The sequence below is a fragment of the Elusimicrobiota bacterium genome, from assembly GCA_041660185.1.
Lineage (GTDB): Bacteria > Elusimicrobiota > Elusimicrobia > 2-01-FULL-59-12 > 2-01-FULL-59-12 > JBAZWU01.
Map to the genome: position 1 here is coordinate 344,031 of JBAZWU010000001.1, position 57,671 is coordinate 401,701.

Sequence of the window (57,671 nt, forward strand, 5' to 3'; positions counted from 1 at the left end):
CGCATATGATTGATCTTGATGTCCAGATCATGAAAACCAATCTTCGGCCGGATGCGGAGCTCTTTAACCTGTCCGCCTTTCTGCTTCTTGCGCGCTTCTTTCAATTTCTTTTCCCGCTCGTAGCGGAACTTGGAGAAATCAGTCAATTTGCAGACAGGAGGATTGTTCAGTGCCGCGATTTCGACGAGGTCCAGACCGCGATTCAGGGCGAGCTGCAACGCTTCTTCGAGAGATCGGATGCCTAACTGTGTGCCGTCAACATCAATAAGCCGTATGTCCCGTGCCCGTATCTGATGGTTGATGCGTGGTTCTTGCGTCTTATTTATAAGCTTGCGACCTCCTGTTTGAAATGACGGCAAAAACGAACCGAAATCTTAATAAATCGACGGTCAGGGTGTCAAATAACGCGCTTTTTGATTTCCTGCTCCAGGCCTTCGATAAAGGTGGCCACAGGTTGAGCCCCGAGGTTCTCTCCGGTGCGTTTGCGGACGGCGACCGAGTTGTCCAGTTGTTCCTGGTCTCCCACCACCAGCAGATAAGGAATCTTGTCCAGAGTGGCCTCGCGAATTTTAGCCCCGATCTTGTCGCTGCGGCAGTCCATTCCCACACGATAACCGCGCTGGCGGAGTTCGGCCGCGATTTTGGCGGCATAGGTGTTTTGGCGATCGGTGATGGTCAGTACTTTCGCCTGGACGGGCGCTAGCCAGGCCGGGAAGGCTCCGGCGTACTGCTCAATCAGAATACCGATAAACCGTTCCAGAGAGCCCAGAAGCGCCCGGTGGACCATGATGGCGCGCTGGTCCTTGCCGGTGTCGTCCCGGTAGGTTACATCGAATTGTTCTGGAAGATTAAAGTCCACCTGAACGGTGGAGCATTGCCAGTAGCGGCCCAAACAGTCTTTGATCTTGAGATCGATCTTCGGCCCATAAAAAGCGCCTCCGCCAGCATCGACGTCGAATGTCAGGCCTTTTTTCGTAATCGCGTCCCGCAGGGCTTTTTCCGAGCGTTCCCAATTCTCCGGAGTTCCGACAAACTTCTCGGGGCGGGTGGACAACGAAACAGCATAGTCCTTGAATCCAAACGTCTTGAGAATCTCCAGGGTCATGTCGATGATCGAGATGACTTCGCTTTCAATCAGGTCCGGGCGGCAGAAAATATGCGCGTCGTCCTGCGTAAAGCCGCGCACCCGCAGGAGCCCGTGCATGACGCCGCTGCGCTCGTAGCGGTAAACCGTGCCGAACTCCGTCAACCGGATGGGAAGCTCCCGATAGGAGTGGAGTGAATTTTTGTAGATCTGGATGTGGCCGGGGCAGTTCATGGGTTTGAGCAGATATTCCTGGTTGTCAATCACCATGGGACTGAACATGTATTCGCGATAGAAGTTCCAGTGTCCGGACGTTTTCCAAAGTTCGAGGCGCGCCACGTGCGGGGTAATCACAAATTCGTAGGCGTTCTTTTCGAGCAACTCCCTCAGATACTCCTCAACCATCCGGCGCAGCACGGCTCCCTTCGGCAGCCAGAAGATCAGCCCCGGGCCGATCGTTTCGGGGAGGATGGAGAAAAGCCCCAGGCGGGGTCCCAGCTCGCGATGATCCCGTTTCTTGGATTCTTCCAGGCGGGTCAGGTAGCCGTCCAGTTCCGCCTGAGTCGTCCAGACCGTTCCATAAATACGCTGAAGCTGTTCGCGTTTTTCATCCCCCCGCCAGTAGGCACCGGCCACGCGGAGCAGTTTGAAATAACGGATCTCTTCAGTGGTTTCGATGTGACCACCCCGGCAGAGATCCACAAAGGTGTCATGCAGACAATAGGTGACCGTTGGGGTGTTGAGGTCGTCGATCATCTCCACTTTAAACTTTTCCCCCCGGTGCCCCCAGAACTGGCGCGCCTCATCGCTCGAATGCGTGCTCATCGTGAAGCGGTGGTTCCCTTTCACGATTTCAGTCATCCGTTTTTCGATGGCAGGCAGATCCTCCGGGACAAAGCGGTGGTTGCTTTCAAAATCGTAGTAGAAGCCGTCCTCGATCGTCGGTCCGATGGTCAACAGGGTGTTCGGGAAAAGATCCTGCACCGCCTGCGCCATCACATGCGCGGTCGAGTGCCGGAGATTGTTCAGGTATTCTTCGGAGGTTGTATTCACAATAGCCTATTAAAACAAAATGGTGCCCGGTGAGGGACTCGAACCCACGACCCCCTCCATGTCAAGGAGGTACTCTAACCAACTGAGCTAACCGGGCAGAAATCCAGACGTATTCTAATGTTTTAGAAGGGTTATGACAAATTAGGCGGGTATAGAAATGAGAGCAGCGGCAAGCTCAGAAGCCTTTTGTTGTTCTTTTAAATTGGCCTGTGAGCACTCCAAGGACCATCATTGCAGAACCAACCGTCTGACATAAACTATGTCACTAATCACTCCCGGGCTCGCCGCCAGGCTTTGATCCCCTCCATGACCACCAGAGGCATCAGGGACAGCCCCACGGCAAGCCCCAACTCGGACAGATTGGGAGCCATCGTCTTGAATACCTTTTGCGCGGGTAGCCAGACCATAATTCCGATTTGGAGAGCAAAGGAGATCACGGTGGCTCCCGCCAGCCAATGATTTGAAAAAGGACCGATTTGAAAGATGGAGAGGCGTTCGCTACGACTGTTGAAAGCATGCACCAGCTGCGCGATGGCCAGTACCAAGAAAGCCATCGAACGCGCCCGCTCCACCCCGGCTTGCTCCACCCAATAGACGTAACCGAAAGCCGCCAGCGAGCAGGCCGCAATCAAGGCACCCGCCCCCAGCATGTCCATGATGAACACCCGGTTGATGATCTCTTCGTTGCGGTTACGCACCGGGCGGCGCATGAGATCCTTGGGAGGAGGATCGACTCCAAGGGCCAAGGCCGGCAGTCCATCGGTGACCAGGTTCAGCCACAAAATCTGAACCGGCAGAAGAGGGAGCGGCCAGCCGATCAAAGAGGCCACGAACATCACCAGGACTTCTCCCGTATTGCACGACAATAAGTAATACACGAACTTGCGGATGTTCTCGTAAATCCCCCGGCCTTCCTCAACGGCTGCCTCAATCGACGCAAAATTGTCGTCGAGCACCACCATGTCCGCGACTTCCTTCGTGACGTCGGTCCCCGTGATTCCCATGGCGACCCCGATATCGGCCTCTTTAAGCGCCGGCGCGTCGTTGACGCCGTCTCCGGTCATCGCCACCACCATCCCTCGGGAATGCCAGGCCCGGACGATACGCAGTTTGTGCTCGGCCGACACGCGCGCGTAAACGCCGACCTGATCGACGCGATGGGCCAGGTTTTCTTCGGATAATTGGTCGAGTTCAATCCCGGTCAGCGACTCCTGGCCCGGCCCCATCAATCCTAACTCGGAGGCGACCGCCTGAGCCGTTCCCGGGTGGTCTCCGGTGATCATGACGATGCGGATGCCAGCCTCCCGGCAGTGCCGTATGGATTCGGCCGCTTCCGGACGAGGAGGATCCTGCATCGCTGCCAGTCCCGTGAACACCAAATCCTGCTCCAAGGTTCCGTGGTCAGCCGTGGCGGGCTTTTGATCAAAATCCCGGTAGGCCATCGCCAACACCCGGAGCCCTTGTGTCGCCAGGGTCTCATTTATTTTTGCGACATCCTGGCGCTCCACATCGCCGAGAGCCTCCACCCGGCCACCCCGGTGCAAATACCGGCAGTGGTTCAGGATGACGTCCGGTGCCCCTTTCATATAGGCTCTCCATCCGGAGCCTCTCCGGCAAAGCACCGTCATACGCTTGCGCTCGGAATCAAAGGGAACCTCGGCTTCGCGAGGTTCTTCCTTGTCCAGTTGCTCTTGCAAAAGCCCGATCTTGGCCGCCGCCGTGAGGAGTGCCCCTTCGGTCGGGTCGCCCACCACCGTCCAACGGCCTTCTTTCTGGTGAAGCCCGGAACCGTTGCACAAGACTCCCCCGCGCAGAGTCAAGGTCAAATCCTCCGGTAAACCGGCCTGGGCGCCCGTCTGTCCTTTCGTCCGGATTTCTCCTTCCGGCGCATACCCGGCTCCCATCACTTCATAAAAGACCCCGCCGGCCCAGACCTGACGAACGGTCATTTCATTTTGCGTGAGGGTTCCGGTTTTATCCGAACAAATGACATTCGTGCAGCCCAACGTTTCCACGGCGGGCAGCTTCCGGATGAGGGCGTGTCGTTTGACCATGCGCTGCACACCCACGGCCAGCGCCATGGTCACGACCGCCGGCAAACCTTCCGGTATCGCGGCAACCGCCAGACTCACCGCGGTCAAGAACATTTCCACAATGGGGACACCACGGATCAGGCCAAGTCCGAAAACCACTCCTACAATCAAGAGGCATAGGTAGACCAGCCAACGGCCGAGGGCCTCGAGACGTTTCTGAAGGGGGGTGGCCTCTTCGCCGCTGGAGGCGAGAAGCCCGGCAATCTTCCCCAGCTCGGTCGCCATCCCGGTTTCGGACACGACCATCCGTGCTTTCCCAGAGACGGCGGCTGTGCCGAGAAACACCATCGTGGCCCGGTCACCCAGCGGCGTGTCTTCCGGCAAAGGACGGTCTGTTTCCTTGGAAACGGGTGTCGATTCCCCGGTGAGCGAGGCTTCCTGCGTTCGAAAAGAGGTCGCCCAAACCACCCGCCCATCCGCCGGGATATGGTCGCCAGCCTCCAGTTCCACCAAATCCCCGGGAACTAGTTGCGAGGAAGGAATGGCTTGCTTCTGCCCGTCGCGGATGACTCGAGCCGTTGGGGTGGACAGCTTTTTTAATGCCGCCAGAGACTTCTCCGCCCGGTATTCCTGGAAAAATCCCAATCCCGCATTCAGCAGGATGATCGCCAGAATCGCCGCCGTATCAACCCACTCCTGAAGCACTCCCGAAAGGACAGCCGCCCCGATGAGGACCCACACAATAAGACTCTTGAATTGATCAAAAAACAGGGTCAGCGCTGACACGCCCTTCGCTTCCGCCAAAACGTTCGGCCCGTGAGTCGCCAGTTGTTTATCCACCTGGACGCGAGACAACCCTTTTTCCAGATTCGTCCCGAAGACATCGACAATTTCTTCGATATTGAATGTCCAAACTTTCATGGTACGCCTCCCGGGGAGTGATAGGCAATGAAAAGACCGCTGCCGTAGAGAACTGCCAGAAAAATTGATGTCACTCCGAAACGCCAGAAGCGATGGACGCTTTGGCTGACGAGAGCCGCGAGAACAATGAACACATCGTTACCCATCGCGAGATCGAAATCCTTCTGGCGGGCGAAGAAAACTGCATTGGTGATTTAGGGGAGGCTCGTTACGATGCCCAGAAGCGTCGCCCCGGCGAAAGTGGCCCCCAGACGGTAGTGCAACAAGTGGTTAGACCGTTTTAGAAAGAAAACGGGTGTAGAGCCAGCCGGCGGCGGCGCCGCCGATCAGAGGACCGACCCAATAAAGCCAGTGGTATTCCCAGAAGCCGGCCGCCAAAGCTGGTCCAAAGACGCGGGCTGGATTCATCGCAGCACCGGTGAGAGGACCTCCCACCAGAATATCCGCCGTCACCGTCAATCCAATGCCAAACCCGCCGATTTTGGGCGCCATGGAATCGATGGCCGTACCGAAAACCGCCAGGACGAGGAAGAAGGTCAGAACCGCTTCCAGAACGACTCCCGTCCAGGGACTGACTCCGGCCGCCAGGGCCGGTGTTCCCAGATGGACCGGCATCCAGACGTCCGATGAGAAAACAGCTCGTAAGAGAAAACCGGCCAGTGATCCGCCGATCAACTGGGCAATAACATAGAGAACCAGGGTGCTGAGTTTGATCTTTTTCCCGACCCACGCGCCCAGACTGATGGCCGGGTTGAAGTGCCCGCCGGAGATCGGGCCAAAAGCCGAGACCATGACGGACAAAATCAAACCGTGGGCCAGAGCGATTCCGATCAAACCCACGCCGCCGTGCGTGTAACTGTCGGTAATGATTGAACCGGCTCCAATAAAAAAGAAAGCAAATGTGCCGATCAGTTCAACAAGTGCTGGACGTAATTTCTCTGTCATGGTTAGATCCCCCGTTTGTTCAAGTCATGTCGGGTGGAGGATGAGCCGGGGATCTGACGAAGATTTTGCTCCGGTCTCATCTCTACAGGGATGGAAGCCGCTGGTCCGGTCGTTGGTATCGGAGTAGATTCACAGCCGCTTAATAGAACAGCCGCCAAGATTAGAAAAGTAATACAGCTTAAAAATCGCACGAAATTATTATAGCAGGTTAAGCGGCTTTTGATGGTTGGGCCGCGTCTGAAGCCGCAACAGGAAGGGTAAACGAGATCGCTGTGCCGAGTCCAAGGCCTGGCGATTGCGCCCATATTTTTCCGCGGTGAGACAGAACGATTTCTTTGCAGATGGCCAGACCCAGCCCCAACCCCTGGGCGCCTTTAGATCCGCCAGGGCTCACCTGGAAAAATTTGTCGAACACGACATCCTGCGTTTCATGGGACAAGCCGACGCCGGTATCCTCCACGTCAATGGTGACGGATTCAGGACCGCCCAGGGCTCGTACGACGACTCGGCCTTCCTCCGGAGTGAATTTGAGCGCATTGTGAATCAGGTTCCATATCACCTGCCGGATGCGATCACCGTCGACGGAAACGGCCAGCAGCGCTTCACGGCCTTGCACCACCAGGTTCAGTGCGATGCGCCGTTCGCGCGCTTCCGGCTGTGACTTTTCGACCTCCTCTTTCAGCAGCGTGGCCAGGTCTGTCGGAGCCGGGTGAATGGACAGTTGACCTTTTTCCATCCGGGCCAGATCGAGGAGATCATCGACCATGCGTTCCTGCAGTTCCACCTGGCGTTCCATGTGTTCGATCAGTTCGATCTGTCGGGGTGTTAACGGTCCAGTGGTTTCGGCCCGCAACACTTCGCAAAAGCCCCGGACGCCTGTTAAAGGACCCCGGAGGTCATGGCTGACGAGTGAGAGAAACTGGGACTTCATCTGATTTAAGTCGCTGAGTTGATCGATATTGGCGCGGCTTTTGTGGTGGAGTTGGGCATTCTCAATCGCCAGCGCGGCCTGACGTCCGAAAGCGGTCAGAAAATTGATTTCCCGTTCAAGAAAAATACGCGGAGACTGAGTCGTGACCGCGTTGATCACACCGAGGGGCTGACCGTCGATCGTAAAAACAGGAACACACAGAAGCGAACAGATCGGCTGGGCGCTGGCCCGATAGTGCGGATCCCCCATGGCATACTCGGCCCAATAAGGCTGCCGGGTTTGGAGCGCCCACCCGGCCATGCCTTCCCCCATGTGCAGGCTGATCGGGCTTCGAACCTGAAAATCTCCCCCCCGGACCCATTGCGATTGCAGGGCTTTTTTATTCGGATCCCAGAGCATAAGCGTGGCTCGGTCCACTTTTAAAATGGCGATCACGCCGTCTAAAATGCGGAGCGTTGTTTCGTCGATACTTTGAGTCGATCCCATAAAGGTGGCCAGGGAGGTGGTACCGACTTCGAAGGAGAAGTTCAGCTCCGCAATCTTTTCCTGGAGTTTCACAAAAAGAGCCCGGCGGTGAATGGTCAAAGCGATCGACTGCATCAGCATGTCGAACAGATGCAAGTCTTCCGCGTTCCAGGGAGCCGTGTCGTAACTGCCTAAAAAGGCAACGCCGTAGCAATCGGGGTCGTTCAGTATCGGCAGGCACAAATGCTTGGCGTAGTTGAATTGTTCGCTGAACCAGGGGTTCCCCTCGGCCTGGCGGTACCGGAACGGCTGGCGCAGCGCAAAAACGGGGCACGCCAGAATCGGCAGGTGATGAAGCGATCCCGGACGCAGGGCCGGGTGTTCTCCAAATCCCTGCAACGTCTTCCAGGCTGGGTTCAGTATCCAAAGTCTGGGGTAAACGCGCAGCGGTCGCAAGACCTCGTTCAGCTGTTCGAGTATCCGTTGCTGTAAATCCTCCGAGGACAGACTGGGCGGCAGAGCGTTCAGAGCATCCAAAAAGACAACCGTGGTCCGCAGGGCGTTGACCCCCCGATGAATAGCGAGGTTCTTACGCTGAAATTGTCTGGCGGTCACGAAGGACGTGATGACAATCAGTCCGAGGAAAAACAATTGCCAGATTCCCATCCACTCGAGATGAGCCGGTCCCTGCCAGGCGTATCGCCACAAAAGCCCGCCGTAACATCCGAGGCCGAGAATACCGTCAAAGATGATCATCGCGGCATCAAAATGCAGTGCGTGAATGATAAACGGAATCGGATAGAGATAAAAAAACGGGCTCGTGGGCCCTCCGGTCAAATGGACGGCGATCGTAATCGCCGCAAAGTCCAACGCGCCCAGCGCGTAATAGGTCGGGCGAAGCATTGACGGCGGAGGCCGTCGGATCCAGAAGAGCAGATGCGGAAGGCTGTACAGGAGGGTCAGCGTGAGGATGGCGGTAAACCCGGAGAGAAGATGGAGGGCTCTCAGGATCGCGGCAACAGCAAAAACGGCGCAGCAAAGGCAGAGGCGAAAACGGTTATCGACGAAGATGTGTTCAGTCAGGCCGGCGTCATCGGGAGCCGTCATGCGGCTAGCAGGCGTTCCACTTCCCGGTAAAGATCACGTGCGTAGAAAGGTTTCGTCAGATAGCCCGAGGCTCCGACTTCCTTACCGGTCATCAGATCTTCTTTTTCTTTGCATCCCGTCAAGAAGAGGACGGGCAAGTTTTGTCCCTGGGTGTTTGTCTTAATGATGCGGCAGAGCTCAAATCCGTTGACCCATGGAAGCATGACGTCCAAAATCACCAGATTCGGCCGGTGTTTCTGCAGAAGGACGGGAAGCTGCACGCCGGTGGATGCGGAAATGACGGAGTAGCGGGTGTTCAAGAGTTCCAGAATAATCCGGCGAACCACCGGGTCATCATCCACCACCAGGATGCGCAAGCGGTTCGCCTGGTCGGGCTGCGACTCTTTGAGATTGCTCACGACGGTTTGCTCGATGTGCGACGTTTCCGGAGCTTGCCCCATGGGTCCCCCTCTGGACACGAAAAGCTGTACAACTGTGTACCCCCCTTTCAGAGGGTTGTCAATGCTTTTTTGGATGTTTTACCGTCGATGAGGCCGGCGAAGGAGCGGGTGCTTCCGAGGGTTCCCTGGAAGGGCTGACGGGGGTCCGGAAGGCGGAGGTGGTATAGACACAGCGGGCATTCCAGAGCGTCCAGTTGGAGACGCCCAGATCCGTTGTGGCTTGAATTTGCGCACGGACCTCCTTGGGGCCGTAATGGATGCCGCGCCCTTTCAGGGAGAAATCCTGCAGGTAGGGCCGGAGTTTGCGGGCATTCTCGGGTCCCAGCACACGAAGCGCGTCCCGCATGGCCAGGTGAATGACCCGGTAAGGCTGGTCATTCGGATTAGGGATGCCATATTCCCCCCGCGCGTAATGGGAGGGGTAGGTCATGGGGCAGACAAAGTCCACTTGCTCGGCCATCGGAGCCAGGCGTTGTCCGATCCCCATGCCCGTGTTGACGGATGTGGTCAGGCCAAATACGTCTATGGAGATTTTAGTTCCCAGGGGGTGAAGCACCTGATGTGCCTGACGCAAAAAGTCGACCAGCGCCTGGGAGGCCGACTCCGCGTGATAGGGTTTGATAAATCGCATGGTCTTGAGGTTGCCGTCTGTCGGGAAACGGAGATAGTCGAATTGGATCTCATCAAATCCGAGTTTGGCGGCCTGGAGCGCGATGACCAGGTTGTATCGCCAGGCTTCCCTGTTATAGGGATCAAGCCAGGTGATGTGTTTTCGATCGCGCCAGATCTCTCCGTTCGGGTTGTGGACGCTGAGGGCCGGATATTTTCGCGGGGCCTTGTTGTCTTTGAAGACAACAATCCGTCCGACCGTATAGATATTCCGATTTTTAAGGTCCGCCAGCCACGCCTGCAGATCAGGGATATCCGCTGAATAAGCCCCAACTTTTTCGACCAGTTTGATGCCAGGGACGTAAACAAAACCATCTTCTTCTTTTAAATCAATGACCACCGCGTTAATCAGAGTATTGGCGAACATCGGTTCGAGATGATTCTTCCTGTACTTTTTAGAGCCGGCCGCGGAAGCTGTGAGGTGGATGCCCCGGACAGGACGGGATTCGGTGAGCGTGGCCGAAGTGGTATTTACCGTTAGAGTTATCGAATCAGGGGTGACGTTCAGTTCCGGTTGGGTTGACGTTGTGGCGCGGTTTTCAATAGCTGTAAGACTTCCCGGGAAACAAAGAAAGGTGAAAAAAATGACGGAAAAGAAATAACGGTTTTTCACTAACGACAACCTACTCCATTTATGAGCACAGAGCGGGTGAAGGGAATCGAACCCTCATCTCATCCTTGGCAAGGATGCATTCTACCACTGAACCACACCCGCTCTGTGCCCACCAGAATGAATAGCGCATCAAAAGAACTGCTCGGGGCGCCCCACCTGCCCATGGTCCTTTCGGGACAGCCCCCCAAAAAACTGCTCGGGGCGGGACTCGAACCCGCAAGCCTTGCGGCATACGCCCCTCAAACGTACGCGTCTGCCAGTTCCGCCACCCGAGCGAAAATCACATGTCCCTCACGACAGACGCCCCTCAAACGTACGCGTCTGCACCGTCCCCTATATCGCGGTCCCTTCGGGACCGCTTAAATCGACGGTGCTGCCCCGTCGATTTAGCACGCGCTTGGCGCGTGCTTCTCAGAGGACGGGGCTGCCAGTTCCGCCACCCGAGCGAAATTTAAATTGGAGGTGCGGGCGGGAATTGAACCCGCACATAGCAGTTTTGCAGACTGCCGCCTTAGCCATTTGGCTACCGCACCAAAATCAGCTTGATTATAATAGCCTAATCGGTGTCCGCCCCGCAATCGGGACTAAGGCCGTGCAGGGTTGCTCGGCGCTTCCGGTACGCTGGGAACCCTCTCCATCAAGGATCGTCGGGTGCTATGGGATGACATGATGGTGAGAAAAATAGACGTTAAAACAAAAATAATGGCGATGGTCGTTGTGGCTTTCCGTATAAAGGCTGAACCCGACGGTGCCGAAAACAACTGGTCTCCGCCGCCCCCCCCTCCAAAAAGATTGCCTAAGCCGGCACCCTTCCCAGCCTGGAAGAGCACAACCAGAATCAGTCCAATACACACAATCACGTGGATAAAGACGACGATGCCGTACATGGTGTGCCTCCTTTACGCGAGCTGGTTCTTGCTGAGAATACGCCCGGTGTTGTCGATCTCGTAAATAATGGGGACGCCCGTCGGGATGTTCAGCTCTAAAACCTGTTCTTTGGTTAAGTGATCCAAGTCCATCACGATCGAGCGCAAGGAGTTTCCGTGGGCGGCCACCAGGATAGCTTTGCCGGCCTTGACGAGCGGAAGGATCCTGGAGTTGAAATAGGGAAGGGTGCGTGCCGCGGTATCTTTTAAGCTCTCGCTGATACCGTCCGGATTGAGGGCTGTCCGGTCGGTGGGCGGCGGCACGTCGTAGCTTCGCCGCCAGATATGGACTTGTTGGTCACCGTACTTGTCGGCCGTTTCCTTCTTATTGAGTCCCTGCAAGGCGCCGTAATGGCGTTCATTGAGCGCCTTGTCTTTTGTGATCGGGGTCGTTTGTTGCCGGGTTTCTTCGAGGATAATTTTTAAGGTATTCTGGGCCCGCTGCAGATCGGAGGTGAACGCTTCGTCGAATCGAATGCCCTTGAGGGCTTGACCGGCGCGCTGAGCCTCCTGAATACCCAGTTCACTCAAAGGGACATCGACCCAGCCGGTGAACCGGTTTTCCAAATTCCATTGGGATTGCCCGTGGCGTACGAGAATAAGTTTTCCAGCCATGGGTTTACGCGTTAGGAAGAGCGGCAATGCCGGGGAGGAGTTTGCCTTCCAGAAATTCCAGGGAGGCGCCGCCGCCTGTCGAGATGTGAGAAAGTTCGTTGGCAACACCGGCTTGTTTCACGGCGGCCACAGAGTCGCCGCCCCCCACAATGGTTGTGGCACCGTATTTGGTCGATTCCGCCAGGGCTTTCGCTACGGCGAGCGTCCCGGTCGCAAAAGGAGGCATTTCGAAGATGCCCATGGGGCCATTCCAGAGGACTGTTTTGGCCTTCTGAAGCAGCGGGAGTAAAGACTTAATCGTTTGCGGCCCGATATCCACGCCGATCCACCCCACCGGAATCGATCGATCCGTCGTAGTAGTGACCGGCGCTTTTGTATCCACCTGTTCCACAATCAGATGGTCTTGAGGAAGGAAGACCTGAACGTGTTTTTCCTGGGCTTTTTTCAGCAGCGACTTCGCCACATCCACTTTGTCCGGTTCAACTTTGGAGTTACCGACTTCAATACCCTGCGCCTTCAGGAAGGTGTAAGCCATGGCTCCGCCGATCACCAGGCCGTTCACTTTGTCCAGGAGGCTTTCGATCACTTCGATTTTGTCCGAGACCTTGGAGCCTCCGAGGATGGCGATGAAAGGGCGTTCGGGATTTTCCAGGGTCTTGCTGAGGTAGAAGATTTCCTTGGCCAGCAAAAGACCCGCCGCGCTGGGCAACAGCTGAGCCACTCCGACGGTGGAAGCATGCGCCCGGTGAACGGCTCCAAAGGCATCCTGCACAAAAACATCCGCCAGAGCGGCGAGCGCTTGCGCAAAAGCCGGGGCATTCCCCTCTTCCTCGGCATGAAAGCGGAGATTTTCCAGAAGCAGAATATCGCCTGCCTTCAAGCTCTGGGCCAGTGCCGTGACATCCGGACCGATGCAGTCTGGTGCGAACTGGACCGGACGTTTCAGCAGTTCTTCGAGGCGTTTGGCGACCGGTTTTAAGCTGTATTTCGGATCGGGTTTCCCTTTGGGCCGGCCCAGGTGAGCCGCCAGAATGAGCGCCGCCCCTTTTTGCAGCAGAAACTGCAAGGTGGGCAGCGTCTCCCGGATACGGGTATCATCCGTAATAACACCTTCATCATTCAGCGGGACGTTGTAATCCACTCGGACAAAAACACGTTTTCCCTGCACCGGAAGGGTATCAACCGTGCGCTGGGTGATGGGTGGAATCGTCGCCGTGCTCATGGGAGTCCTTCCGTTACCGGCTTGCGCCGGTCTTCTTCGAGAGGTACGTAACCAGGTCGACCACGCGGTTCGAATAACCCCATTCGTTGTCATACCAGCCGAACACTTTCGCAAAGGTGCCATCAATCACTTGGGTCAGGGGCGCATCGAAGATGCAGGATTTATCGTTTCCGACAAAGTCTCGGGACACGAGTGCTTCATCGCTGTACTGGAGGTATTTGCTGAGCTTGGGATCTGCCGCCGCTTTCTTGTAAACGGCGTTAATTTCTTCGGCTGTTGCCGGTTTTTCCAGCTCAACGCAGAGGTCAACCATGGAAACGTCCGGCGTCGGCACGCGAATGGCGATGCCGTTCAGCTTGCCCTTCAGTTCCGGGATAACCAGCCCGATGGCTTTGGCTGCGCCGGTGCTGGTCGGGATCATGGAAACAGCTGCGGCGCGACCGCGCCGCAGGTCTTTGTGCGGAAAGTCCTGAACCACCTGGTCATTGGTGTAAGAATGGATGGTGGTCATCAGGCCGCGCTTGATGCCAAAGGCTTCGCGGAGAACTTTCGCCAGAGGCGCCAGGCAGTTCGTGGTGCAGCTGGCATTGGAGATGATCTTGTGTTTGGCTGGATCAAATTTCTCTTCATTGATCCCCATGCAGATTGTAATGTCTTCTCCTTTGGCTGGCGCGGAGATCACAACGAGTTTGGCTCCGGCGGTGAGATGGGCTTTCGCTTTTTCCGCTTCCGTAAAACGGCCGGTGGATTCGATGACGATATCCACGCCAAGGTCTTTCCAAGGCAGGAGCGCGGGGTCTCTTTGGGCGACCACTTTAACCGGTTTCCCGTCGATGACGATCTCGTTTTCGCGGGCCTCGACCTTATGGGGGTCCAGCCCGAACACGGAGTCATATTTAAAAAGATGGGCCAGTGTCTTGGCGTCCGTGAGATCATTTACGGCCACCCATTCGATATCCTTGTTGTTCCAGCCCGCTTTTAAAACGAGACGACCAATACGCCCAAATCCATTAATACCGACGCGCACTCCCATGATACTTCCTCCTCTTCGATTCGCTTCGCTCACTCAGAGCGGTGAGCGGAGTCGAACCGCTTAACCCGCCTTCGAATCGAGATTTTTTAGGACGGTTGTCTGATGTACAACGCGCGTATTTTATTACAAATCACGGGCCAAAACAAGCGCCTTGACCTCGGCGGCGCCGGTTCCGCGGAGCAGACGCGCGCATTCCGTCAGGGTCGTGCCGGTGGTGCAGATATCATCGATCAGAAGCACCGTGCGCTTCCGGAGGGTCGAGGCGGCTTGAGCGTTCGGGTGAAGGCCGAAGGCTTCTTTCAAATTGCTGCGGCGGGAGGGCCGTCCCAATTTGAATTGCGGGCGCGTGCGGCGCAGCCGGATCAGAGTTTTTCCGTTGGATGGAATCCGGATGCGGCGGCTCAAGCATTGGGCCAGGAGCGCGGCCTGGTTGTAGCCTCGAACGTGTTCGTTTTTCGGATGAAGCGGTACCGGCAGAAGAAGATCCACCGGCTGCAGTTCCGGATAGCGTTCAAACGCGCTGGCCATTAATAAGGATAAGGAATCGGCCATCGATCGACGCCCGGCGTACTTAAAACGGTAAATGGCGTCGGGGATGATACCGGTATAGGTGACCGCCGCCCGGATCAGGATCGATGAGGGATCGTTCCGGCATGAAAAACAAATTCTTCCGCCATCTTTCAGCGGAACACCGCAGAGCCGGCACACGAGTGTTTCCAGTCTGGGGATGGACAGCCAGCAGCGGCCGCAGAAGCCGACGTCCTCAAGTTCAGCGAGAGCTGTTCGACAGCCCGCACATGCCCACGGCATGAAGAAGCGAAGGATATACTGCCAAAGTCGTGACAGATAATGTGGCCGGATCGGAAAGTCCATTTCGTTCTCTTAGATGTACGTGACGAATATTTATTCGTTTTTTACCCTCACCCCAACCCTCCCCCTCCGCAGGGGGAGGGAGTGTCAGATTCGCAGGGAATACTTTCCCTCTCCCTGTTGAGGGAGAGGGCCTGCCTGCCGGTAGGCAGGCCGGGGTGAGGGTGTTAGAACTGAATGGTGAGGAGGCTGTTGAATTCGTAGCTGTAGAAGTTGGCGTTGGAGCTGGCTTTGTTGGCGGTGTAGCCGTAGCTTCCGCCGACGGTGAGGCGCATGTTGGAGGTCATTTCGTAGTCTTCACTGGTGGTAAAGGCGTAGGTGTCCGTGTTGTTCTGGAGATCGTTCAGGCTGGATCGTTTTTGCGTGAGGGACATGGTGTTGGTCGTGCGGATGCGGTTTGAGAACACGATCAGATCGCCGAAAGGCAGTCTCAAACCCGCCGGGAGGAAGAGATCCGCGTACACTTGCAGTGCGGGGGTTCGCTGAGTCAAATCCGTCGTCAACCGGCCCGACGAATCGACGGCTTTTTGTTTGCTTTGATCATATTTTGGAGTAATGCGCCACTTGCCCAGATTGAATCCGAGTTGGGCTCCTAGGGTTTCCCCTTTTGCGTCGTTGCTGGTCACGTTGTTGACCCGGTCAAACGTGTTGTCCGTGGTCTGCGTATACGAAAGAAAAATGTCGAGTTTCCGCCAGAACGTAAATCGCCAATCGCCGCCGTTGGTTGTTGTTTTCTGCAGGGAGGTGTCGACGGTGTCGACTTCTTTGATTTGAGTCTTCAAGTTCAACTGGCTGTTGGACATGAAGTCCTGCGCATGGAAGAAGTATTCCGTCTGGGTGAGGCTGAAAATCATGTCGGGGAAGATCCGGGTCAGGACCCTGGAAGGAGTCCCTGTGGTTTCCTGCCGCTGCTTCGTATTGGTGAAGGTCGATGTTAAAGACAGGGTCCGCAGCGGAGCGGCAGGGCCTGTCCAACGGGACGCCCATTCAAAAGGACTCCAGCGCTGGGTGGACCGGAACGTATCCCGCAGGGTCAGTTGTTGACGCGTGGCATGGTTCGGATCGTTCAGATCCAGATTGTCAGGGGAGAGCGCTTTGCGTACGGTGAAAATACTCAGACTGTTGTAACCTCCCGCGACTTTATTCCAGCTGTCGCCATCTTCAATCAAATAACTCGAAACGACATTCAACGATTGAAGGGGACGCACACGGGACGTGAAGTCCCGCCAGGCAAAATCCCAGGCCAGTTCTCCGGTCGCGGTCCGGTCGACGGATTTGAGGCGCGTCGCTTTGAGCGGATCGCCATTTTGAGTGTCGGTGAACAGAGGGATCCCGTAGGTTTCCCGGGACGTGATGGTGTAGCGCGTTCGAGGGGCGAACCATCGTCTGAAAGTGAGAATCCCGTCAAATCCAGCGGTTTGTGCCCGCGTTTTGTCGTAGATCAGCGACTGGGTCGTTAACGTGCCCGTGTCAAGGATGGCATCCTTAAACTCCCGCGTGATCGAAAGGTTATAGTTGGGATTAAACGTAAATCCGGGCAAGGGTTGAAACGACAGTTTCGCACCGATGTCGTGCGTATCGTCCCGGGTGTTGGACACCGAAAAGGGATCCGAGGCTCCCGAAAGGGCTCCGGCGCCAAAATCCAAATTGAGCCGAGTCAGTTTGTAGCTCAGGGCAATGGTTTTGGGCAGATACGCGCGCTGGACCGGCACGGTATAGTCCAGGGTGGAGCCGTAACGGTTTGTTTTGTCCGTCCGGAAGAGCAGCTGGGTGTCAATTTTGTTGGTGTCATACGTGAGGCCGACTTTGGGCCAGGCCGGAACCTGCAGCGTGCCTTGCGAGGTGAAGCCGGTCTCTTCCACCCGGCCTTCCTGTAAAACGGACACGAGCGTCGTGTTGGAAATATTGCTGACCGTCGGAGTAGTCGTGCGGCGCTTGAGTCCGGTGAACTTCATCGGGAAAAACGACAGCCGGCTGATCGTTAAATAACCGTTTTCTTCACGGCGATCCTGGTTGGTGATGGCGCTGGTGAAGGTTTCAAAATTCCGGTCCACATTGCGTGTCGCCGCCCCGAAGGTTCCCCACCCGAAGATTTCAAAATCCGTGGCGATTTTTGTGGCATAGCCGACCCGCGTGAGCACATCGGCGGCATGAAATTCGTCGAACCAGACTTCTCCTGAGTTGCCGGCGCTCGATGTATTCTGGATGCCGATGCGGATCTGCTGCACGTTTGTCAGAACAGGATTGCCGACCCGGGTGATGGTCCCCGGCGAGGGATTTCCATCACCATCCTGCCAGCTGTCCGCGCGCTGGTTTCCAGAGGTCGAGATTTGTTTGATCGTAATTTCCCGCCAGTTGGTCCACGTGACGGGGGCCCGGTATTCCAGATAGTCCGTATCGGTTCCGACACGGAAGAAGAACACTTCGTTGTTGGCCAGATTCCCATCTCCAAAGAGGAAGAATTTGAGACTGCCATAGGGGCTGAAATCCATCGCCGAGTTGGAACGGCTGACGGTTGTCACCGACGAGCCGGCCAATCCGGGATCAAACGCATACGTCAAAGCCAGAGCCTGCTCCCGGCGTTTGGTCGGGGTCGGGCCGCTCAGGGCGGTGTTGATCTGGTTGAGGGCGTCAAAGTCGGGATTTCCGGCCGGCGAAACGTAGGGAAACCCGTTGGGACGGTTCGTGGTCGAATCATCCTCGTTGTTGACTGCGGCCACCGTGACCGTTGATCCTGCGATCGAGGCGTCGGGCAGCCAGCGGTTACCGACCACGGCGATCTTGGCGATCTGGATGGTTCCATTCCTGACGGAGCCGCTTCCCGGCAAGAGCGAAACCCTCATTTCTTTAATGGAACTCCATTGCTGGGCGGCGGTTTGAGAGCTGATCGCCAGCGGGATCCGGACAAACTGCCATCCTGAAAAGTCGACGGTATTGGCGGGCGAGCCTCCCGGGAAGTCGATGGGTTTGGAGGTGTTGGCATAACCAAAATGGCTTCCGATCGTCGAGATCTCGGAATCTAAAATTCCGTTATGATCCAGATCTTCCGTGTCCAGATGGAGATTGCCGGCGCCGACCTGGACGGTCGAGCTGTCCGGGTCGACAAACGTCCATCCCACATCCTCCGCGACATCCAAGATCCCGTTTAAATTGATGTCTTCCGTGCGCGGGGAGTTGTCGCCGGGAGGATGTCCATTGATCGCAACGGAATTCCCGCTCGAGTTGATGTAGCCACCGCCGTGTGTGCCGTCCGCGTCTTCATTGATCTGCCCGAGCGTCAGATTCAGCTGGGTGCCGCTGGGATTGCCGGACGTTCGCGTTCCGTCTCCGTGGATCCACATTTCCACATACAGTTTTCTGGAAAAGTCCACGCCGGTGGGGCTAAGGACGGTGGCGATGGACGCTTCCGCTGAACGGGAAAGATCATAATGAATGTCCAGGACCTGCATCTGGTCTCCGGCCAGGGCGGAGGCATTCGGATTGATGGCCAGGGTGCGAACCTGTTCATTCACCAGGTTATCGCAAGCCCCCCGCTGAAGCGAAAAAGGCGTTGTACAGGCGGGCTGGGCCGGCGTGTGAACGCTCCCGATGGAATCGGCGTACGTGACATGGCCTCCCGTGTTCGTGGCATTGGAGGCGATTTGCCAGTTGACCGCACTTAAACTGACGGAGGTTTCGTCTTTGATGCCTTCCATATTGTCGATCAGCGCTTTGCCGAAGGTGTTGGGGTTCCGGGCGCTGCGTGCGACTTCCCCCGTCACAGTCGTTTTTAACAGAGGCAAGGGGTTGAAAATAAGATCCTTCAGATGGAGATCTCCCTCCGTGACCAGGAAGCTCCCGGAGGTTTGCCGGATGTCCGGGGCCGCGGTCTGTTTTGGAGCGAAATCATAAAGAACCGTGGAGCCGATCAAACTGCTGGCCAGAATCGGATGAACCGGCGACATGGACACTTCCACGCGCTCCCCGACCAGGGTGTCCTGTTGCGCGCCGGCGATGCCGAACGGCGAAAAATCGTAGGTGGCTTGAATCCGGCTCTCTTCGGTAATCTGGTCTTCGTTATAGAACGTGATAAAGCCGGACTCGTAGTCGATGAAGTAATCGACGTCGCGCGCCAGCACGCGGCCATTCATCGAAATGCGTTCGCTGTTCAGAATAATATTGGGCCGCAGGGTGTACGTTTTGACGCGCGAGCGGTATTCCACAAAAAAGCTGGATTGCGTCGTGGGGGTAGGGGCATAAACTGAAGCATACTGGGAGCGGCCATTATCCAGACGCTGCGTCAAAGCAAACGTCCCGGCTTCAAAGTCCATAAGAATTTGCCCGCTGTTGTTCGCAGATATTGGATCCCGACACTTTGCCCGATCGGATTGTTGCCCAGATCGCGCAGCTGCAGAATAAAGTTCCCCTGGCCGTTATCTCTGACAATTTTCGTGGTGCCGATGTTGTAATGGGTCAGTTCTTCGGTTGCCGGGATCAGGGTGATCTGGGATTCATCCCATTTAATTGTTTTATACATGCCGGATTGTCCGCGGCTTTGACTGATGGGCGTCGCTGAACCCGGAGGGTTGTAATCAACAGCCACGACGCTGGTATTGGACAGCGTGTTCCGGAACGTGATGACGCCCACGCTGGGGTCTACGGTGTAATCCGAGCCTTGAGCCAAAAGAGTAAAGCTCCCGATGTATACCGCGGAAGAGCTCCCGGGCAAGTTCGAAATCAGCGATTGATCAACGGTTAAAGGAATAAGGCTGGCCAGTGAACGGGTGTTATCGCGGGTATCGAGATAGATTTTCAATGAAGAAAGATTGATGGGTTTATCTCCACTGGCTCCGTTCAGATTCGTGTAGTTGTAATATCGGTGTCTGATGTAGGCGGTGTCCGGGATCGTCAGACGCTGCAGAATAACATTTCCGATAAACTCCTTTGTTTCCGTCTGGCCCTTCGTCCGGCTGCCGATGACGTAGCCGTGAAGCGCTTTGTATTTCAATTCGGCGGAGGCCCCGAAGACTTGTTTGCTGTAACCGGCGAACTCGGTCTGGGGGAGCGACAAATTGATGTCTCCAAAAGCGGCCCGTTGGACAATTTCGTCAGGGTCGCCTTTGTACACAATTGAAATATCCTTTTTATCTTGTTTGGTGTCATCGAAGTCGACATTCACCGTGACTTTTCGTCCGATTTGACCGTTGATGCGGACCTGCAACTGCTGCTGGAGTTCAAAATTACTTTGGCCGCTGGGAACACCTTGTGTGGTGGCGTAAGCGCTGTTGGTGTAGTTGGTGCTGCGATACGTCATGCCGATGGTTTTGCGGCCGGATACGGTTAACCGGGATTCATAAGGCAGCTGGACGGTAAAGCCCGGAGGCGGTGGAACCGCCGGCGCCAGCCGACCCGCCGGGGAGGTCGAAAGGACCACTTCCGAAGGCAGCGGCTGGAAAAGAGGTTGTCCCGACTCAATGAGCGAGCGCATTTCGTTCCACCGTTCGCGTCTGTTGCGCAACTCCTGGTAAGGTTCGAGATCCAAGGTCGCGAGTTGGATAGTATCGGTGGTGCTTGTGTCGTATTCCTGGAGATCCGGCAGAAGTTCTTCAACGGGTTTTTTGAGCAGGTGAACCGACTCCAGAATAATATCCGGAAGAGCGTTCGCCCCGTGCAGGGAATAAAACGCGATTGAAACGAGGCCTGCCAACAGACCCCAGCGGAGTAAAGCGTTTTTCACTTTTCGCACTTTAGACGCACTGATTATGTCCGTCTTTCTATCAATCTGCAAGTCTTTTTCATAAAACCTCGCCAAAACTCGCTATAATCCTCGCATTAAAGTCGTCATTCTCGGCGGTCTCTGGCCGGGAATCTAACATCAAACTGGATCTTAGATCCCCCGCACCGTCCACCTGTTGAATGAAACAGTCGGTGCGGCCCTGTCGATGAGAACATCGACGGGGAGTCGGGGCCGCCTGCGGCCGCGGGGGATGACGGAAGAATTATGAAAATCCGGATCCTCTCTCGTTATATTCTCGAGGAATATCTCAGCAATCTGCTGCTGGGGCTGATTATTTTTACGTTTGTCCTTTTACTGGACCGCCTCTTTGAACTGGTTGATCTGTTGTTGAATAAGGGCGTTGGCCTTTCGCTTTCCTTTCAGCTTCTGATGCTTTTGCTTCCTTCTTCCTTGACGATCACCTTGCCGACCTCCTGCCTTCTGGCGACGCTCCTGACGTTCGGGCGGTTATCCGAAAACAATGAGATCACCGCGGCGCGGGCCAGCGGCTTGGCGGCGTGGAGTTATGTGAGGATGCCCCTGGCCGCCGCGGTTCTGGCCAGCGCCTTCCTTTTTCCATTTAATTCCTATTGGGCGCCGCATGCGCACGCCCATTTCCGGCAGCTCTATGTGCGCGTTTTGCAAAAAAACCCGTTGGTTCGTATTGAAGAGAAAACATTTGTTGAGGTGGGTGATTATCACCTCTACGTCGATAAAAAAGGCCGCCGAAGTCCAATCCTGAAAGGCGTGACCATCTATAAGACACCGGCGGAGGGAGCGCCGCTTCGCATCTTTGCCGAACGTGGGCAGGCATCGGTGGACTCCGAACAAGGCGTGCGTTTTTTCCTGGAGGACGGGCGGATCGAAGAAATTGACCCGGCCCGCCCGGACCGATGGACGTACACGGGGTTTAAAACCTATCAGCTTTTAATCCCGTTCCGTAATTCAGTGCAAACCAGCGAACGCTCGATCGAAGAAATGGACAACCGCGAACTGCAAGCCCGGATCAACCAGCTCCACGCGCAGAGGTTACCGTCCCCCCTTTTTGCTTGCCAAATCCATCTGCGTTGGGCCATGGCGGTCACCCCGCTTCTGTTCGTGGGGTTGGGGATTCCGTTGGCCATCCGGGTCCACCGGGGCGGGCGCTCGATCGGTTTCGGGATCAGCCTGCTCGTTCTGGTCGGGTACTATGCGTTGCTCATGGGTGGAACAGGGATGGGACAACGAGGAGTCTGGCCGGCCTGGCTGGCGGTTTGGATGGGTAATGGGATTGTGGCTGGCCTGGCTCTGGGGCTGGGGTGGCGTTTTGTGAGGCACTGATGCCAATAAAGATTATTGATCGCTATCAGGCCAAGGGATTTTTCGCACCCTTTGGAATCTGTACCGGAATTTTCTCGGTCATGGTTATTTTTGGACGCTACTTTGAGAAGATGGACATTTTTAATAACTACCACGCCAAATTAAAGGACATCGTCGTCTACCTGCTCCTCGGATTGCCGTTTTGGCTGAACATGGTCCTGCCGGTGGCCACGATGCTGGCCCTCTTGTTTTCCCTCGGGCATTTGCAGCAGCGGGGTGAGCTGACCGCCATGCGCAGCGCCGGTATCGGTTCCCTCCGGCTTTACGCGCCTTATTTTATGATTGGGTTGGCGTTGTCTGTTGTTTCGTTGATTGGAGGCCTGAGTTTTCTGCCTAAATTAAATTTTGCGGCGCGGGCTATTTATCGAGTCCATATCAAACAGGGACAGGTCTTGAATTACCGGTTGGACCACGTGGTGGCCGCGGGTAGCGATAACCGGCGTTTTACCATTGGTTGGCTGGATGTCGAAAAGAACGAGATGCGTGAGATTGTGGTGGATCAGTTTACGGATCAGTTCGAATGGCTGGAAACGATCGCGGCCAAGCAGGCTGTTTACCGGAACAAGAAATGGGTGTTTTTGGATGGAACCTGGCGGCACCGGGATGCCACCCAACCCTATGGGTTGAAAGAGGAACCGTTCCAGGAGAGGATTGTTCCCATCCCGGAGGCTCCCGCAGATTTTCTTTTGGAAGATAAAATGCCGGATGACATGACCGGGCGCGAAATTCTCCGGCGCATTAAGCGGTTGCGGACGCTCGGCGCTTCGACGTACAAAGAGCGAGTGGCCCTGCATCTCCGACTGGCACTTCCCTTTGCCAATGTGGTGGTGATCGCTCTCGGGATTCCGTTTGCCATTCGCCAGGGACATAAAGGACGCACGCAGACGTTTAGTTACGCGCTGGGGCTGGCGTTTCTTTATTGGGGCATGACGTCGATTTGCCAGTCGTTCGGAGAGCAAGGAAGAATTCCCCCCTGGATTGCAGCTTGGGCGTCCAATATCAGTTTTTCAGCGTTGGCGTTGGGGTTGTTGCGGAAGACGTTGTAGGTTCTGCTTAGCGGATGATCACTGCTTTGGCACCCTTGGATTTATTATCCGCACGCACGAGGTAGAGGTAAACTCCCGGGGCCACCAGAGCGCCGTCTCCATTTTTCAAATCCCAAACAAACTCATAAACCCACTTCAGGTTGTCTGAACGATCGATATTTAAAGCGATCTCCTCTTTGCTGATTTTGCGGACCAGATCTCCGCTGAGCGTGTAAATGTTGATCTGGTAATCATTCGCGGGGCGAGTCAGATGAAATTGAAGGGTGGCATGCCCTTCCCCGCTGGGGTGCGCGTAGCCTTTCCCGGCTGGATTCGGGTAACTGATGACCTTCGAGATGGATTGATCGGCGGTGACAGCGAGATTGGCTACATCAAAGCGCGTGGTATCCGTCCCGACACCTGAGATGTTTACGACACTGATTCCGGAGGCATCCCCGTTGAAGTTGTTCGACTGAGGGCTGATGAAATTCCGGCGTTCCCCCCCGAACGTGTTCCCGGAACTGCCCTGGTTCGACCCCGAAATGGCGATGCCGTTTGCAGTTACGATCGACACCCCGTAATGAGGGCTGCCGGAGTTGACGGTATTAGCCACGCTCTGATCGGTCGCGGTGACCCCCCGGGACGCGGTGATAGCGTCGTCCACATGCCAGATGATCAGTCCATCTCCCGGGATACTCTGATCATAGGCCGCGCCGGACGTCCGGAGACGATACTCGATCAGGAAGTATTCCTGCGGCAAACCATTCTGGACCGGGAGTTTGATCACTCTGGAGTTGGTTTCAACTGGATTCAGCGTGTAGCTGTCCCGTGTGGTGACGGTCTGTACTGTGGCCCAGCCGAGAGCCAGTTTGTCCCAGGCGCCGGGATGAGCGGGATTGGCGCCGGACCCGTCAAAGGGTCCGGAATCCATCAAGTCCCAATCCCCCACCACCGACGTGCCTCCGGCTGAGCCGGTATTGTACAGGTCGGGAAGTCCCAGCGCATGACCGAACTCGTGACAAATGACTCCCATCGGAGAGGAAATCCCGCTCGCCTCGGTTTCGGGAACCACATCGCCTTCGTTAAAACCCGTTCCCGCGGATTGAATAATCGCATCATCCGAATAATAAATAGACCAGATATCCCCGTCGGCCAGGGTTGTTTCATTGCCGTTGCCGGCATGCATGACGATGACCGCGGCAAAACTCGTGGAGTTGACCGCTCCCCCGGCCGCGTTAAGAGCGTCCCGGATAAGGTAGTTGCCATTAGCCCCGATCGCCGGAGACGTGGGAGTGGTGACTCCGGAACAACCGGTTCCCTCATCGCCGCAGCCGTAGTATTCCATCGAGTGGGCTAAGGTGTATGCTCCGGCATCCGATGCAACGTCCTGATTGGGTGCTGTCGCTCCAAAGAACTTAAAACTTAACGTTAAATTGTTGTAGGAAGCCTCTGAAAAATAAGCCGATATATTAGAGAAATACGAAGCGATATTGGCGTAACTCTGGATAGTTCTGCTGCCGGAAGTCCAGCTGCCGTCAGCGCTCGGGAATTGAACCAGGATTACGGCGATGGTCTTAGGGCCGGAGGCGCTGGAAATAATGGCGGCTCGCGCCGTACCCGCGGCGTGAATTTGAGCTTTGGAAGGGCGATGCATTTGATCTTGAAACGCCTTGGGGTAAGCGTCCGGCTGGATATGGCGCATGGTCCATCCGGGTGAGGCGATCAGGAAGCTGCTGCAAACAACGGAAAGAAATTTCCGCATAAATTTCTTAAACGTCATCCCCCGCGGCCATTGGCTGGGGATCTATACATCGCAAAACAGGATAGATTCCCGGCCAACGACCGCCGGGAATGACGACAAAAAGTTGTTACGTGCCTTCCTGCCACGAGGCTAGGTATTTCGCCTGCTCCGGCGTCAGAGTATCAATGGAAATGCCCATGCCGCGGAGTTTTAAACGGGCGATTTCCTGATCGATCTCTGTCGGGACGGGATAAACGCGGTTCTCCAGTTGTTTGGCGTTCTGGACCATGAATTCGGCGGAGAGCGCCTGATTGGCGAAGGACATGTCCATCACGCTCGCCGGGTGTCCTTCCGCGGAAGCCAGGTTGATGAGGCGGCCTTCTCCCAGGACGCAGAGCCGGTGGCCGTTCGGAAGGGTGAATTCCTCCACATAGTCCCGCAGAGGCCGTTTCGATTTCGCCAATTTCTGAAGGCTTTCCAGATCAATCTCGACGTTAAAGTGACCGGAGTTGGCCATAATAGCGCCGTCTTTCATCTTCCGGAAGTGCTCAGCCCTCAAAACAGATTTGTTGCCGGTCAACGTCACAAACACATCACCGATTTTGGCGGCTTCACTCATGGGCATCACTAAAAAGCCGTCCATCGCCGCTTCCATCGCTTTCATCGGATCGATTTCCGTAACGATAACGATGGCCCCAAGACCTTTGGCCCGCATCGCGAAGCCGCGTCCGCACCAGCCGTAGCCCGCGACCACCATCATTTTTCCGGCCAGAAGAAGATTCGTGGCGCGCAGGATCCCGTCGATCGTCGACTGTCCTGTGCCATAACGGTTGTCGAACAAATGTTTGGTCAGCGCGTCGTTGACCGAAATGACCGGATAGGGCAAGACACCGTCTTTTTCCATCGCCCGCAGTCGGACCACGCCGGTCGTTGTCTCTTCGCTGCCGCCGATAACGTCCGTGAGGTAGGAGCGATAGTCCTTATGAAGGGTAGACACCAGATCCGCACCATCGTCCATGGTAATCTGCGGACGATGCTCGATCGCCGCCTGGATATGCTTGTAATACGTTTTGTTATCTTCCCCTTTGATGGCGTAGGTGCGGATTCCATAATGTTTGACCAGCGCGGCGGCCACATCATCCTGTGTGGACAGCGGGTTGGAGGCGCAGAATACCGCGTCAGCTCCGCCGGCTTTCAGCGTAATGGCGAGGTTGGCGGTTTCCGTGGTAATATGCAAACAGCAGGCCATTCGGATGCCCTTGAGCGGTTTTTCTTTGGAGAACCGGGCTTTGATCTGGCGGAGTACCGGCATTTCCCGTTCAGCCCACTCAATACGTTTGCGGCCGGCATCGGCCAGGCGAATATCCTTCACATCATGTTGTTTGCTCATAAAACAATCCTTTCGTGTGTGTCCCTGTGTTGCGCAGACATTCCCCTTCTCGTCATCCCCGGCGGTTGTTGGCCGGGGATCCACACAGCTGTTGGTTCGATGACTGGATTCCCCGCCAGAGACCGCGGGGAATGACGGAGGGAACCAGAATTACCGGCAGCCCAGCGCGACCCGTTCGTCACTGCAGCCATTACCGCCGCAGGCGTAGGAGGCTCCAAGTTCTTTGCGCAGGCTGGCGACCTTATCGGTTTTCTCCCAGGTAAAGGTGCTTTCCGTACGGCCAAAGTGACCATACGCAGCGGTGGCCCGGTAGATGGGGCGGCGAAGCTTCAGATGGTCAATGATGCCTTGCGGCGTGAGCGCGAAGGTTTTGCGGACGGCTCGAACCAGCGTTTCTTCATCCACATCGCTTGTCCCATGCGTGTCGATCATAATACTGACCGGCTCGGCGACTCCGATCGCGTAGGCGAGTTGGACGGTGCATTTATGCGCCACTCCCGCGGCCACGATGTTCTTGGCCACGTATCGCGCCATATAACAGGCGGACCGATCGACTTTGGTGGGATCTTTACCGGAGAAGGCTCCCCCCCCGTGCGCGGCCATGCCGCCGTAGGTGTCGACAATGATTTTGCGGCCGGTCACGCCGGTATCCGACTGCGGTCCCCCGATCACGAACTTGCCGGTCGGGTTGACGTAATACTTGGTGTTTTTGTCGAGCATTTTGGCTGGAAGGACCGGAAGCACGACTTTATCGATAATTTCATCGACCGCGGCTTTGGTGATTCGCTTGCCGGTCCGATCAAGAATCTCTTCGGTGTGCTGGGAGCTCACGACGACGGTGTCCACGCGAAAGGGTTTGCCGTCGCGGTACTCCACCGTCACCTGGGATTTTCCATCCGGGCCCAGGTATTTCAAAATTCCTTTTTTGCGAACCTCAGCCAAACGACGGCTGATGGCATGCGCTTGCATGATCGGCATCGGCATCAGTTCCGGTGTTTCCCGGCAGGCAAATCCGATCATGAGTCCCTGGTCACCTGCGCCGCCGACGTTCACGCCTTGCGCGATGTCCGGAGACTGGCGTCCGATGGCGTTCAGGACCGCACAGCTCTCAAAATTGAATCCGTACTTGGCGTTCGTATAGCCGATGTCTTTCACGACTTTGCGCACCAAGTCGGCCACTTCGACGTAGCCTTTGGTTGTGATTTCGCCGCCGACAATACACAGACCGACCGTGATAAACGTTTCGCAGGCCACGCGACCGGTGGGGTCTTGTCGCAAAACCTCATCCAAAACGGCATCAGAAATCTGGTCACAAACTTTATCCGGATGACCTTCGGTTACGGATTCAGATGTAAAGACATAACGATTCGCCATGGGAATTCCTTTCAAGAGGTTATGTAAGTCGTAAGATTATCATTTTACTGACGTCATAATCCAATCACTTGGAGAGGTTAATGACCGAGCCTTCGTAGACGGAAATATTTTCAGTGACGCGCGCGTGATGGCCGATCACGCAGTTTTCCAGCCGGACGTGCCGCTCGACATGCACGTCATTCCAAAGGATGCAATTTTGAAGCACACACTTCCGGCTGATGCGCGCACGGTCGCCGATGACGGTGTAGGCGCCGATCACCGCATCACGGGCGATAGTGCAGTTTTTGCCGATCAGACACGGCGCTTCAAGCTTCGCTCCGGGTTCAATGACGGTCCCTTCACCGATCCAGACTCCCGGCTGGATCGGGCGGCCGGGCAGTTGAATGCCGGCTTTGCCTTCCAGTGCATCCCGCTGGGCGCGCCGATACTCGGCGAGATTGCCCACATCGCACCAATACTCTTTCAGAACATAACCGTATATAGGAAGATGCTGTTTCAGGAGTTCCGGCCACACCTCATGCCCGAAATCATAGACACGTCTTTTGGGGATCCGGGAGAGAATCTGGGGTTCAAACACGTAAATGCCGGTATTGACCTGATTGGAAAAGACATCGCTCCATTTCGGTTTTTCGATAAAGCGTGTGATGCGGTTTTTTGGATCGGTCATGGTAATACCGTATTCAAAGCGGGTGTCCAGGGGCTTCAATCCCATCGTGCCAACCGAATGATGACTGCGGTGAAACTCCAGCAGATCCGTCAGGTTCACGTTCGTCAGGCCATCTCCGGACATGACCAGAAAGGTCCCCTTCCTCAAAATAGATTCCACTTTCTTAACGCCTCCGGCGGTCCCGAGCAGTTCGGGTTCCATGGAATAATGGATCTTTAATCCCCAGGCCGATCCATCCTTAAAGTAATCCTGAATCAGGTGGGGATGGTTATGAAGATTCAGGACGACTTCCTGAATGCCGTGACGTTTCAGATTTTCGAGGGTATATTCCAGGACCGGCCGGTTGGCGATCGGAACCATAGGTTTTGGGATGGCGTTAGTCAGAGGCCTGAGCCGCGTGCCGGCGCCGGCCGCCATGACCATGGCCCGTACCGGATGTTGTTTAGCGGGGGTTGTCATTGGACGTATTCTGCAACATTTTTTGAACGGATTTCCGGGCCCAGCCGAGCAGTTGGTCCGTTCGAGACCAGCTGTCTGATTCGGCATACGTGGGCAACATTGGTTCTGTCCCCGAAGGGCGAAGAAGAACCCATTCGCCGCTCTGAAGAATAATTTTCACTCCGTCGGAAGGGCGCACCTCTTGGATCGCCTGGCTCAGAAGCCGTGTCGGTAGGCCGTTGGTTACCTGGCGGGCAAAGGCCGTCTTGTCCGTGATCGGTTGTTTCAGGGAGAAGTCCACCCGTTTGAACCGGGCGCGCCCGAAACGCCGTTCCATGTCGGTCAACAGTTGTGACGGTGTTTCTCGCCGGACCGCAAGCATTTCCAGAAAAAGGAGCCCGGAGAGAATCCCGTCACGTTCGGGAATGCCCCCGCGGACCGCATAGCCCCCGGATTCTTCCCCTCCGGCCAAGACGTCTTCTTTCACCATGCGTTCCGCAATATGTTTGAACCCGACAGGGACTTCCTCAAACGGCAGGTTGTAAGCCTGTGCGATGCGTTCGCCCAGCGCACCCAGGGAAACCGACTGAACAATTTTCCCCTGCCATTTCTTGTGTTCCACGCAGTGCAGCACGAGCAACGGGAAAACCTGATGCGGTGTCAGATAACGTCCTTTCTCGTCCACCATGCCCAGGCGATCGGCATCGCCGTCCAGCGCGACTCCGGCCACCGCGCGTCTGGAGCGAACTTCTTTTTTGAGATCGGATAGATAGGCCTCGATAGGTTCCGGGTGCAGGCCTCCGAAGAGGACGTCATGGTTCGCATGGAGCGAATGGATTTTCAGGGCCGAACCCCGAAGAAGCTGTTCCGGAATTCCCGCGCCAACGCCATACAAATAATCAAAAACCACAGACGCTTTCCAGCGTTTTAGCAAAGACCAGTCCAGGCGGCTTTTCAGGAAGCGTTCGTAGGTAGGCCAGTAGTCGAACGTTTCAATCGGCGAGCGGCGAGCAGCGAGCGGTGAGCTAGGAACATCTGCTGGATGATCAGGTATTCCTTGCTTGCTGCTCGCTGCTTGCTGCTCGCTAAGATGTTTCTCGATTTCCGCCGTAATCTCCGGCGGAGCGGAACGGCCCAAAGCATCTTTAATTTTGAAGCCGTTGTAGAGAGCAGGATTATGGCTGGCGGTCATCACGATTCCCCAGGCCGCGTGCTGTTCTTTTACACAAACGGAAACGGCCGGGGTGGGCAACGGAGACGAAGCCAGGCGCACGTGAAAACCGTTGGAGTGTAGAATCCGGGCCACGCAATCGGCAAAAGCGGGAGAAAGGAAACGTCGATCGTAGCCGACCAGAATCAGCGGCGAACGGCCGTGGCGGCGAAAAACAGGGATCGCCGCCTCGGTCACCTGCCGCAGGTTGTCAAACGTGAAATCGTCGGCAATCACGCCGCGCCAACCGTCCGTTCCAAAACGGATATCAGCCAAAACGGCCACCAAAGCCACGACAGCCGCGACAGTTAGGGACGAGCATGTTAGCGAGACCTCTTTACGCTAGCCAGCAGCGCCGCCAGCATTTTCTCTGTCTGGTTTATGCAATCCCGCGTTTCGGAATAGTGGGCATCGGATAGGAGTTTTCGCTCATAGGCGAATTGTAATAAGTAAGAAGTTTCGCCCAAGGAACGGAAAGCAATGTTCAAAAACTGGTGGAACTCACCATCATGAGAACTATATGACCCCTCGACAATATTAGTGGGGACGGATAGAGCGGCTCTCTGAAGTTGGCTGGTGAGGCCAAAACGATGCTCCTTTGGGAAAGACTCGCTGATTGTGTAGATCTGGTGGGCCAGTTCATTGGCTTTTTGCCATACAAGCAGTTTCTTGTACTCACGCATGAACTGACCTTCTGGTTCTTTGCGCTCGCGAAACTGTCTTGGCTGTAGTGGCTGTCGTGCCTGTTTTGGCTTTCAATCGGCCGTAATCGTCTTCCAGACGGACGACATCATCAACGTGGGGAGTGGAAACTTCGATGAGTCGAACATCCTCATAGGGGGCGGTAAAGCGATGAATGATTCTCGGGGAGATATCCGCAACGGAGCCGGACTTCATCAGACGTTTACGGCCATTAATTTCAAGCACCCATTTTCCCTTATCGGCATACACCGTCTCCTGTTTCCGGCGATGGAATTGTTTGCTTAAGCGGTGGCCTTTTCGGATAAAGATGAGTTTGCCCACATACTTTCTTGTGTGAGCAAACCACATCTCCCAACCCCAGGGTTTATGGACCTTTTTTAGTTTCATCGGATTCAGGTGCGTTTGGACGGGGGTTTCTTTTGAGATTGAAAGTATCGATAGGTTTCGGTCAGCCCCTGCGCAAGCGTCCGGGCCGGTTTCCATCCTAAGCCCTTGGCGGCTTTCCCAATATCCAGAACGCTGCGTTCCAGCTCGCCGGGCCGTGCGGGCGCATAGTCGGGTTTTGACCCGCCCTGATGAATCGCACAGAGTTCCTGGTAAAGCCGGTTTACGGAAACAGGGACACCGGTGCCGATATTAAAGACGTCGTTTTCTCCCTTTAACAAAGCGGCGTTGTTGGCTTCAACAATATCCCCCACCTGGACGTAATCGCGTTCCTGTTCTCCTGTCCCGTAGATGGTCACCGGTTCACCCGCCAGCAGTTTCCCGATGAAGATGGAGACAACTCCGGCTTCTCCGTTGGGGTCCTGCCTCGGGCCGTAGACATTCCCGTAGCGCAGAATGGTGTACGGCAGATGGTAAAACTCTCCAAAAAACCGGATATAGGTTTCAGCGGTAGCCTTGCTGAATCCGTAGGGAGAAGAGGGTCTTGGCGCGTCGTCTTCCTTCCCGGGGCGGGTCTTGCATTCGCCATAAATCGTTCCGCCGGAAGACGAGAAGATGAATTTCCGAACCCCATAGGTCCGGCAGCAATCCAATAATCGTAACGTCCCGAGAATATTCACCGAGGCATCCAGGAATGGATCCTGAACGGAACGCCGGACATCGATCTGGGCGGCCAGGTGATTCACAATGTCGAAACCGGATTTGGCGAAAAGGGTGCTGATATTCGGATCCCGGATGTCCATCGCGACAAAGGTGGCTTTGGGATTCACATTTTTCTTTTTGCCGGAGGAGAGATCGTCCACAATCGTCACGTCATGTCCAAGCGCCACGTAAGAATCGGCAATCTGGGATGCGATAAATCCGGCGCCGCCGGTGACGAGAATTTTCATTAATAGGCTCCTTCGCGGGCGAAAATAGCGGGCAGTGTTCTAATCAAAATCTTGAGATCAAGGCCCAATGACCAGTTTTCCAGATAAAAAATATCAAGATTAATCATTTCCTCGTAGCTGAGGGACGCGCGGCCGCTGACCTGCCAGAGACCGGTGATGCCGGGGAGTACGCGGAGGCGTTTCTTGGCGTTCTCGTCGTAATGCGCGGCTTCCCATAGGACTTGCGGCCGGGGTCCGACCAGGCTCATGTCCCCTTTGAGAACATTGATAATTTGGGGGAGCTCATCTAGGCTGAGGGCTCTCAGCCAGGATCCCGCCCAGGTGATGCGAGGATCATTTTTCATTTTAAAAACCGGGCCCTCGCGATCGCTGAGGTGTTTCAGCTCTTCGATGTAATCGTCCGCATTGGCCACCATGGTGCGGAATTTGAAAAGCTTGAATTCGCGGCCTCTGAAACCGACCCGTTTTTGTGAAAACAGAATCGGCCCCGGGGTGTCCAATCGAATGAGAGCGGCGATCAGGATGAGCGGGATCACGCAAACCGATAAAATCGCCAGGCTGACAACGATGTCGAAAATCCGTTTCATGTAAAAATTGGCCCCATGCAGCGAAAGGGGTTTAATCCGGAATGTCGGCAACCCGCAGAAGCGGTCGAAGATAATCTCGCCGCGCCGCATTTCTAAAAGGTCGGGAACAATTTTGCATTCGAGATCCAGCGATTCGCAGGCGCGCGACGCCTCCAGAATGGCGGAGGAAGACACCAAACCCTGGATGAGGAGGACTTCTGAAATATGATGGGACAATATTCGTTTCATGAGATCGGCCGCATCGGGCACGGTTTCCATAAAGGTTGCTTTGACGAAGGGCTGGTGTCCGGCCATTTCGTGAATGATGTTCGCCGTTTTCCCTTTGCCCACCACCAGGACATGTCGGGGACCCACCACCCGCTCGGTCAACCAGCGGAAAAGCAGCTTATCGCATTCGCGAAGGATGTAGAGAAGGCTAACGCTGTAGACCGCCCAGAGCCCAAGCACCAATCGGGAGTATTCCACTCCCCGGTAGGCGAAGGTAACGGCGGTCGTTAACAACGAACATATCAGGATTCCGCGGCTGACCAGAATCAATTCGTCGTAGGCGCTTTGCAGGGTGTCCCGGTAGAAACCCATATAGCCAAAGACCAGTAGACAAATGGGAAGCAGCGCCCAGAGGGCTTGCTGATAAAAGTGGATGTCGGGAATACCTTTCAAGGGCGGAAAGAGAGCCGTAAAGACGGGCCAGGAAAAGCGTGTCCAGTAAGCTCCCTGAAATGCGGCGATCAGACCGCTGATATCCAGAAGCAACAGGCTGGCGATGAAAAAAATGCGTAAATAATGGCGGTGCATCGTCATGTTTGAGCCGTGATTTTATGACATTTCAGCACGGTATTCAATGAACAGCGACCGGAACGCCTGCTCGCAGCGGTCTCGGCTGAAACGTTCCGCATGAGAGCGGATCGCGTTGCGATCCAAAGACGTTTGCTCAAAGGACTCGATTGCGGTCATCAAATCGCGGGAGGTCTGGCGATCAAAGAATAAGCCGGTTTTCTTTTCCGCGACGGTTTCCAGCGCCCCGCCTTTTCGGAAAGCGATCACGGGGCATCCGGCGGACATCGCCTCCAATGGAACGATGCCAAAATCTTCTTCTCCCGGAAAAATCAGCGCGCGCGCCTGCTGATAATGGGAGCGCAAGGCGTCATTGGACATCCAGCCCAGGAATTGGATATTGGGGGTGGCCTGATTCTGCAGCGCGGCGCTTTCCTGTCCTTCCCCGATGATGACGAGTTTCTTTCCGGATTGTTTGAACGTTTCGATCGCCAGGTCAATACGTTTGTAAGGTGCCAGGGCGCTGACGATGAGATAAAACGGTTCCACCGGTTTCGGCACGTTTTCTATCCCTTGAGAGAAAAAAGCATGATCAACAGGCGGGTAAATCACCTGGGAGTCGCGATGATAAATGCGTTGGATTCGTTCCCTGACGTTTTGTGAATTGGCGATGAACGTATGGACGCGCGGCACAGTACGCAGATCCCATTGCTGAAGCGGCTGTCGCAACAGGTGCATCAATCCGCGTGTCAGGATAGACGATCGACCGGGGCCGAAATACTCTTCAAATTGGTCCCAGATATAACGCATCGGGGTGTGGCAGTAGCAGACGTGACGCGCTTTCCCGCGCGGGATCGCGCCTTTGGCGACACAGTGACTGGTGCTGATGATGACGTCATACCCTATGAAATCGAATTGCTGGATGGCCCAGGGCATCAAGGGCAACAAATGGCGGTAGTAGCGCCGCACCTGCGGCAGGCGTTGCAGCGGTGAGGTAAAAATACGATGGCGTTCGATCGTCGGGCTCACCTGGCCCGGCGCGTGAACAAGGGTAAAGAGATCGGCTTTTGGAAAGAGGTCGCACAAGACTTCGAGGACCTTTTCTCCCCCCCGCATACCGGTCAGCCAGTCATGAACCAGAGCGATTTTCATGCGATGTTCTCCAGGCAGCGTCGGTAGACGTCTACGGTTTGGCCGGCCATGCGTGACCAACTGAAGCCGGCCGCCCGGCGTTGCCCGCGTTCCGTCAAATCCCGGCGGAACGCCGCGTCGTCCATCAAGCGTTCCAGCGCCGCCGTGATGGCGTCATCGTCTTCCGGATCCACCAGGCAGGCCGCGTCGCCGACGACCTCCGGGAGCGAAGCCCGGTTGGAACTGATCACCGGAGTGCCGCAAGCCATCGCCTCCAGCGGCGGCAGGCCGAAGCCTTCATAGAGCGACGGATAAACAAATCCGAGCGCGGCGCTGTAAATCGCAGGCAAGTCATCAAAGGCCGCCTCCGGCAACCATCGAACCGCCGGAACGCGGGCGAGCTCTTTCTCGAATCCATCGATAAAATTCCGTCCAACCAGGACCAGCCGGGGCACCGGACGACGCTGGGCTAACCGGCTGTACAGGCGGACGAGCCGCGGAACATTCTTAAAAGCTTTCAGGTTACCGACGTAGAGGAAATACTCCGGCGGCAGATCGTAGTGATTCCGTACCCGTTGTTTCTCGGCTTCGTCAGCGGGCCGGAAACGGGGAGAGGCCGCCTCCGGGGTGACGATGATCCGTTCCGGAGAAATATCGAGACGTTCCAGAAGATCACACCGGGTGTGTTGGGAAGGGACAAGAATGGCCCGGGCGCGCGGCACCAGGCACCGAAAAAAGAAGGAGGCATAAGCGGACGCGAAGCGTGACGGCAAAAACTCAGGAAATTTCAGATGAATCAGATCATGCACGGTGAGGATCGATTGGTGTGACAGAGTCACGGGAGCGTTGTAGTGAGGGATGTGAATCAGACGGGCCTTCGATTCACGGAAAGCGGCCGGGACGGTCCACTGTTCGCTGACCGAGTACATCCCGCTGGCCACAGCCCGGGTCGGCCAGGGCCAGCGGTGCGGATGATGGGGGCTGACCAACAGGGACAAGGCCAACCCCGCCGGCGGATTTTCCGCCAGCGCCTGGAGCAGGCCTCGGATATAGGTCCCGATGCCGGAGGCCTCGGTAAAGCGGGCATCGATGCAGAGAGACAATGTCATGTTTTGGGATCCGCGAGGCGGAATCGCTGTCGTTCAAAAATGGTTTTTCTAAACCTCGAAAGGTAGGCTCGTCCAGCCTCTTTATCTTGAACGATGAGGTGCACGCGCCACCAGAGTTTGAACCATTTCAAAAGCAAATACGATTTAAGAATCGGAACAGCGCCCGTGAAGGCGTGCTTGCGGTAGTAATAGATCTGGCTCTGGCGGTAGACCAGGGAGGTCAGGCTCCAGGGTTCCTTCGTGGATTGGCCTAAATGATGAATGATTTGCGCGTGCGGGATATAGTCGATGGACCAGCCTTTCTGCCGGCAACGCAGGCACAGGTCGGAGTCCTCGAAATAGAGTTCAAATTCTTCATCAAACCCGGCAATTTCATCGAAGGCTCGGCGGCGGACCATGAAGCAAGCCCCGCAGATAATCGGGACGCTGCGGGCGCGCCGCTGCAGCCAGCGCACAATGGCCTGACGGAGTTGTGAATGCCGGACCAGGTAGGGGGCCAGCGGTCGCTGGATAAACTCCCCCAACAAAATGGGATTCCAGGCCCAGGACATCTGGATCAATCCGTGCTGGGACGAAAGCAGTTCCGGTCCCACAATCGCGGTGTGGGGATGTGTATCCAGCCAGTCAATCAGAGGGTTGAATGTGTCGGGCAGCGATTCGGTATCACTGTTCAAGAAAAGCAAATAGCGGCCTTTGGCCAGACGCGACCCGATATTGCAGGCTTTTCCAAAACCGAGGTTCGAGGCATTGCATACGGCCTGCACCTCCGGGAATTCCCGCCGGACACGTGCGTAGGTCTCATCGTTTGAGTTGTTGTCGACGAGAATAATTTCATAGGGAGTTGCTGGAGGGTGTTTCTGGACCGATCGAAGACAGGAAAGCGTCAGCTCACAGGTGTTGAACGACGGAACGATGATCGAACACGTTACAGGAGCCATGAAATTTAAATTAGCGGCGGCGCCGCGAGTGTGCGAGAGCTGATTGATAGAACGATTCGATGAGCGGCGCGTTCCGTTCCGCACTAAAAAGCTGCTGGGCACGCGCGAGCGCTTTATGGCTCAAAAACGACAGTTTTTCCTTCCCGTCGATCACCGCCGCCAGTCCCTCGCCCAGCGCTTTGGGTTGTCCGGGTTCGACGAGCAACGCCGCATCGCCCGCCACATCCGGGATCGAACCGGTCCGCGTCGTCACGACCGGTTTCCCGGAGGCCATGCTTTCGATCAAAACATAGCCAAACTGTTCCTGCCATTTGGGCGTCGGGCGGCTGGGCAGAACAAACACATCCGCCAGGTTGTGAAGCGCCGAAATGTCTTCGTAAGGGACAAAAGGATGAACGCGAATCAGCTCTGGATAACGGTCCTGGGCCTGTTCCAGAACCGGTTGAAGAGGACCCGCTCCGACAAAAAGAAAACGCAGACGCATCGCTTCCCGCCCGCGATTCAGGGAAGGAATGCACTCGAGCAGGTCCAAAATCCCCTTTTCCGGGACAAATCGTCCGATGAAAAGCACAACGTAATCATCCGGAAGGATCCCCAGCTGGATCGCCAGTTTCGGGTCTTTGGGGGCTGGGACAAATCGTTGAAGATCCACGGACATCGGGATCACAGCGATGCGGTCGGGTGAGACACCTTCCTCCCGCAGCATTCGGGCGGAAGTTTCCGTTACGGCTAAAAAGCCGTCGGCCTCACGCATGACGGCTCGTTTCCGTAAATGGCGCAAGGGATGAAGCTCTCCCGTGTGAAGCAAGTTCTCCCAGACCGTCAGAACCAACGCCGTCCGCTGTTTGCGTTTCAATCGGAGGCACTGATAGGTCATCGTCGAGTGCAGTTCCGCCGCGTGCAGGATGTCTGCATCGCCCACCGCTTTTTTCAGATTCAAAAGTCCGTAACTGCGGCCCAACGTCCAACTCAAGGCTCGGTTGTAAAAAATCGCTGCCGATGGATTCCGTTTTCCCAGTGTTTCCCCCCAGACTCCGGTTTTCTCGATTGAAATATTGGGGAGGGTGATAGGCTGGGTATAAAACTGCCAATGGGCGCCGATGGCTGAGAAAGGGTGTTTGGCCGCTACGGGAACATACGATTGAAGTTCCCAGGGATTCAAGAAGGGGCCTCGCACGAAGGCGACTTTCATGAGATCTCCGTCTTTGGTTTTGAGGAGGATCGTCCGATGGCCAGGTAACAAGCCAATAGCAGATCGAGGCTGTTCACGAAGAGGACATCGACGCTGTTGTGCGCGAGGAATGCCATGACGCTGATCGCGGCCCCCCAGGCAAGGATGTCGCGGCTAGCCATGAGCGATCCGAGAGATGTCCCCGCCAACAAGGCCATCCCCAGCGCCCACAATAAAAAGCCGATCCCGCCGTATTCAATCAGGACCTGGAGGTAAATGGAATGAAGATGCTGCCAAAAATCGATCCGTTTCATAAACGTCAATTCGAATTTAAAGAATTGTCGAGAGTCTTCGTCAAGAAACTGGGGCAAACACGCCAGGTATTTCCCCGGGCCTAGACCCACCCAGGGATGCGCCCGAATGACCTGATAAGCGGCCCGCCAATAGATGGGCCGTTGCGCGGAGCTAAGCAACCGCTCCGTCTCAATAGACGCGGCCGGCGTGGACACGGGGACCTTATTCGACAACGAGCCCAATCCGGGAAAATGATGAATCGCAAGGATCGGGAGCCCCGCCGAGCCAACGATCCAGAGGAGAACGAGGAGAACAGGTACTCTCTGCGTCATCTTTGGTGTGATCCATTGTGTTCCGGCCGCGAGAATCGCCACGCCCGCCAACAGACCCGCCCAAGCCCCCCGGGAGTATGCTGCCAGAAAGGCGATCATCATCAGGACAGCCCCTATCCATAAGATTCTCCGGAGGTTCCCTCGCTCGAGATAAGCGGTCGCAAAACTCACCGGCATGACCAGGGATAGAAAAGCTCCTTGAATGTTGTGCTGCCGGAAAGGTCCAACGGCCGCCCGGTAATCGCCGCCCGAATGGGCGAATTGCCAAATTCCGAAGACGGATAGGAGGCTCCCCATCCACAGAAGAACGCGGCTATAGCGGATCGTAAAGGAAGGGGATTCACGGGCCGCCAGGGAGGCGAGGAAAATAAAAAACAGGAATTCCATCCATCGCAACGGCCCCCGTACATTCCCGCCCAAATGGATCGCCATCATCGCGGTGAAGAGAAAGAAACCCGACCATACGAGAATTTCCGGCAGGCTGAATATCTTCAAGACCGCCGGTACCGCGCGACTCGGTCCGATGTGGGCCATCCAGGCGAGTGCCGCCAAGGCGCAAAAATAGTCGATCGGGGACAGACGCGGAAGCGGTCCCAGGGAAAAGCTGAAGTCCACAGGGACTGCCAACGCCATTAAGAGGATCCACAGGCCCGGCGAGAATTTCAGGAAGCGGGACAAGTTAGAAGCGAAAGGCTCGAAGACGAGAGAATTTATATCGAATGATTTCATTCAACAAAAGTGACAGAAAAACGATATTCCCCAGGATGTAACGCCGCCACAGACGGCGGGGTTCACAGGAAAGCCGGTAGAGCCACTCTAAGCCGATCCTCTGGAGTCGTTCCGGTGCCCGGGGGATGCGCCCGGAAAGAAAGTCGAAAGCGGCGCCGACACCCATGCAAACCGGGGCATGGAGCCGATTCAAGTTTTGCGCGATCCATTTTTCCTGCTTCGGTGCGGACATTCCGACAAAGAGGATATCCGGGCGCGCCTGGCGGATCATTTCCAGGATTCGACGATTTTCGTCCTCGTCAAATTGGTCGCACATGGAGGGATTATACAGTCCGACAATCCGCAGCCGCGGCCAGCGCGACAGCAGAACCTTCTGGAGCATATCCAGATTTTCACGGGAGCTTCCCATGAGAAAGATGCTGTAACCCTTCTGGCTGGCGTGTTTGCACAGTCCCGTCATCAAATCCGGTCCGGCGATGCGCTCGGGAAGACTCAGACCGATCCAGTGGGCCCCCCACACGATCGACATGCCGTCTGCCAGCACCAGATCAGACTGTTCCAGAAGATTGCGGAGCGCCTCATCCTTCCGGCACAGCGCGACCGTATACGCGTTCGCCAGACAAACCTGAGTCGGCCGGCGCCGCTGAACAAATTCATCCAGAATCAGCAGAGTTTCATCCATCGTGAGACTGTCGAAACGGACCCCGAATATGGAAACGGAGGGAAATGTCACCGGAGGTAAAACGGTCTCTGACTTGAGGCCGATGGGTGAAATATCAAGTGATGGAACGGTATTGGGTGCAATGGGCATATCCAAATCCTATTGATAAATGTGAATGTAATTATAGCGGTCTGCCTCCGGACGTGCAAGTTAACCGGTGGTAAAGGGCCATTCTCTGCTTCAGGAAAGCGGTGCTGGAAAAATGAGTTCGCGCATATTCCTGGGTCGTGCGGCGCAGACCTTCCATCCGTTCGGGCGACATCATCCGGTTGAGTTGCGCCCAGAAGTCAGCCGGGTCTCCCGGGGCATACCGTTCCCCGTTGATCCCGGGAACAACGATCTCCCGTAATCCCCCCGCGTCACTGACCAGAGCCGGGATCCCCCAGGCGTTTGCCTCCACCACGGCCAGCGGAAAGTTCTCGTAACACAGGGACGGCATGACAACCGCGGCGGCATCGCGAAGAACTCTTTCCTTCTCCAGGCTTTTGAGGAAACCCATATAGGAAATGTGCCCGCCGGAGGCGGCCTGGACCTGCGCCAACAGCGGTCCGGTCCCGGCGATCTTCAGACCCAGCCGCCGCTGGGGGTTCGTTCGAAAAAGATCCACAAGCCAATCGATGCCCTTTTCACGGGAAAGTCTCCCCAGGTAAAGAACATAGGGCTGCGGAGGCGAAGGAGGATCGACCGGCATCACGGGGATGAAATGGCCCTGGATTTCGATGCGATCGGCCGTCCAGCCGCGGGCAATATATTTGTTTTTGAGAAACTCGGCGGGTGCGATGAAGGCATCTACGTCGTCATACCAATGACGCCTGGCCGACAGCCACGCGTGGCATGCCAGAGCAGCAGACGCCAGGCGGCTGTCCCGGTAGCAGCCGCGAACAATTCCGGGCCAATAGTTTCCCCCCGCGCAGCGCTCGCAGATTTCCTGGCGCGGCGTCAGAAATAAACCGTTCAAGCAGAGCGGACGGTAGTTGTGCATCGTCAGGCATGTCCTGGCTCCCAGGGCTTTCGCTCTCGAAAAAAGGCGCGGAGATAGAAGCGGCCAAAGATTATGTGCGTGGACGATGTCCGGCCGGAAGCGCCGCAGCAGGTCTTCCAGGCGCCCCTCGAAGCCGCCGCCGGCGGCGGATAGGGCGGCCGCGATTTTGCCGGAAAAGCCGGGATCACTGCGGACTTGAAAAAGCTGCAGCTCAAGTTCCGTTCCTCGCAGAGCGTTGACTTCATTGGCCACACAGGCATCCTCGCCGCCGCTGACCGAATAGGCGTTATGGACGATGAGGATCTTGAGGGGTTGTGTCATTTCGGATCGGTCTCCGGGGGTGTTTCTCGCAGCACGGGATTAAATGCCAATCCGATCAGTATCCACAGGAATATCCCCTTAAAGGCATTTTCGAGCGTATTGTCCGTGATCATGTGTACCAAAACGTATACGATGCCTGCCCCAACCAGTAACAACCTTGAAAAGATCCAGGGGTCCTGCCGGCTGGAAAAAAGGCGTTGCGTAATGCCCCGAAGGACCCATCCCTGCAGAAGAATAAAGGCCAGCAGGCCGATGATTCCCAGACGGTAAAGGATGGCGATCCAGGAGTTGTGCGGATCGTATCGTCGGGGTGAATTAAGCCACCAAACAACCTGCGGAGGCAGGTACAGTTTTCCAAATGGGATCCCCAGGAGGATCCTGGCCGTGCGGTGAAGCTGATGCTTGAAAGAGACATCCGGTGTTTCGTTAGATGGAACCAGATGGAGTACGATTTTTTTGTCACTCAGGCCATCGCCGGCTGGTTCGATCAACACCTCGGGCCCTTTAGAACGTTTGAGATGGGCTGGCAGCTTGTAATGGGTCAGGTCTTTCCGGTGGAGATGATTTGAAAAAAGGCCGATGGAGAATACCTCTTCGATGGCGTCTTGCCACATGAGAAACCGGGTGATGACGTTGGGCGAATTCCCGATGTCCGTGAAGGTGGATAGCTCATCAAACACATCCACAACACGGTGCTCTGCCTTCTGGACGATGAGAACCTGTCTCGGAACAGTCGCCGGTGGAGTAAAGGCTGGTGGAACAGAGGCCGGGGGAGTAGAGGCTGGTGGAACAAAGGCTGGGGGAGTAGAGGCCGGGAGGGTGGATGCCGGTGGAGTAGAGGCCAGTGGGGTGGCAGCCGATGGGATCGAGGGCCTTTGACCGAGCTTTGGGAGGCTCCAGAGAAGAAGCATGGACCCGCCGGCGATGACGGTGATGGTCCGCAGGCTGTGCAGGGCAATAGGAGTAAATGAATTGAGTCGCATGAGCATCAGCGCCAGGAAACAAAATCCACAGGCGAAGCCGGTCCAGGCCGAGCGAACCAACTCCGACAAAATGGCCGAGAAAATGATGATGCTCCAGAGAGTGTCTTTTAAGTTAGTCACTGTCATCTGGCGGATGGCCAGCAGAGAAAGTAACGCCAGCGAAAGGCCCAGCGAACTGCCTGCTCCTTGCATGAGGCTTGAGGTCAGCTGAAGGTGCGGCACGGCCACCGGCAGGCAGATCCGGAGGGCGTTCAGGAGAGCGGCGATGGCTCCTATTTTCAATATCCCATCGAGCCGGCGGCGAGTCAAGGGAGTTCGGCTGACCAAAAGGATAGCCACGCTGTAATAGACGAGGGCGGAATCACGCAGTACATTGAGGATTGGAAAATGCAGGACGCCCCAATAGAAAGAGACACAGCCAACACCGAGAAAAAGCCCCCACGTCCAGCGCACCGGAGTCGGAAGCGCGGTGCGATAGCTTCCGGGATTTGTGAGTTGCCGCCCAAAAATCCTGAGCGTCCACAGCAGTAAGGCAAATTCCGTGATATAAACGGGGACTGTCCCGATCGAAATGTGGAGGTAAGCGAACTCCCGGTTGGCGAGCAGATACCCGATCAACAGGAAGAGAATCCCGTAAGCCTCCTCCCAGAGAAAGGCCGCTAGACAAACAGCAAACGCCGTTGCAGTGACATATACCGGCATCAGGCTATAACCGCTGGCAGGTTACGATTCCGCGTGGAATCAATGACGGCGTCCTCCATAAGTGGCCAACAGCTTCAGATAGCAAAAGATCGTGCGGGTAACCCGGATTTTACTGTCTGCACCCCGGTTCTCGTAATGCAGAGTAAACGGGACCTCCGCCGTGCGCGCGCCTTCCCGCGACACCTTCAGCAAGAGTTCCGTTCCCCCCGGGAATCCCGTCTCATTAATCAGGGGATCGTGATAGCGGCTGTAGGTCCGCTGAAGAATACCCACCCGGTAGACACGGAAACCGTTTGTATACGAAAGGGTGCCCGGCACATGAAAACCCAATCGGAAAATGAGATTGGCGACTTTGCTGAAGAGACGCCGCTTGGGCGGAATGCCCGAAGCCTTGCCGCCCGGCATCGAATAGGAGCACGTGACCACATCATACCCTTCCATCAGTTTCTGAACCATGGACGGGAAATAAGCCGGCGAATGCGTGTTGTCCGCGTCAAGAGAAATGACCAGGTCCTGGGGTTGCGCATGGAGGACAATCCACGTGTAGCCGGTATTGAGAGCGGCGCCGTAGCCTTGGTTGGTCGCGTGGCGCAAATGGCGCAGCGGGACGCGCGGAGACAGTTCCTGGACCACGGCGGGTGTTCCATCCCTGGACCCGTCATCCACGAGCACCACTTCGTACGGCATGCCCATCGACCGCGCGACCTCATCAATATCAGGGATGAGTCGCCGCAGGGCGGTCTCTTCATTGTAGGCGGGTAGTAAGATATAAAGCTTTGAATTCGGACTATCGGGCGTTGTCATTTTTCCTCGCTTCGTAAATCTTCCAGTGCGGTAGCTCAAAGACGATCTGGGTGAACTGGGCGGCGTGGGCGGTGTCGATCGGACATTCGTCGCGGGTAATGAGCCAGCGTTTGGCGTGCGTAGAGGAAACGGGTTCCCCCTTGTTCAGGACCGTCACTTGTTGCGTGTTGCCCGTAAAAATCTCCAGGGCGGTCGCCGCTTCGGTACACGGTGACATGATATACGCGTCAATATCCTTGTCAGGCCATTGAGAAGAAAGCCAGCGGACGGTTGTCCCGATCTCGGCCTGTCGGGACAGGCGCGGGATAGCCACATGAAAGACAACGCCGGCGGCCATGAGGATCGACATCGGCAAAACGACGTTCCGAAAGAACGGGTCCAGACGCGGCCATAGGCGGATCATGATCTCGGTATTGAGGACGATGCAGCCGCAGGCCATCACCATGGCTGGCGCCCATAAATAGGTGGCGATCCCCCAGGGAATCAGGAGAGCCAGGTAACAGGCCAGTGAGCAGGGCCAGAGGAATCGGGCCAGCCGCGCGTTCAAATCCTTCTGTTTCGTCCAATCGAGAAATATCAAAAGGATGGTCACGAGAATCAAGCCTGCCATCAGATAGACCATGGTCGGCTGATGTCCGAGGCTTTGCACCAGTCCCCGGATATCAGTCGAATATCGAGAGGTATAGGAATCGGAACGCTTCAGGAACACCAGCCCCATGACGGTCGACAACGTGGCCCAGGCGAGGATCCATACGGCGCGCTGTTTTTTCGGAGCGTTGGCATCGGAAACCAGGGAAACAAAAGCCCAGGGCGCAACGGCCAGCGTGGTCGGCTTGGCCAATACGCCTAGAAGGAAACTCGTGAACCCGCTGCACTGCCATAACCACCACCGGACCGAACGGCGATCCTCGTGTTGAGCCGATGTCAATGCGTAGAGCGCCCATCCGCCGAACCCGATAACGAATTTTTCCTGCAGAGAAAGGAACACGATCAAGTTGTACAGGGGCGTGCTAGCCAGAAGCAAGAAGCCGAAGAAATAGGATCCGATCGAGCGGGTTTGCGGCGGGAGTTGCCGGCGCAGGATCAGCGTCCAGGGCCAAAGGAACAATCCCACCAGAATAAGGGTGAACAGGTAGAACAGTTTGGGCGAATTCGAAAAGGTCCCGTAGCAGAGGTAAAGATAGGCGATGTAAACAGGACGAAAGATCACATTGACGGAATAACGGTGAAGAAGGCCGACGATCGAGATGTCTTTCCAGGAGGTCTTCAGCAGCTGCAGAGTCTGGGCGTCGTCCATCAGTCCCCAGGAAAGCGGGAGAAAGATCATCGCCGTCAGAAGGCTGCCGAGGAGAAGGAGAAAGGCCCAGGGAAAAAGTCTCGTGATAAACGGTTTGATCATTTCATCCACGGATACGGCTGCAGACTGTCCCCCTGGCTGGTCGAGTCGAAAACGGGTTTGATGATCACGCGTCGAAGAATATTTCGTCCGGCGAGCAGCGCAACCAAAACGAGAAAAATAGCGGCGAACCGGGGAGTCCAGCGATGGGAGAGACGGATCTTCAGACCATAAATGGCCGCGGGAATGATCAAAATATTGAACCACTCCATGGGCAGCGTGTTGTACCAGAAGGGGTAGCGCCAGAAGAAGAAATAGTTGATCCAATAGCCGATCCCGGCGACCGCGAGCATCGTCGCGGGAACCTGAAGAGGTCCGGAGGACGATTCCTTACGATTGAAAAATGACCGGGCCGCGTACACCACGCAGAAACCGATCGAAAGGGCGATCAGCAGCCAGGTCACAAACCCCCACCGGGCGTATTCGATCGCCCTTCCCTGCGCCGCAAATGGATCGGAAGCGGTTTTACGCATCAGCACAGGGATGATGTAGGAAAATTCGCTGAAAAGGATGGAGGGAGCGCGAAAGGCATAGGCCAGAAGGTCCTCCCGGTTGTGGAACAGACCGAAGGCCCAACCGATGGCTGTCAGGAATACCGTCGCGGGTACGAAATAGAGAACGGCGCAAAGGACCAATTCTCTGATTTTAAGCGCGATGGAATCGCCGCGGTTTTCGAACAGGAGTTTATAAAGGAAGAGGCCCGGAAGCATGGCCAGAAATTGCCCTTTGCATGAATAGGCGAAGCCAAAGGCGATCATGGCCCAGCGCGGGTGGTGTTTCTCCAAAAGGAGCCCGGCGATAAAACAGAGCAAACCAGGTGTCATGCCATTGACCTGAATGGGATAAATCAGGATGAGCGGGATCGTAATCCAGACCGAAAGGACCAGCAGGGCGATCACGGGAATCTCCCAGGGACGCATCCACGTTTCGTCAAATAGTTTGAAGAAGAACCAGAAAAACAGTCCCACAACGGCCAGCGAATAGACGAAATTGTAATAACGCATGGGTTTGAGCGATCGGCCGTGGAAGGCGAACGCGGTGGTGGCCAGGATGACGTGGGGACCGTTTTCGACGAAAGGGTCGCCCTGGTAAATGTGAATGTCCCGGTCGGCGAACATCCGGTAAGGGACGCCGAGGTAGATGTGTTCCGAGACCCGGTCGACGCTCAGATGCGGAAGGGCATAGGCGAAGATCCCCAACATCGCCGCCAGCAGACCGGCCAAAGAAATCCATTTGAGACGTGTTTGAAGCGGAAGTGATTCAGATGAATTCATACAGGGACTCTCTTTCCATAGGTGCGCAGATCCCACCACAACGCCCAGAACTCTTTCATGGCCCGGAAAATAACGCTGAGATTGGCGCCGCTTTGGACGCCGGCGCGTCTCGGGCGATGAGAAACGCCAACGGTGGCGATCCGGTACCCCATCCGGCGGGCCTTGACCAGAATCTCGGCATCAATCAAAGCGCCTGTCGTAATCATCTGGATCTCATTGAAGAGGGACCGGCGATAAAGTTTGAACGCGCAGTCGATGTCCGGAATATCCAATCCCATGAAGACCCGGAGGGCGGCCGCAAAGATCTGCGCGTTTAATTTCCGGTGCCAGGGATCCGCGCGCCGGACGCGGACGCCGGAGATGATATCCGCTTGCGAGGTCAGCTCAACCAGGGACGGCAGTTCATTCAAATCGAATTGGCCATCCCCGTCCGAATAAAAGACCCACGGAAACCGGGCGGCTCGAAACCCGGATTTGAGTGCCTCTCCATACCCGCGATTCGTTGGATGGCGGACCAGCTTCAAAGCCGGTCTGGATTGGGCCATCGATTGAACAATCTCCGGCGTGCGATCGCAGCTGCCGTCGTCCACAATAATGACCTCGTACGATTCGGCGACCTGCGCGGCGACTTGGGACGCCTCGTCGATGACGCGTTCCACGTTCGTCTCTTCATTGTGACAAGGAAAAAACAGCGATAAGCCGTCGAGTTTCATGCGTAAAAAAGCACACTTCCCCGTTCCTCTGTCGGTTGCCGCACCTCTTGCTGGAGCGAAGTTTCAATATATTACAATAAGAACCCTGAATGCGTACCCTGATCCTGATTGCCTCCAGAGACCATAAGGACCGTCTCCTGGCTCAACTCACGCCGCTTCGTCAACTGTTTGTCGATCGCCCCGATGTTTCCTGCCTTATCATGGATGACGCCAGCCAGGACGGAACCTTTGAGGCTGTTTCCCGCTTCTTGACCCAGTATCCTTGGCCGACCTGCCTGATTGTACGCCATCGTCATCCGTTGGGGCCCGGAGGCAACCAGAAAGTCGGGATTCGCCACGCCATGGAGCGGAAGGTCGATGTCGTGCTGACAATCCTTGGCGGCTCTCCCGCCACGCTGTCTGCCATCCCCGGGATGTTGGACCGGTTCCAGGCGGATGATCGAGCGGATTATTTATTGGCTACAGAACGGTTCGGATGGCGGTCTCCGCTGGCTTGGCCCCGGTGGTTGCGTCAACGAGGGCTCTCTCTGATTGAAAACCGGTTTTCGGGGGTGCGCATTCCGGATTGGCATGGACCCCTACGGATCTACCGCCTGAACGCATTGCGTGAAATCGCCTTTGAGCTCAATACGCATGAGGCCCATTTTCATACGGAGATTCTTCTGCAGTTGATTTCCGCCGGCCGCCGCCGGTTGAGAACCTTCGATGTGCCGCTCCATTCCGACCGTCTTCCTTCGATGGCGCGGGCGGGGTCGCTGCAGACGATCAAGGCCGCGCTGAAATTCCGACTGCAGCGCTACAGCCTTTTCTATGATTTTCGCTACCATCCTGAGCTGATCATCCCCGGGCCGAAAGCGGCCGCTCCCTCAAGGCCGCACTACACCGACAAAGTGGGATTCGACAGTCCTCACGCGCTCGTCTGCAACAGCGATACGCTGGTACCCCCCAAAAGCCGTGTGCTGGATCTGGGTTGTTCCGTGGGGTATGTGGCCCGGCACTTGACGGAGAAGAAGGGGTGCTCAGTGGTCGGAGTCGACAGACTGGATCCCTCCCAGGTCCTCACGGGGTTTGAGTACCACCGTCTTGACCTCGAGCAGGACCTCGAACGGTTATGCCAAATCATCGATCACGGGGAATTTGATGTGATCCTGATCCTTGATGTCCTGGAGCATCTCAGCACGCCGGAATTGTTTCTGTTGATGCTGACCCGGCGCCGGTACCAGAAAATTCCTCGTATCATTGTGAGCACCGGGAATGTGGGTTTTCTGGTGGTCCGGTTGATGCTGCTTGCCGGTTTTTTCAATTACGGGAATAAGGGGATCCTCGACATCACCCACAAGCGGCTCTTTACCGTTCGAACCTTTAAGAATCTTCTGGACCAGACCGGTTTTGCCATTCTCAGGCGGTACGGATTTTCCCTCCCCTGGAAGGAATTGGGGCTGCCCCGGACACTTTGCCGGCCGCTGGAAAAAATCCATGGAGGGTTTGCCCGGTGGCGTCCCACTCTTTTTGCCTACCAGGTTCTCTACGTCACCATGCCGATCACGCTGCCGGCCAGGCTGATCGCAGGAGAAACAGCTATCACAGGAGACAATAATCCTTCCCGATTGACTGGTAGCGAAATGCGGCGTTAACGCGTCTTATCGTTGAGCGAGGGGTTGCTGGCAGGGTAGGAACTCTTCAGATAAAGGATCCAGACCGCATACAGCGCCATCAACGGCAGGTAGGTATTGAACAGCTCGAAGATCTGGTTGACGGGTCGGGGAAAAGAGCTGGTTCCTTGAGGAAACATCGCCATCACGCCCGCCAGCGGGATCAGGGCTTGCCATCGGTACTTCTGCAGTATCCATAGGGATGGAAGCAGAAAGATCGCATAGAGGTATGGCGGCACCCGTGGATCCACCAATCCAAAAACGACGATGAAAAACAGAATCCGCCAACGGAGGTCCGGATCGGCGTTTCGTTTTCGTATGCGTTGGTACGCTCGCCAACTTAAACCGCTCACGCCAAGCACTAAGACCGCATAGAGGGCATCCCCGGCGCGTGCCGGAAGGCTCCAGGGGATCGGCCACGTACGCACGGCGTCCACCAGTTGGCCTGAAAAAGTCAGGGTGCTCGGATTGTTCACCCCGACGCTCCGCTTGCCCAGCGTGGCCAATAAGCGCATGTAATCGCGGAAAAGATCCGGATAAATCAAATAATTTAACGAATACAGAATCACGAACGCTGCGGCGGAGAGAAACAGTTCCTTCCAGCGCGGCTTGTCGTCGATGAACAAGAGAAGTCCCAGAAGCAGGATGAGATCCGACTTGATCTCCGCCATGAGGACCACCGCCGCGCAATACACCCATATCCGCTTGCGCAAGAGGGCCGCCAATCCCGCCCACAGGACCACTTGTTGGAATCCGGCGATATTCCCGGAAGCGACGTCGTAAAAAAGGGAGCCGTTAAAAGCCAACGCGATGAAGAGGACCTGGAAGGGGTCCCTGATGCTCAAAGGCAGAAAATGACGGTGCCAGATGCGAAAGATATAGAAGAATCCCCCCAGCTTCAAAACGGTCCACAGCCAATTGGCTACGTTTGCGGAGAGGTAGATCCAAGGACGGAACAAGTAGAGGACGAGGGGCGGATAGGACAAGGGCCATCCGTCACGAATGTAGGGATTGGCCCCGGTGGCAAAAAATTCCAGTGTGAATTGGCGATAGCAGCGGGAGTCCCAGCCGTAGCCGCCGTTGCGGAGAAGAAGGAACGCCAGAAGCAGCCCGACAAACGCCCAAGCGCCAAGCAGCCATCGTGTCTCTGAAGACATGTTCTTTATCGTCATACTGCCGCGGATTTTAGAACATTTTCATACAACTGCGCTATCTCCGAGGCTTCTCGGCCTGCTTCAAAGCGCTCCCGGCAATCGACAAAACCCTCTTCGCCCAGCCGCCGGGCCGATCCCCACTCGCGCAGGCATTCTTCAACGGCGGCGGCCAGGGCGGCCGGATCCCCGGGCGGGATGAGCTTTCCGGTCCGGCCGCTGCGGACCACTTCCGGGAGGCCGCCCACATCCGAAGCGATCACCGCGCGCTTCTGGCTTAAGGCTTCGATGGCGACGTAGGACAAGCCTTCTTCTAGGGAGGGGATCACGACGATGTCGAGTTCCTTGAGCGCGGGACGAAGGTCTTCTTCCCAGGGCCGGATGGCGACGGCGGTTTCAAGTCCCCGGCGGCGGATCTCCGTTTGCAGGCGCGGATCCGAGCGGGCCGCGCCCAGGATGAAAAGACGGATCGGCAGAAGACGGTGGGTCATGAACACCGCGGCGTCCAGAAAGATCGAGCTGCCTTTTTCGGGACTCCAGCGGCCGACGAAGCCGACGCGGAACGTCTCCGGGTGTTCGCGCGGAGGAGGCGCGTCCTTAAACCAGGAAGCATCGATCCCGGGATAAATCACGCACGCGCGTTTCCCCGTCAACCCGTGCCGGGGTCCATAGGTCTTTAACAGGTACTGGGAAATAAAGACATTGCAATCAAACCCCTTCCGGATGAGACGGTTCAGGACGTTGAGCAGGCCGATCTTCCAGGGGGTGACCGATGTGATCAGGCGTCCCTCAAAGGTCGAAATCCTCGAACGGAAGAGACCGCCGGCCGCCAGCAAAGCGGCAATGACATCGCTTTGAATAAAAAAGGAATGGACGAGGTCAAAACGCTTTTGGCGGCACAAGGCGGCGAGTGAGCCGATGAACGGCAGATACCCGCACCGTTTATACCGTCCGTCGATGATGATCCGTGCCGGGGTGTCCCGGAAATACGTCTTTAAGACATCGGGAATTTTGGTGCCGATGACAAGCGTGGCTTCGATGCAGTCCGGGTCGATTTTTCCAAGAAGTGTCCTGAGGTGGTTGGCGGTTCCTCCCAGACCGTTGAGACCGACACAGAGGTAGAGGACCTTCAGCGGCGGATGCGGCGCCGGTAACGGCGTTTCATCCCGATGGATTTTACTTGAGGTCCAAGGCATTGAAGTCCTCGGTCCGGTTCAGCAGGATCCGGCCAAAGCCCGCTACAATGCCGAATCCGATGGCGATCCGGTCGCGGTCAAGCCGAAGGACTCCGGAGAGCAGCGTGCCGATCAGTTGTCCGAGGCTGGCCCAGCAGAACGCTGGGACGGATAGCCGGTATTTCCGGACAAACCGGTAGCGGTTGATCACGTCCGAAATCCCGAAGGCCATGAATTTGCCTTTGCGGAAACCATGATGATGATGGATGACCCTGGCTTCGGAGAGCATCATGAAGCGGCAGTTCTTTCCCAGGGAGAGGCAAAAATCAAGGTCGTCGAAGTGACCGTGCCCGCGGTAACGCTCTTCGTAGCGGTGGTCGCGGAACACCTCGGCCCGCCAAACGGTCGCTCCGCCGCAGAGCCATTCCACCGGGGTATCCTGGACGACCGGAAACAAAATCGTGTTGAACCCGGAAGGCAGGATGCGTCCACCCCGGCCGCCAGCGAGTCCGAATACCCGGCGGAAAACAGTCGCCTCGGTGGGAACATTGTTGACGATATGGAACGAACAGCCGGCGATGGCCGGTTCCGCATGAGACCAGAAGCGGAGCATTTCCTCCGTCGTGTTGGGAGTGAGCTCCAGATCGTCGTCGAGAAATCCGACCAGGGTGGTTTCCTTGGGGACGTTGGCCAGGCCAGCGTTGCGCTGCCGGGTTAGTCCCGGCGGGTAGACCGGGAGATAGGACACCGGTAAATTGGGATAGGCTTGAATAAAGTCCTGCACATGATCTTCTCCGCCATCGATAATGATCACATGATCTGGTTTTCGCGTCTGGGCCGCGAGGCTCCGGAACAGTCGGTGAAGGTCCTCCCGGCGATTGCGCGTGGGAATCAGGAAAGTCAGATGGGGGGATGCGCTTGTCTCGGAACTCATGAGGATCGGCTCCCGGGTGATTTGAGATAGTCTTCGAGAAGTTGTGCCATGAAAATTTCAGTGTCTTCCATGGATTCCTGCGTCGCTCCGCCGATATGAGGCGTGATGAGAAGATTGGAATGGGATGCCGCGTATCGAACCAGAGCCTCTCGACGGGGATCAAACCCCGGGCGATGTTCGTTTGCGAGAACGTCGAGCGCGGCCCCCGCCAGGCGGCCGGATTGCAGGCTCCGGAGAAGCACGGACTCATTGATGAGGCTGCCCCGCGACGTGTTGATGAAATAGGCGCCTTTTTTCATCCGTCCCAGTTCCTTGGCTCCGAAGAGATCGTGTGTGGAGGGATTGGCGTCGACGTGAATCGAAACCACATCGGATTCCTTCAGGACTTTCTGAAAGGACACCCATTCCAGCCCCGGGATATTGAAACGAAGACGCGGATCGGTGCCCAACAGCCGGCCAAAGAGGGGCCTGCCGAGACGGGCCATCATTTTCCCCAGCCTCCCGAGGCCGACAAGCCCGAGCGTTAAAGAGGATGTTTGCCGCCCGATGAATGGAGAACGCCTCCAGTGCCCGGCGCAAACATCCTCCATCGAGGCATGACTATGGCGCAGCAATGAAAGCGTCAATCCAATCGCGTGTTCGGCTGTCCCTGTGACGGTCCGCAGAAAGCCGCTCTGTCCCTTCAAACTCAGGACAGGAATGCCCCGGCGGCGGCATTCGTTCTGATCGATGTGATCCAAGCCGGTTGTCGGAGACACGATACAGCGGAGCCTTGGGGCCGCCGCAAGGACGTCCCGGTCAATACGGTGTCCCAGCCGGACCCAGAGAATATCCGCGTTCCGGATTCTGGCCAGCAATTCCCGTCTCGTAAAAGGTCCCTGAATCAGCCGCCCGAGCTTGCCGATCCGGCGCGACGCTTCCTTGGAAAATGAAAGTGGCTCGGCCAACAGAATAACGCGTTTGTGTTTAGTCATGGCGGGCACGCAAGAGAATCGCCGCGAGTTGGAAGTCGAAGGGATGATCAATATTGATCGAGCGTTCACGCGGCATGAGGTACGGAATGATCTTATTCCCCACGAGAGAAGACGCCCCGAACAGGATATGCCGTCTGACCAGATAAATCGCTCCATTTCGAACCAGGACGGGTTTGAATTCCTGACGTCTCTGGAAAGGAGTGGCTTTCTTGCCCAGCAGCGGTTTTACATAGGGGCCGGTGGTGACATACATATAATTCGGATGGGCGTTGTCCGCGACGTAAAAGGAGACGACGGAATCCGCCCGGGGATATTTCTGCAAAAGGCCGATGCATCGGTCAATGTCTTCCGGGGTCCTGAGAGGGGCCGTTGGCTGCAAAGACATCACGGCGTCGACTTTGAGGCCGGTCCGGCGCTCGAAAAAAAGAGCCGCGTGTTGAAGCACGGACAGCGTACTGGCGCGGTCCGTCGCCAATCGGTGCGGCCGGAGAAAAGGAGTCGGACAACGCAGTTTTAGGGCGATCGCCCGGATACTCCTGGAATCCGTTGAAACCATATAATCCGTCAGCCGCCGGCTTTTCCGTGCAGCTTCGATCGAGTACTGAAGAAGCGGTTTACCGATCAGGCGCTTGATATTCTTGTGGGGAATCCCTTTGGACCCGCCTCGCGCCGGAATAATCGCAAGAATGATCGGGGAACGGCGAGCCGATGTCATCATCTTTTTTTAGCCCATAGGAAAAATGTCTGCCCCCACGATTCGCTGCAGGCCCACGGGTGAGGATTCTGGCGGGCTCTTTCGCGAAGGAGCCCATCATAGACTTCCGTCAATGCTTTTTCATAAGCGGGTGGTAAAAGTGTGAATGGAAACCGTGGAGAAGGCGATATGGCGGGAAACGGGTACACTCCGCAAGACTGAATGTGGCGCACCGGGAGCTTCCGGAGGTGCCGTTTGTAAAACTCGGAGCCGTAGGTCGTGCGAAAGAGCGTGTGTTTCTTGGGAAGACCCGCGCCCTCGGACGGCAGCCAGGTTTTAAGCAGGTTGTTGATGGGCTGGAAAAACGTCTGAACGCTTTTCTTCTTCGGGACGACATAGGCGATGAAAACGCCGCCGGGTTTGAGCACGCGCACTTGTTCGGAAAGGAGTTGGTGCATCGATCGGAAGTGCTCCAGGAGCCCGATGCTGATGACCACGTCGAAGGTGTTGTCCTGAAAAGGCATCTTCAGAGCGTTCCCGGCAACGAATTCGGCCCGGTTCAGGTGGTTGTTCTTCGCGTAAATTTCCTTGGCCGTTTCCAGAACTTCCGAAGAAAGGTCGAAGAGTGTGACGCGGTATCCGGCCTCCGCAAAGAAAGACGAGATCGATCCCCGGCCGCAACCGACTTCTAAAGATTTTCCCTTTTTGGGGATCCCGATGACCTCTCGAATGAAGGACCAATGCTGCTGGAAGGCCAGCTGGATCTGGGTCAGAGGTTTTCGTCTGGAAAAGTAATTGTTCTTGGTTTCGGCCCGGCCGACCCAGTTCGCCTTGAAGGCTCGGATATCGCCGTTCTGTCTCAAATTCATTCAACTCTCCTTCTACTTGGACTTGACGAAATGATTGTTGGCGCTGTTGATATGGGTTGAAAATCCCAAGTTGCTGTAGTGCAACCCCTCATGTTGCAGTACCTTGTGCGGAGCAAAGAGATGCCACGGGTCAAAGAAAATACCGGGTCTTCTCATTTTCTCTGCAAATTTAAGCAGATCGGCGTTCCGGTAGCGAAGGTGGTTCGTCATGATCACGACGCCGTCGGTCCCATCGAAGGCGTCCGCCACGTTCTTGACCGGCCGCACCCCGTGGGCCCGGATAATGGAAGAGGCAACGATCGGGTCATGCCCGATGAGCTGAATGCGATGACGCCGGAGGAAATCCACGACTTCCATCGTCGGCGAAAAGCGGATATCCGCTGTTTCCGGATGACCTTTGAAAGCAAACCCCAGTATCCCGATGCGCGCCTGCCGCGGCGGCCGGCCGATGGCCGACAAAAAGTTCAGCAGCCGGTCCGCGACATGGCGGGTCATCTTTTCGTTCACTTTTCGCCCGTGAAAAACGATATCCGGGTGATGCGGATGATTCCGGGTGCTGTAGAGCAAAATGAAAGGGTCCTTGGTCAGACAATAGCCGCCCACGCCCGGGCTTGGCGATGGAATATGGCTGCGCAGGTAGTCTTCATTGGCGGCGCGCACGACCTCGGCGGGATCGATATTGAACCCGTCGCAGATCAACGCGAGTTCATTGGCAAATCCAAAAAGAACGTCACGGAAGGTGTTATTGAATAATTTCACAAGCTCGGCGGACTCCAGCGTGCTGACGGGGATAATCTTGGAAACAACGGGTTTGAACAGTTCCGTGGTTTTGGTCAAGGAGGTCTGATCAAATCCGCCGATGATCTGGGGGATGAGCCGAAGTTCCTTGAGAGCGTTTCCCTCAACGACCCGTTCAGGCGTGAACGCGACATAAAAGTCCTCCCCGACCGTCAATCCGGAGGACTTCTCAATAATCGGAATCAGGAGGTTGCGGCTGGTCCCCACAGGCACGGTCGACCGGAGAATCACGAGGTCCCCCCGTTTGATGATCTTTCCGATCGATTGGGCCACGGTTTTGACGAATCCCAGGTCCGGCGATTTGGTGTCATTGGAGACGGGTGTCCCGACCGCCACGACGTATACATCGGCGGAGACATGGTCCGGTTCTTTGTAAATCGTGAGCCGTTTGCCCAGATGTTTCTTCAGGAGTTCTTTCAAGCCCTTCTCATGAAAATACGGCTGTCCTTTCAGGAGTTGACCGATTCCTCTTTTTCGAGGTTCGACGCCGATGACGTGATAGCCGCTTTCAGCAAAAATAACACTCATCGTCAGGCCGACGTAGCCAAGCCCGAAGATGCAAATAACGGGTTTGTGAGGCTTTGCGGGGCGGCCGGTTTGAGACGTCGTGGCGACGGTGTTCATGATTTCTCCTCAGGGATCCAATTATAGCGGGGGCGGCCTTCAATATGTGTGGCAAAACGTCCTCGGTAGTAGTCTCTGTTCAGGAGTTCCTCGTGCGTGAGCGCACGCGTTCTCTGCCCGATCAGGCGTGTGAATTCCGGAATGGAATCATGGGCTTCCCTGAGGCGATCGTCCGGTGAGAGCGCGGCAAATTCAGCCAATTTCTTCACGTGGGTGGGGCCGATCGATATCGGGCCATCCTTGGTTTGTTCGGCCGGGAGGATCGTAAAGTGGCGTTCAATATAATCCGCACCGAGTGCGAGCGCGGCTTTGGAGGCTTTGATCCCGTCGACGGAGACGCGGGTATGGTCGGACCACCCGACGGCCGCGCTGAACTGGCGCAAAAAATCGAGACGGGCCAGATGGCAGTTGTCGAAGGTATTGGGATAGCGGGTGACGCAATGAAAGAAAACAACGTGTTTCTCTTTCAGGAACTCGGCGGTTCGGGCAATTTCCTCATCGTGTGTGGCTCCCGTGGAAACAAAAAACGTGTCGAAATGCCGTTTGAGATCGGACAGCAGCGCGTAGCTTGCGCAATCGTAACTCGCGATCTTGACGAGACGTTTCGGCCAGGGGAGCGCCGCCACGGCGTCCACGGTCCCCCGTGTGAAGAGGGTCGTGAACGGAATCAATCCGCGGCGTTGGCATTCCTCAATAAACCACTGGTGGTCCTCCAGGCTCAGTTCAAGCGGTTTCAAGCGCTCGTATTCAAGCTGGTAAGGTCTTTTGATGGTTTCAACCAAACCCTGCGGCGTGGTTTTCCCTTCTTCGAAGCGTTCTCGCCGCGTCAAATCATTCGCCCAAATGGACTGAATTTTGGCGTAGGTCGCCCCGTTCTCGGCGGCGGCGTGAATCATTTCCTGAAGGAGGCTCCGGCTCCCCTTATGATTCTGGCAAAATTCGACGATGAGCTGACCCCTGTTCAGTTTTCTCTCCAATGACAGCGTACGATTTCCTGTGCAGCCAGGCGGCTGCCGTCCAGCGTTCCGAACCGTTTGGTGAGCTTGTCCGAAAGAGCCTGAATATTTTGCCTGAGACTCCCGAGGCCCTGCAACGTTTGTGCAAGGGAATCAGGCCGATACACCCGTCCGATGGCCAGTCGTTCAATGCAGCGGTTGTTGAAAAATATTTCCGGATCATCGTCCGCGTCGTAGGGCGGAACGATGAGAGGGACTCCGGCCAGAATGGAAGACCATAGAGCTCCCCACCCGGAGCGCGCGAGGTGGGCAACGATCTTCTTGTTGCGAAGGGCGGAAGGCGGCGCATACCGGGAGCCCGGGATGACGTCGGGGCGGTTTGAATAAATGGCCATTCCAAGTTGAGATAGCGACGGGTATAAACGGTCCAGCCTGTCAATTCCTGATGCGCTGACGTAGATTCCTTGCTGTTCGACGGGAAAGGGGTCCTCGGGAAGGAACGCGGTCAATGGAATGTCCACGTGATGGGAGGCGGTTGTCTTGGGCGCGTCGGAATCGTCCCAAAAGGGCCCGGGGTGCGTCATCAAGTGGAGGGCCGGCGCGTCCTCGACTCGGTCAAAAGCGCGTTGCGCTGAACGCAGCAGATCCGTCGGGATGTTGAACGTGCCGCTCGTTTCGATCGATGCCCGGCGCAAGATTTCAGAACGATGCGCAAATGTAACGCAGTAGCTGGGAGCCACATCAAACCGCACGAGCGGTGAGCGCTGAAGTTCCATGGTGATGGATGGCCCTTGAATGGCCGTTTTCTCTCCGTGCAGGTTTTCAAGAACGATGGGTCCGCCCAGATGCTTCCGGCACTGCGCTTCGACCGACGCGGTTCGCTCGCTCCACCCGCTCAAAAAGTCTCGGAACGGACCGCCCTGAAACAGGAGGGTGTTCAGGAGACGGCCGAGATCGGCAT

Annotated in this window: 48 protein-coding genes and 4 tRNA genes (2 of these 52 cut by a window edge); 3 read left to right on the forward strand and 49 right to left on the reverse strand. The window is 56.1% G+C overall.

Features of this window, described 5'->3' with window-relative positions; translation table 11 throughout:
• From infC to WC859_01750, 19 genes are all read right to left on the reverse strand, one after another.
• Positions 1-359, reverse strand: the 5' portion of a protein-coding gene (gene infC, locus WC859_01660) for a translation initiation factor IF-3 (GenBank protein MFA5974858.1). It extends 190 nt beyond the left edge of the window; only the first 359 of its 549 coding nucleotides appear in the window; it begins with the start codon at positions 357-359; its stop codon lies beyond the left edge, outside the window.
• A gap of 38 nt (positions 360-397) precedes the next feature.
• The gene (gene thrS / locus WC859_01665; GenBank protein ID MFA5974859.1) at positions 398-2,137 is read right to left on the reverse strand and encodes a threonine--tRNA ligase; all 1,740 of its coding nucleotides are present in this window, start codon (positions 2,135-2,137) and stop codon (positions 398-400) included.
• A 20-nt stretch (positions 2,138-2,157) separates the two neighbouring features.
• Positions 2,158-2,234, reverse strand: a tRNA-Val gene (locus tag WC859_01670).
• Between the two features lie 172 nt (positions 2,235-2,406).
• Positions 2,407-5,091: a cation-translocating P-type ATPase gene (locus tag WC859_01675; protein ID MFA5974860.1), complete on the reverse strand. Its 2,685-nt coding sequence runs from the start codon at positions 5,089-5,091 to the stop codon at positions 2,407-2,409.
• Positions 5,088-5,237, reverse strand: a complete 150-nt coding sequence (locus WC859_01680) for a hypothetical protein (GenBank protein ID MFA5974861.1) — start codon at positions 5,235-5,237, stop codon at positions 5,088-5,090. The genes WC859_01675 and WC859_01680 overlap by 4 nt, the downstream gene beginning before the upstream one ends.
• A gap of 124 nt (positions 5,238-5,361) precedes the next feature.
• The gene (locus WC859_01685; GenBank protein MFA5974862.1) at positions 5,362-6,036 is read right to left on the reverse strand and encodes an aquaporin; all 675 of its coding nucleotides are present in this window, start codon (positions 6,034-6,036) and stop codon (positions 5,362-5,364) included.
• A gap of 208 nt (positions 6,037-6,244) precedes the next feature.
• Complete coding sequence (locus WC859_01690) at positions 6,245-8,539, reverse strand: ATP-binding protein (GenBank protein MFA5974863.1); 2,295 nt, start codon at positions 8,537-8,539, stop codon at positions 6,245-6,247.
• A complete protein-coding gene (locus WC859_01695) occupies positions 8,536-8,979 on the reverse strand; it encodes a response regulator (protein ID MFA5974864.1) in 444 nt (147 codons plus the stop codon). Before WC859_01695 ends, WC859_01690 begins: the two co-directional genes overlap by 4 nt.
• A gap of 58 nt (positions 8,980-9,037) precedes the next feature.
• A complete protein-coding gene (locus tag WC859_01700; GenBank protein MFA5974865.1) occupies positions 9,038-10,261 on the reverse strand; it encodes a putative glycoside hydrolase in 1,224 nt (407 codons plus the stop codon).
• A gap of 31 nt (positions 10,262-10,292) precedes the next feature.
• Positions 10,293-10,363: transfer RNA gene (locus WC859_01705), tRNA-Gly, on the reverse strand.
• Positions 10,364-10,454: 91 nt separating this feature from the next.
• A tRNA-Leu gene (locus WC859_01710) sits at positions 10,455-10,536 on the reverse strand.
• Between the two features lie 182 nt (positions 10,537-10,718).
• A tRNA-Cys gene (locus WC859_01715) sits at positions 10,719-10,794 on the reverse strand.
• 51 nt (positions 10,795-10,845) lie between these two features.
• On the reverse strand, positions 10,846-11,148 hold the full coding sequence (secG, locus tag WC859_01720; protein MFA5974866.1) for a preprotein translocase subunit SecG: 303 nt from the start codon (positions 11,146-11,148) through the stop codon (positions 10,846-10,848).
• A 12-nt stretch (positions 11,149-11,160) separates the two neighbouring features.
• Positions 11,161-11,802, reverse strand: coding sequence for a 2,3-bisphosphoglycerate-dependent phosphoglycerate mutase (locus WC859_01725; GenBank protein ID MFA5974867.1), 642 nt, complete (start codon positions 11,800-11,802; stop codon positions 11,161-11,163).
• 4 nt (positions 11,803-11,806) lie between these two features.
• Complete coding sequence (locus WC859_01730; protein ID MFA5974868.1) at positions 11,807-13,024, reverse strand: phosphoglycerate kinase; 1,218 nt, start codon at positions 13,022-13,024, stop codon at positions 11,807-11,809.
• A 13-nt stretch (positions 13,025-13,037) separates the two neighbouring features.
• Entirely contained in the window at positions 13,038-14,057 is a 1,020-nt protein-coding gene (gene gap / locus WC859_01735; protein ID MFA5974869.1) for a type I glyceraldehyde-3-phosphate dehydrogenase, read from the reverse strand.
• A gap of 123 nt (positions 14,058-14,180) precedes the next feature.
• Positions 14,181-14,930, reverse strand: a complete 750-nt coding sequence (locus WC859_01740; protein ID MFA5974870.1) for a ComF family protein — start codon at positions 14,928-14,930, stop codon at positions 14,181-14,183.
• Between the two features lie 164 nt (positions 14,931-15,094).
• Positions 15,095-19,237, reverse strand: coding sequence for a hypothetical protein (locus tag WC859_01745; GenBank protein ID MFA5974871.1), 4,143 nt, complete (start codon positions 19,235-19,237; stop codon positions 15,095-15,097).
• Positions 19,207-20,643, reverse strand: coding sequence for a hypothetical protein (locus WC859_01750; protein ID MFA5974872.1), 1,437 nt, complete (start codon positions 20,641-20,643; stop codon positions 19,207-19,209). The genes WC859_01745 and WC859_01750 overlap by 31 nt, the downstream gene beginning before the upstream one ends.
• Positions 20,644-20,907: 264 nt before the next feature.
• Between WC859_01750 and WC859_01755 the strand changes: the two genes are divergently transcribed.
• A complete protein-coding gene (locus tag WC859_01755) occupies positions 20,908-22,002 on the forward strand; it encodes an LptF/LptG family permease (protein MFA5974873.1) in 1,095 nt (364 codons plus the stop codon).
• Entirely contained in the window at positions 22,002-23,087 is a 1,086-nt protein-coding gene (locus tag WC859_01760; GenBank protein MFA5974874.1) for an LptF/LptG family permease, read from the forward strand. The genes WC859_01755 and WC859_01760 overlap by 1 nt, the downstream gene beginning before the upstream one ends.
• A 7-nt stretch (positions 23,088-23,094) precedes the next feature.
• Here WC859_01760 and WC859_01765 read toward each other — a convergent pair whose 3' ends face one another.
• The 21 genes from WC859_01765 to WC859_01865 all read right to left on the reverse strand — a co-directional run bounded on the left by WC859_01765 (position 23,095) and on the right by WC859_01865 (position 46,883).
• The gene (locus WC859_01765; GenBank protein ID MFA5974875.1) at positions 23,095-24,828 is read right to left on the reverse strand and encodes a M6 family metalloprotease domain-containing protein; all 1,734 of its coding nucleotides are present in this window, start codon (positions 24,826-24,828) and stop codon (positions 23,095-23,097) included.
• Positions 24,829-24,934: 106 nt separating this feature from the next.
• On the reverse strand, positions 24,935-26,197 hold the full coding sequence (ahcY, locus tag WC859_01770; protein MFA5974876.1) for an adenosylhomocysteinase: 1,263 nt from the start codon (positions 26,195-26,197) through the stop codon (positions 24,935-24,937).
• A 150-nt stretch (positions 26,198-26,347) separates the two neighbouring features.
• Positions 26,348-27,571: a methionine adenosyltransferase gene (gene metK / locus WC859_01775; protein MFA5974877.1), complete on the reverse strand. Its 1,224-nt coding sequence runs from the start codon at positions 27,569-27,571 to the stop codon at positions 26,348-26,350.
• 64 nt (positions 27,572-27,635) lie between these two features.
• Positions 27,636-28,697 carry an NDP-sugar synthase gene (locus tag WC859_01780; GenBank protein MFA5974878.1) on the reverse strand — a complete coding sequence of 354 codons (1,062 nt, stop codon included), beginning with the start codon at positions 28,695-28,697 and terminating at the stop codon, positions 27,636-27,638.
• Complete coding sequence (locus WC859_01785; protein ID MFA5974879.1) at positions 28,681-30,162, reverse strand: phosphoglucomutase/phosphomannomutase family protein; 1,482 nt, start codon at positions 30,160-30,162, stop codon at positions 28,681-28,683. Before WC859_01785 ends, WC859_01780 begins: the two co-directional genes overlap by 17 nt.
• Before the next feature lie 47 nt (positions 30,163-30,209).
• Entirely contained in the window at positions 30,210-30,569 is a 360-nt protein-coding gene (locus tag WC859_01790) for a four helix bundle protein (protein ID MFA5974880.1), read from the reverse strand.
• A complete protein-coding gene (locus WC859_01795; GenBank protein MFA5974881.1) occupies positions 30,562-31,071 on the reverse strand; it encodes a hypothetical protein in 510 nt (169 codons plus the stop codon). The genes WC859_01790 and WC859_01795 overlap by 8 nt, the downstream gene beginning before the upstream one ends.
• Positions 30,981-31,922, reverse strand: coding sequence for an NAD-dependent epimerase/dehydratase family protein (locus tag WC859_01800; GenBank protein MFA5974882.1), 942 nt, complete (start codon positions 31,920-31,922; stop codon positions 30,981-30,983). The genes WC859_01795 and WC859_01800 overlap by 91 nt, the downstream gene beginning before the upstream one ends.
• Positions 31,922-33,310: a sugar transferase gene (locus tag WC859_01805; GenBank protein ID MFA5974883.1), complete on the reverse strand. Its 1,389-nt coding sequence runs from the start codon at positions 33,308-33,310 to the stop codon at positions 31,922-31,924. Before WC859_01805 ends, WC859_01800 begins: the two co-directional genes overlap by 1 nt.
• A 15-nt stretch (positions 33,311-33,325) precedes the next feature.
• Positions 33,326-34,435, reverse strand: a complete 1,110-nt coding sequence (locus WC859_01810; GenBank protein MFA5974884.1) for a glycosyltransferase — start codon at positions 34,433-34,435, stop codon at positions 33,326-33,328.
• Positions 34,432-35,523 (reverse strand): glycosyltransferase family 1 protein, encoded by a 1,092-nt coding sequence (locus WC859_01815; protein ID MFA5974885.1) that lies wholly within the window; start codon positions 35,521-35,523, stop codon positions 34,432-34,434. The genes WC859_01810 and WC859_01815 overlap by 4 nt, the downstream gene beginning before the upstream one ends.
• Positions 35,520-36,461: a glycosyltransferase family 2 protein gene (locus WC859_01820; protein MFA5974886.1), complete on the reverse strand. Its 942-nt coding sequence runs from the start codon at positions 36,459-36,461 to the stop codon at positions 35,520-35,522. Before WC859_01820 ends, WC859_01815 begins: the two co-directional genes overlap by 4 nt.
• A 10-nt stretch (positions 36,462-36,471) precedes the next feature.
• Positions 36,472-37,653, reverse strand: a complete 1,182-nt coding sequence (locus tag WC859_01825) for a glycosyltransferase family 4 protein (protein MFA5974887.1) — start codon at positions 37,651-37,653, stop codon at positions 36,472-36,474.
• Positions 37,650-38,891 carry an O-antigen ligase family protein gene (locus WC859_01830; GenBank protein MFA5974888.1) on the reverse strand — a complete coding sequence of 414 codons (1,242 nt, stop codon included), beginning with the start codon at positions 38,889-38,891 and terminating at the stop codon, positions 37,650-37,652. The genes WC859_01825 and WC859_01830 overlap by 4 nt, the downstream gene beginning before the upstream one ends.
• Positions 38,892-38,937: 46 nt before the next feature.
• Complete coding sequence (locus WC859_01835; GenBank protein ID MFA5974889.1) at positions 38,938-39,798, reverse strand: WecB/TagA/CpsF family glycosyltransferase; 861 nt, start codon at positions 39,796-39,798, stop codon at positions 38,938-38,940.
• A 31-nt stretch (positions 39,799-39,829) separates the two neighbouring features.
• Entirely contained in the window at positions 39,830-41,011 is a 1,182-nt protein-coding gene (locus WC859_01840; GenBank protein MFA5974890.1) for a glycosyltransferase, read from the reverse strand.
• Positions 41,008-42,696, reverse strand: coding sequence for a hypothetical protein (locus tag WC859_01845; GenBank protein MFA5974891.1), 1,689 nt, complete (start codon positions 42,694-42,696; stop codon positions 41,008-41,010). Before WC859_01845 ends, WC859_01840 begins: the two co-directional genes overlap by 4 nt.
• A 39-nt stretch (positions 42,697-42,735) precedes the next feature.
• Entirely contained in the window at positions 42,736-43,500 is a 765-nt protein-coding gene (locus WC859_01850) for a glycosyltransferase family 2 protein (protein MFA5974892.1), read from the reverse strand.
• Positions 43,484-44,899, reverse strand: coding sequence for a hypothetical protein (locus WC859_01855; GenBank protein MFA5974893.1), 1,416 nt, complete (start codon positions 44,897-44,899; stop codon positions 43,484-43,486). The genes WC859_01850 and WC859_01855 overlap by 17 nt, the downstream gene beginning before the upstream one ends.
• On the reverse strand, positions 44,896-46,170 hold the full coding sequence (locus WC859_01860; GenBank protein MFA5974894.1) for a hypothetical protein: 1,275 nt from the start codon (positions 46,168-46,170) through the stop codon (positions 44,896-44,898). Before WC859_01860 ends, WC859_01855 begins: the two co-directional genes overlap by 4 nt.
• The gene (locus WC859_01865; GenBank protein ID MFA5974895.1) at positions 46,167-46,883 is read right to left on the reverse strand and encodes a glycosyltransferase family 2 protein; all 717 of its coding nucleotides are present in this window, start codon (positions 46,881-46,883) and stop codon (positions 46,167-46,169) included. Before WC859_01865 ends, WC859_01860 begins: the two co-directional genes overlap by 4 nt.
• A gap of 89 nt (positions 46,884-46,972) precedes the next feature.
• Here WC859_01865 and WC859_01870 point away from each other — a divergent pair, with 89 nt between their 5' ends.
• Positions 46,973-48,517 (forward strand): methyltransferase domain-containing protein, encoded by a 1,545-nt coding sequence (locus tag WC859_01870; GenBank protein MFA5974896.1) that lies wholly within the window; start codon positions 46,973-46,975, stop codon positions 48,515-48,517.
• Here WC859_01870 and WC859_01875 read toward each other — a convergent pair.
• The 9 genes from WC859_01875 to WC859_01915 all read right to left on the reverse strand — a co-directional run.
• Complete coding sequence (locus WC859_01875) at positions 48,514-49,692, reverse strand: glycosyltransferase family 87 protein (protein MFA5974897.1); 1,179 nt, start codon at positions 49,690-49,692, stop codon at positions 48,514-48,516. The two genes, WC859_01870 and WC859_01875, sit on opposite strands and share 4 nt — an antisense overlap.
• A gap of 11 nt (positions 49,693-49,703) precedes the next feature.
• Positions 49,704-50,882, reverse strand: a complete 1,179-nt coding sequence (locus WC859_01880) for a glycosyltransferase family 4 protein (protein ID MFA5974898.1) — start codon at positions 50,880-50,882, stop codon at positions 49,704-49,706.
• Complete coding sequence (locus WC859_01885) at positions 50,863-51,795, reverse strand: glycosyltransferase (GenBank protein ID MFA5974899.1); 933 nt, start codon at positions 51,793-51,795, stop codon at positions 50,863-50,865. The genes WC859_01880 and WC859_01885 overlap by 20 nt, the downstream gene beginning before the upstream one ends.
• Positions 51,792-52,769, reverse strand: a complete 978-nt coding sequence (locus tag WC859_01890) for an NAD(P)-dependent oxidoreductase (GenBank protein ID MFA5974900.1) — start codon at positions 52,767-52,769, stop codon at positions 51,792-51,794. The genes WC859_01885 and WC859_01890 overlap by 4 nt, the downstream gene beginning before the upstream one ends.
• Positions 52,762-53,487 (reverse strand): acylneuraminate cytidylyltransferase family protein, encoded by a 726-nt coding sequence (locus tag WC859_01895; GenBank protein MFA5974901.1) that lies wholly within the window; start codon positions 53,485-53,487, stop codon positions 52,762-52,764. Before WC859_01895 ends, WC859_01890 begins: the two co-directional genes overlap by 8 nt.
• Positions 53,484-54,332, reverse strand: coding sequence for a class I SAM-dependent methyltransferase (locus tag WC859_01900; protein ID MFA5974902.1), 849 nt, complete (start codon positions 54,330-54,332; stop codon positions 53,484-53,486). Before WC859_01900 ends, WC859_01895 begins: the two co-directional genes overlap by 4 nt.
• Positions 54,333-54,344: 12 nt before the next feature.
• A complete protein-coding gene (locus WC859_01905) occupies positions 54,345-55,754 on the reverse strand; it encodes a nucleotide sugar dehydrogenase (protein MFA5974903.1) in 1,410 nt (469 codons plus the stop codon).
• Complete coding sequence (locus tag WC859_01910) at positions 55,751-56,650, reverse strand: N-acetylneuraminate synthase family protein (GenBank protein ID MFA5974904.1); 900 nt, start codon at positions 56,648-56,650, stop codon at positions 55,751-55,753. Before WC859_01910 ends, WC859_01905 begins: the two co-directional genes overlap by 4 nt.
• A 65-nt stretch (positions 56,651-56,715) precedes the next feature.
• Positions 56,716-57,671: the 3' portion of a hypothetical protein gene (locus WC859_01915; GenBank protein ID MFA5974905.1), read on the reverse strand. Its footprint extends 214 nt past the window's final position; 956 of the gene's 1,170 nt are visible here — the last part of the coding sequence; the start codon falls outside the window, past its right edge; it ends in the stop codon at positions 56,716-56,718.

Bases quoted from the DNA above. Each gene is read 5' to 3' on its own strand.
- WC859_01675 (MFA5974860.1), bottom strand. From the start codon at position 5,091: ATGAAAGTTTGGACATTCAATATCGAAGAAATTGTCGATGTCTTCGGG.
- metK (MFA5974877.1), bottom strand. From the start codon at position 27,571: ATGGCGAATCGTTATGTCTTTACATCTGAATCCGTAACCGAAGGTCAT.
- WC859_01685 (MFA5974862.1), bottom strand. From the start codon at position 6,036: ATGACAGAGAAATTACGTCCAGCACTTGTTGAACTGATCGGCACATTT.
- WC859_01765 (MFA5974875.1), bottom strand. From the start codon at position 24,828: ATGCGGAAATTTCTTTCCGTTGTTTGCAGCAGCTTCCTGATCGCCTCA.
- WC859_01690 (MFA5974863.1), bottom strand. From the start codon at position 8,539: ATGACGGCTCCCGATGACGCCGGCCTGACTGAACACATCTTCGTCGAT.
- WC859_01845 (MFA5974891.1), bottom strand. From the start codon at position 42,696: ATGCCGGTATATGTCACTGCAACGGCGTTTGCTGTTTGTCTAGCGGCC.
- WC859_01865 (MFA5974895.1), bottom strand. From the start codon at position 46,883: ATGAAACTCGACGGCTTATCGCTGTTTTTTCCTTGTCACAATGAAGAG.
- WC859_01905 (MFA5974903.1), bottom strand. From the start codon at position 55,754: ATGAACACCGTCGCCACGACGTCTCAAACCGGCCGCCCCGCAAAGCCT.
- WC859_01895 (MFA5974901.1), bottom strand. From the start codon at position 53,487: ATGATGACATCGGCTCGCCGTTCCCCGATCATTCTTGCGATTATTCCG.
- WC859_01725 (MFA5974867.1), bottom strand. From the start codon at position 11,802: ATGGCTGGAAAACTTATTCTCGTACGCCACGGGCAATCCCAATGGAAT.
- WC859_01900 (MFA5974902.1), bottom strand. From the start codon at position 54,332: ATGAATTTGAGACAGAACGGCGATATCCGAGCCTTCAAGGCGAACTGG.
- secG (MFA5974866.1), bottom strand. From the start codon at position 11,148: ATGTACGGCATCGTCGTCTTTATCCACGTGATTGTGTGTATTGGACTG.
- WC859_01820 (MFA5974886.1), bottom strand. From the start codon at position 36,461: ATGGCTCCTGTAACGTGTTCGATCATCGTTCCGTCGTTCAACACCTGT.
- WC859_01880 (MFA5974898.1), bottom strand. From the start codon at position 50,882: ATGCCTTGGACCTCAAGTAAAATCCATCGGGATGAAACGCCGTTACCG.
- WC859_01810 (MFA5974884.1), bottom strand. From the start codon at position 34,435: ATGAAAATCGCTCTGGTTCATGACTGGCTGACCGGTATGCGGGGGGGA.
- WC859_01790 (MFA5974880.1), bottom strand. From the start codon at position 30,569: ATGCGTGAGTACAAGAAACTGCTTGTATGGCAAAAAGCCAATGAACTG.
- WC859_01795 (MFA5974881.1), bottom strand. From the start codon at position 31,071: ATGGAAACCGGCCCGGACGCTTGCGCAGGGGCTGACCGAAACCTATCG.
- WC859_01850 (MFA5974892.1), bottom strand. From the start codon at position 43,500: ATGACAACGCCCGATAGTCCGAATTCAAAGCTTTATATCTTACTACCC.
- ahcY (MFA5974876.1), bottom strand. From the start codon at position 26,197: ATGAGCAAACAACATGATGTGAAGGATATTCGCCTGGCCGATGCCGGC.
- WC859_01890 (MFA5974900.1), bottom strand. From the start codon at position 52,769: ATGACTAAACACAAACGCGTTATTCTGTTGGCCGAGCCACTTTCATTT.
- WC859_01870 (MFA5974896.1), top strand. From the start codon at position 46,973: ATGCGTACCCTGATCCTGATTGCCTCCAGAGACCATAAGGACCGTCTC.
- WC859_01875 (MFA5974897.1), bottom strand. From the start codon at position 49,692: ATGTCTTCAGAGACACGATGGCTGCTTGGCGCTTGGGCGTTTGTCGGG.
- gap (MFA5974869.1), bottom strand. From the start codon at position 14,057: ATGGGAGTGCGCGTCGGTATTAATGGATTTGGGCGTATTGGTCGTCTC.
- WC859_01835 (MFA5974889.1), bottom strand. From the start codon at position 39,798: ATGCCCATTGCACCCAATACCGTTCCATCACTTGATATTTCACCCATC.
- WC859_01745 (MFA5974871.1), bottom strand. From the start codon at position 19,237: ATGGACTTTGAAGCCGGGACGTTTGCTTTGACGCAGCGTCTGGATAAT.
- WC859_01780 (MFA5974878.1), bottom strand. From the start codon at position 28,697: ATGACAACCCCCGCTAAACAACATCCGGTACGGGCCATGGTCATGGCG.
- WC859_01885 (MFA5974899.1), bottom strand. From the start codon at position 51,795: ATGAGTTCCGAGACAAGCGCATCCCCCCATCTGACTTTCCTGATTCCC.
- WC859_01860 (MFA5974894.1), bottom strand. From the start codon at position 46,170: ATGAATTCATCTGAATCACTTCCGCTTCAAACACGTCTCAAATGGATT.
- WC859_01730 (MFA5974868.1), bottom strand. From the start codon at position 13,024: ATGAGCACGGCGACGATTCCACCCATCACCCAGCGCACGGTTGATACC.
- WC859_01815 (MFA5974885.1), bottom strand. From the start codon at position 35,523: ATGACATTGTCTCTCTGCATCGATGCCCGCTTTACCGAGGCCTCCGGC.
- WC859_01805 (MFA5974883.1), bottom strand. From the start codon at position 33,310: ATGACGATGCACCGCCATTATTTACGCATTTTTTTCATCGCCAGCCTG.
- WC859_01680 (MFA5974861.1), bottom strand. From the start codon at position 5,237: ATGGGTAACGATGTGTTCATTGTTCTCGCGGCTCTCGTCAGCCAAAGC.
- WC859_01800 (MFA5974882.1), bottom strand. From the start codon at position 31,922: ATGAAAATTCTCGTCACCGGCGGCGCCGGATTTATCGCATCCCAGATT.
- WC859_01840 (MFA5974890.1), bottom strand. From the start codon at position 41,011: ATGACACAACCCCTCAAGATCCTCATCGTCCATAACGCCTATTCGGTC.
- WC859_01855 (MFA5974893.1), bottom strand. From the start codon at position 44,899: ATGATCAAACCGTTTATCACGAGACTTTTTCCCTGGGCCTTTCTCCTT.
- WC859_01830 (MFA5974888.1), bottom strand. From the start codon at position 38,891: ATGGCGTTGGCAGTCCCTGTGGACTTCAGCTTTTCCCTGGGACCGCTT.
- WC859_01910 (MFA5974904.1), bottom strand. From the start codon at position 56,650: ATGATTCACGCCGCCGCCGAGAACGGGGCGACCTACGCCAAAATTCAG.
- WC859_01760 (MFA5974874.1), top strand. From the start codon at position 22,002: ATGCCAATAAAGATTATTGATCGCTATCAGGCCAAGGGATTTTTCGCA.
- WC859_01755 (MFA5974873.1), top strand. From the start codon at position 20,908: ATGAAAATCCGGATCCTCTCTCGTTATATTCTCGAGGAATATCTCAGC.
- WC859_01695 (MFA5974864.1), bottom strand. From the start codon at position 8,979: ATGGGGCAAGCTCCGGAAACGTCGCACATCGAGCAAACCGTCGTGAGC.
- WC859_01825 (MFA5974887.1), bottom strand. From the start codon at position 37,653: ATGAAAGTCGCCTTCGTGCGAGGCCCCTTCTTGAATCCCTGGGAACTT.
- WC859_01740 (MFA5974870.1), bottom strand. From the start codon at position 14,930: ATGGACTTTCCGATCCGGCCACATTATCTGTCACGACTTTGGCAGTAT.